The organism is Streptomyces sp. NPDC034103 (genome assembly GCF_055575395.1).
This window is the reverse complement of the sequence record NZ_JBVISS010000004.1, coordinates 1-55454: the sequence shown is the minus strand read 5'-3', so window position 1 is coordinate 55454 and position 55454 is coordinate 1. Positions and strand designations below refer to the sequence as shown.

Below are 55454 nucleotides of genomic sequence, written 5' to 3'. Positions count from 1 at the left end.
GATGCCGTCGTTGGCGCGGGTGATCTCGGCGACGTAGTCGTCGGGCTCGGCGCGGCCCGGGATGACGGCGTTGTTGACGCCGTCCATGCCCATGGCGAGCGCGCCTGAGTGGCGGACGTGGGCCTTCTCCAGCAGCAGCACCCGCGCGCCGTGCTCGGCGGCGGTCAGCGCCGCCATGGTGCCCGCGGTGCCGCCGCCGACGACAAGGACGTCGCAGGTCAGTTCCTCGGCGTCGGTGAGGGCGGGGATCTCCAGGGGGGTGTTCACGGGGCTGGTCACAGGGGGGCCTTTCAGGTACCGAGCGAGGTGAGGATGTCGCGCCGCAGGGCCACACGGGCCGGGTCGTCACGCGCCGCGCGCTCGCGCGGGCGCGGCACATCGCGTACGGCGATCAGCCGGCCGGAGCCGAGGAGGGCCACACGGTCGCCGAGGAACAGGGCCTCGTCGACGTCGTGGGTGACGAAGACGACGGTCGCGCCCGTGCCGTGCAACACCTCCACCAGCAGGTCCTGCATACCGGCGCGGGTCTGCGCGTCGAGCGCGCCGAAGGGTTCGTCCATCAGGACCGCGCGGGGCCGGCCGGCGAGGGCGCGGGCGAGCTGGGCGCGCTGGCGCTGCCCGCCGGAGACCCGGTGCGGCAACTGCCCTGCCCGGTCGGCGAGTCCGACTCGCTCCAGCCACGCCTCGGCCTGCTCCCTGCGTCGCGCGCGGGGCAGTCGCTGGATGGCGAGGGGCAGTTCCACGTTGGCCCGCAGGGTGCGCCAGGGCAGCAGGGCGTCCTCCTGGAAGACCAGCGCGCGGTCCGCGCCGGGGCCGGTCACCGGCCGGCCGTCCTGTTCCACCGTCCCGTCCAGCGGGGGCAGCAGTCCCGCGAAGGTGCGCAGCACAGTGGACTTGCCGCAGCCGGAGGGGCCGACCACGGTGAGGATCTCGCCGGCGGCGACATCGAGGTCCACGTCGGTCACGGCCGGGGCGTCCGGCCGGCCGAGCGTGGCCCCCCGGAAGGTGAGGCGGGTGCCACGCGGGGACACCGGAGCGGTCCTCGCCTTGGCCGGCCTGGTCTCAGACGAGGTGCTCATCGCGTGCCTCCTCGGCCTTGGTGGGCGGGGCGGTGGGCGGCGCCACCCGGGCCCGGGCGGGGCGGGGCCGGGCGTCCGCGGCGTACGACGTGCGCGGCAGCCAGCGGGTCAGGCGGCGGCCGACCAGCTCCACCGCGGTGGACGTCAGCCAGCCGAGCAGGCCGATGGTGACCATGCCGACGAAGACGCCCGGATAGTTGACGATCGTGTAGTCCTGCCAGGTGCGGTAGCCGACGCCGTACTGGCCGGAGATCATCTCGGCGGAGATCACACAGATCCAGGACACGCCGATGCCGACCGACAGGCCGCCGAAGATGCCCGGCAGCGCGCCCGGCAGGACGACCGAGCCGAGCACCCGCCACGGGCCGCCACCCATGGTGCGCACCGCCTCCTCCCACACCGGGGTCAGCGCGCGCACCGCGTGCCGGGTGGAGACCAGTACCGGGAAGAACGCGGCGGTGAAGGTGATGAAGACGATGCCCTGTTCGTTGGAGGGGAACAGCAGGATCGCGACGGGCACCATGGCGATGGCCGGGATGGGCCGTACGACCTCCAGGACCGGTCCGAGCAGGTCCTCGGCGAGCCGCGAGCGTGCCACGAGCACGCCGGTGGCCACGCCCAGGACGGCGGCGAGCAGGAATCCGGTGACGATCCGGGTGAGGCTGTCGGTGAGGTCGGTCCAGTAGTCGGGGCCGGCGAGCCGGTCGGCGAAGGTCCGGGCGACGTCGGTGACCGTCGGGAACTGCGCGAAGCGCAGCCACAGGTTCACGTCGTAGGTGGTCAGCAGCTGCCACAGTCCGAGCGCGGCGGTGAGCGAGCCGGCCCGCAGCGCGAGCCGGCCGGTCCGGGGATAGCGGCTCACGAGGCCCGTCCCAGGGCCTCCGTGTACGTGATCACCTGGGCGCCGTCGTGCGCGGTGACGTAGGCGCGGGCGGTCTCCGGGGCGACGAACGGCAGCAGCCGTTCACCGTCCGCCACCCAGACGGCCTTGTCGGCGAACCAGAGGGTGCCGGTGGTGGCGTCGGGGACGTACGCGGCGCGGAGGGTGTCCTTGTGCTCGGCGACGTAGGCGAGGAGTCGGGCGGGGGAGGCGAAGCTCCGCGTCCTCGCCCCGCCCTTGGGCCAGACCTCGCTCACGGCGGCGGGCGGGGTGGCGGCGAGCCGGTCGGCGTAGTCGGCGCCGAGGGCCTTCTTGACGTACTGGTCGTCGACGAAGGAGTCCACGTCGATGTCGCCGGTCAGCTTGGCCGCCTTCAGTACCGACACGTCCTGTTCGAGCGCGGCGACGAGCTGCGGTTTGACGGCCGGGTCGAAGGTGGAGATGCCGTGGGCGCCGTTGTAGAGGTAGACGACCTCGGCGGGCAGGCCGGTGGCCTTGGCGACCTTCTCGGCAGCCGCCACGGGATGGGCGGTGAGGTAGTCGGTCGCCTCTGCCTGGGCCTTCAGGAAGGCCTCCAGCACGGCGGGGCGCTCCTCGGCGAAGTCCTCGCGGGCGGTGACGCCGTGGAAGGTGGGCAGGTTCAACTGGGCGCCGTCGTACAGCGCCTTGGCCTTGCCCTGGTAGGCGAGCAGGCCCGGCCAGGCCACGAACTGGGACAGGGCGTCGGCGCTGCCCGCCGTGAGGGCCGATGCGCCCACCGCGGGCTGCTGGTTGAGCTTCTCGATGCCCCGGTCCGGGTCGATACCGGCGCGCTGAAGGGCTCGTACGAGGGTGCCGTCGGCGGCGGAGCCGACGCTGGTGGAGACCTTCTTGCCCTTGAGGTCCTTGAGCGACTCCAGCTTCGACGTCGGCGGGACGACGACGGTGTTCAGGCCGCCCTTGAGGTTGTAGCCGGTGACCGAGACCAGATGGGTGGGCTTGCCCAGCTGCTTGCCGCGGGCCGCGTTGATGAGCAGCGGAAAGTCGCCCATCGAACCGATGTCGATCTTCCCGGCGGTCATCTGCGCGGTGATGGGGGCGCCGGTCGCGTAGTCCTGCCAGTCGACCTTGTACGTCTTGCCGTCATGGAGGGCGTTGAGCTGTCTCTCGAAGGAGCCGAGGGAGCGCAGGAGGGTGCCGGCCGTGACCGTGTTGATGGTCTTGGACTGGTATCCGACGGTGACCGTGACCGTGGAGCCGCTGCCCGCCTCGGCGCTGCCCCCGCAGGCGGACAGCGGGAGCAGCAGGACGGGTGCGGCGAGTGCGACTGCGGTGTGTCTCATGGCGGTGGGGGCCTCTCAGCGGAGCAGATAGGGCATGTTGACCGTGACGGCTCCGGTGGGACAGCGGGCCGCGCACGGGCCGCAGTACCAGCACTCGTCGACGTGCATGTACGCCTTGCCGTTGGTCTCGTCGATGGCGAGGGAGTCCAGCGGGCACATGTCCACGCAGAGCGTGCATCCGTCGATGCACTTCGACTCGTCGATGGTCACGGGCACGTCGGCACGCTGGGGCACCAAAGGCATGGCTGTCTCCGGGTAGGTCGTGCTGAGGGGAGCGGGTGGTCTCTACAGGGCGCGGTGCAGCAGACCGCTCATCGTGATGCGGTCGCCGCGGAAGCGGATGAACTCCAGGTCGACCGGGCGGCCGTCGGCGAGGTGGGTGAGCCGTTCCAGCATCAGGACGGCCGCGCCGCGTGGCGCCTCGAGGACGGTCGCGGAGTGGGCGTCCGCGTTCACCGCCTCCAGGGTGATCTCGGCGTGGCCGAGTCGCCGGCCGGTGATGGACTCCAGGAGGCGGAAGACATCGGTGTTCTCCAGATCGGCGCCGAGCAGGGCGGTGCCGATGTCGAGCGGGATGTAGGTGAGGTCGAGCGAGAGCGGGAGACCGTTGAGGCGGCGCAGGCGCTCGATGTAGAGGACGTCGGCGCCGGGTGGGACGCGCAGGCGCTCGGCCACCGGGGCGGGTGCGGGCGCGGGGCCCATGGTGCGGACCTCGTTGGTGACCTGGCCGTGCTCGCGCAGGGTCTCGGCGAGGCCCATCAGGCGATCGAGCCCGTGGGGGTACTTCTGGGCCACGACCACCGTGCCAACCCCGGGAAGGCGCTCCACCAGGCCCTCGGCGCGCAACAGGTCCAGGGCCTGGCGGACGGTGTTGCGGGAGGCCCGGTAGTCCGTGGCCAGGGTCGACTCGTGCGGCAGGGTACCGGCGGGGAAGCCTCCGGTGAGGACTTGGTGGCGCAGGAGATCGGCCAGCTGGCGTGCCTGGTCCGCGCGCAGCCGACGCCGCGTGCGCTGGGCGGCGACGGTGGGCGCGCCTTGGCCGGCGTGCTCTCGGATGCGGTCGGTGGGCGGCATGGCCCGAACCATACTTATCCGGTAGGGATAGTGGTGTTACTGGAGTGTTGCGCCACCTGAGGCATCGGCAGATGCGGGCTTGACCTGGTGTTTTGTGTGGGGGAGGGGGAGATCTGCCAGCGTCACCGCCTTGCCGGGGGGCGCGGCGCCCTCGCGAGTGCCCACGTCGGATCGGCGCGCCGTGTCTCATGCCGAGGCCAACGGACACGGGGACGGCGTCCTCGCGCTGGATGAGCGCGAGGACGCCGTCCCCATCAGGTCTCCCCGGTGCCGCCGCCAGGGTTCGGCTCTCCGCCAGATGTCGCTCCTCGGCTGCTGCCATCGCGGCCCGCGGTGGTCAGGCCACCGTGTTCAACAGGTCCGCCAGCAGGTCGGGCCGTTCCAGGGCGATGAAGTGGCCGGCCTTCGGCACCTGCGTGAACTCGGCGGCCGGCAGCAGGTGCCTGTTGGCCTCCCGGTCCGAGGGGCGGGACCAGTCCTTCTCGCCGTAGACGAGGTGGACGGGAGCCTTGACCTCGGGGTAGCGGGAGCGGGCCGCGATGAGGCTGGGCAGGTTCTGGTAGACGCCCCGGGCCACGGTCGGGTAGCCGGGACGGCCGCCCACCTGGAGGAGCTCGTCCACGTAGTCCTCGTGCAGCGCGGTCTTGTCGACCAGCCCGCCCTGAAGGATCTTGCGGAGGACCGGCCTGGGCTCCACGCCGGCGATCATCGGGCCCATGCCGGGCGCGAGGACACCGCTGACCACCACGCGGGCGAGGAGGCTGGAGCGGGCGATGCCGCCGCGGAAGTCGTAGGTGTTCACCGCGACGACGCGCCGGACCCGCTCCGGCAGGTCGGCCGCGGCGGTCAGGGCGAGCACCGCCCCCATGGACTCACCGACCAACGTCACGTCGTGCAGGTCGAGTTCGGTGAGCAGCCGCTCGACGCCCGCGCGCATCGCCGGCTCGTCGTAGGACGCCCCGGGCACGATCTCGGAGTAGCCCATCCCCGGCAGATCGAGGGCGTAGACCGTGTACCGCTCGGCGATCAGGGGGATGAGGAGGCGGAAGTGCTCGGCCTGGGTGCGCACGGTGTGCAGCAGGACCAGCGGGGCGCCGGTGCCCGCCCTGAGGTAGCGCAGTGTTCCCTCGCGGCCGTCACGTCCGGTGCGCGGGGTGAGGGTGTGGGTGGTGGTCCCCGGGATGTGCATCGTGGGACGTGACGCGTGGCTGGGCATCTTGCCGTCTCCCTGTGCTGTCTTCGCTGTCCTACTTGGCCAACTGCTCGTACAGCCCGGCGAGGTCGCCGGCGAGGCCCGCCTTGACGTGGCGTGAGATGTCGTCGGCGAGCACCTCGTACGCGCCGCTCTCGATGCCGTCGAGGGCGAGGACGGCGACGTCACGGGGGCTGGACTTGGGTGCCTCGACGCCCGCAGCCAGGTCGGTGTCGACGTATCCGACGTGCAGTCCGGTGACGGAGATGCCGCGCGGCTGCAAGTCCAGGCGCAGGGAGTTGGTCTGCGACCACAGGGCGGCCTTGGAGGCGCTGTAGGAGCCGCCGAGGGCCAGCCAGGAGAGTACGGAGTGCACGTTGAGGATGTGGCCGCCGCCGTTGCGCTCGATGACCGGTACGAAGGCGCGGGTGAGCAGCAGCGGGCCGTAGAAGTTGGTCTCGAACTCCCTGCGCACGTCGTCGACGGGGGAGTCGAGGTAGGAGGCGCCGACCGCGGCACCGGCGTTGTTGATCAGCACGGTGACATCCTGCGCCTGTGCCGCGGCCGCCGCGACGGCGGCCGGGTCGGTGACCTCCAGCGCCACCGGGACCGCGTCGGGGTGCGTCACGGTGCGCGGTGCGCGGGCCGTGGCGTAGACCTTGGCGGCGCCGCGGGTGTACAGCTCCTCCACCAGCGCCTTGCCGATGCCGCGGCTGCCACCGGTGACGAAGACGTTGGCGCCCTTGAGAGCGGTCATGACTGCCTCCACGAAAGATTGGAAACCGATCGGTTTCCACCACAGTAAACCGATCGGTTTCCATGCGCAAGCGGACGGGGCGGCCCTATGCGTGGGCCCGCCGGAGCTCGCGATCGCGCAGGGGACTGCACCGCGTCCCGGTCGAGGCGGCGCCCGAGAAGACAGCGGTGGCGGTGTAGCGGATCCCCGGACCCCTCCCGCCCCAGCCGCGTCACCACGGAAGCCACCCCGAAACCGATCGGTTTCCAGGCGCCTTGCTATGGGTTAACCTCGCGGTATGACCACCGAAGTGAAGCAAAGCCCCAGGGAGCGGCTGCTGGAGGCGGCGGCGACGCTCACCTATCGGGACGGCGTCGGCATCGGCGTCGAGGCGCTGTGCAAGGCGGCGGGGGTGTCGAAGCGCTCCATGTACCAGCTGTTCGAGAGCAAGGACGCACTGCTCGCGGCGAGCCTGGAGCGGCGCACGTCCGCCTATGTGGCGGCGCTCCTGCCTGCCGCGGACGACGATCGTTCACCCCGGGAGCGGATCCTCCGTGTCTTTCAGGAGGTCGAAACGCAGTCGGGCGCGCCCGAGTTCTACGGCTGCCCCTTCCTGGCGGCGCAGATCGAGCTCAAGGACCAGAACCACCCCGCGAGCCGGGTCGCCCACGCGGTGAAGGAGAACCTGACCGCCTTCTTCCGTGCCGAGGCCGAGCGGGGCGGGGCGAGCGACGCCGATCTGCTGGCCCGGCAGCTCAGCCTGGTCTTCGACGGTGCCAGCGCCCGCGCGGGCATCGGGGCGGACAAGCTGACGGGGCTCATCGCACCCACGGTGACCACCCTGCTGGACGCGGCAGGCATGCGCTGACGTCTCGCTCCTTTGGGCCGCCCGCCTGTCGCCTGCCGCCCGGCGTTCGGGGCAGCTCCCAGGCCCTCACAGCAGACCGAGGTCCCGCGCGCGCAGTGCCGCCTGGGTGCGGTCGCGCAGGGCGAGGCGGGTCAGGATGCGGGAGACGTGGTTCTTGACCGTGCCTTCGCTGAGGTAGAGGCGGGTGGCGATCTCCCGGTTGGTGTGGCCCTGGGCGACGAGTCGCAGGATGTCCGTCTCGCGCGGACTCAGCGGGACGGCCGGGGCTCCGGGTGCGGTGGGGGAGGGCAGGGCGGCGGTGAGGTGGCGGACGACGGACGCGTCGAGCTGGGTGACGCCCGCGTGGGCGAGGCGGACCGCGTGGGCGAGTTCCTCGGCCGGCAGATCCTTGAGGAGGTAACCGTGGGCGCCGGCCCGCAGCGCCTGCACCACGTACTCCTCGTCGTCGAACGTCGTCAGCATCACCACCCTGCACTGCGGGGCCCGGCTGCGCAGGACCGCCACCGCCTCGACACCGTCCATCCGCGGCATGCGGACGTCCATGAGGACCACGTCCGGGCCCAGTTCCAGGGTCTTCGCCACGGCGTCCCGCCCGTCCACGGCGGTGCCGACGACCGTGAGACCCGGCCGGATGGACAGCAGCGAGGCGATGCCGTCCCGGATGAGCGTCTGGTCGTCCACCACGAGCACGCGTACGGCCGCCCGGGACTGTGGGTCGTCCATGTCAGACCTCCCGGGCCTTCCCGCGCGGAACGGTCACCGTCAGCCGGGTTCCACCGCCGGGACCGCTGTCGATGTCGACGCTGCCCGCCACGAGGTGCACCCGCTCCCTCATCCCGAGCAGCCCGACCCCGTCGGTGGCCTCGACAGGTGTGATGCCCCGGCCGTCGTCGCTCACCACGAGCCGCGCGGCGTCCTCGGCCAGACGGAGCGTCACCGACACCCGAGTGGCCTCCGCATGCCGGCGCGCGTTGGTCACGCCCTCCTGCGCGGCCCGGTACAAGGCGGTCAGCTCGGGCGTGCCGTAGCCGTTCTCGTCGCCGCTGACCTCGACCGTCACCCGGGGCGACGCCTCACCGCCGTGCGCGAGGTCGGCGAGCGCCGCCGCGAGGGCGGGCAGCGGTGTCGGGGTACGCAGCGCACGGACCGACTGCCGTACGTCGCCCAGCGCGAGCCTGACCGACCGCCGCGCCTCCTCCAGTGCCCGCTGGGCGGCATCCGGGTCCCGTGCGCGGAAGTCCGAGGCCATCTCCAACTGCACGGACATCGCGGTGAGATGGTGTCCGAGGCTGTCATGGATGTCCCGGGCCAGCCGGTTGCGTTCGGTGGCGGCGGACAGTTCCGCGACCTGCGCCGCGTGCCCCTCCAGGGCGAGCCGGGCGTGCTGTTCGCCGAGGGCCACGGCGGCCATGGACAGCGCCAGCACCAGGCCGACGCAGAGCATCAGCAGATCGGAGACACGCTCGGGATCGCGGTACCAGCGCGGATCCGTCAGCACGTACGCCATGAGCGGCCCGACCAGACAGAGCGCGCCCAGCACGAGGGCCGGCGTGCGGCCGAAGGCGAAGTACGCGGTGAACGGCACCAGCACCAGCAGGACGGGGGACAGCCCCGAGGTGTCGAGGAGCACCACCACGCCGATCAGCGCGCAGCGCGCCAGCAGGATCGGCACCCGCGCCGCGGCACGGTGCAGGACGCCGGCCTCCAGGGCGAACAGCGCCACGATCGCGGCGACGAATCCGGCCGTACGCCAGAACGCCGGTCCCGGACGGCCGTCCGGGACGACCGCCGCGTAGTACACCCCGCCGAGCAGCACCGCCCCGTACAACAGGGACGGCACCCATCGCACCGGCACATAGCTCGTCATGCACACCCCCCTCGCCCACTGCCGGTCAGGCTAGGCCGAACACCGCGTCCGCGGGGACGCCGGGGCCCGACTCCGGCCGGAACCGGGCCGAACGGCACGTGCCGAACGGCCGTCCACCGCACCGACGACGGTGACCTTCGGCCCGCGATCTCCCCGTTGCGCACCTGCCCCCGCCGGACGATGGCTTCCTACGGTGACGGCACTGACCCACCGTCCGAGCAACCGGAGTGTCCTCATGTCCTCACCCGTCGCCTCGTCGACGTTCCGCCTCGACGCCCTGTGCGGGATCCTGTCCGGCCTGCTGATCGCGCTGCCCGCGCTGGTGGAGACGTTCACCGGCGAGACCTCCGCGACCAGCGTCGCCTTCGCCCTCGCGCCCGCCTTCGCCGTGCCGCTCCTGACCGGACTGCACCGGCGCCAAGGGCCGGTCGGCGGCCGCTTCGGCGAGGTGGCGCGCACCGTCAACCTGATCGGCCTCGGCCTGTTCGGCGGCGCCGCCTACGCCGCGAACCTGGTGCTGTTCCACTTCGACGACGAGGTCGTCGAGGAGACCCTCACCGGTCCCACCGTGCCCGTGCTCCTCGGCTCCGCGGCCGTCTTCGCCGTGGGATGCGCCCTGTTCGGGGCGGCGTTGATCCGAGCACGGGTGTTCCCGAGGGTGCCGTCGTGGGGTTACGCCGTCGTCCTGCCCCTGTTCGCGTTCCTGACCGGCCTCGCGGACTCCGTGTTCACCAGCGCCCTGCACCTCGTGGTTGGCGTCGTCCTGCTGTGGCTGTCCGGCGCGCTGTGGCGGACGGCCCAGGACGTCGGCTCCCGCACGGTCCCGCGGCGCGCTGCCGTCTGAGGCGGTCCTGGTCCGGCCCGTTGCTCCCGGGTGGCTTACGCCGCCCGGGAGTTCGCCGTGTCGTGGTGCTCGCCCCCCGTCACCCGGCGCATGCAACCCGGGCCGTGTGCGCGTGGTGTTACTGACAGGAACTCAGGTGCGCCACGACCAGCGCACCCAGGGAAAGGAAACGGGGTGATCCGGGGTGAGTGTGATGACCGGCCCGCTGTCCGTCGCCTCACGAAGAGACGCGGCAGGGCACCCGGGAGGAGAACCGGGAGGCGGCCGGAAGGGGGACGACGCCGAGACCACACCGCACGGTCCACCCATGCCGCCACGACGGCGTACGAACACGGGGGAGACGTGCCGCTCATGAGGACCGAGGCAGCGCCGCAGCAGCCACCACCCGAACTCTGGCTGGTGCTGGAGGAGGCCGCACGGGACTGCGCCCCCACGGTGTTCCCGCGTGACCGGATCAGGCGCCGCGCCAGGCTCGTCCAGCGGCGCCGCAGACTGCTGACCGGCACCCTGGCCGTCGCCCTGCTGGCCCCGCTGACCGGAAGGCTGGTCCTGCCGTCAGGACCGGACCACTCGCACACCGTCACCGGCACCCGGCCGCCGACCACCGGCCCTTCCGCCTCCCAGGAGTCCGCTCACGGCCGCTCACCGGTGCGCGTCGTGCGCCCCGGGGAGCGCGTCGAGGCGGGCCTGGGCGTCTGGTACACGCTGGAGGAGCGCGCGTACTGCGACGCCGACCCGGAGGAGCAGAGACCCACCTGCGTAAGGGAGTTGGACGTCGAGCAGGCGGCCGCCGCACCGATCACCTTCAACGCGCACCGCCGCCCGCGGGGAGTGGTGTACATCCTCGCGTACACCGGCCGGACGCCCGCCGCCCGGATCACCAAGACGGAGCAGGGCCGCACCACCGATCTGCCCATCGTGCGGCTGGCGGGCCGGCCCGCCTACGTGAGCACCCACGCCGTCGGCGCACCACGGCCCGACGACGCCCATGAGAACCCGCTCGGCGACTGCGTCTTTCGCGTGTACGACGCCGACGGCAAGGAACTGGCCAGGACGGGGGGACGATGAGCGGCGTACTGATCCATCTGCCGCAGGAACCGGCGGTGACGGTACGGCTCGGCGCGGGTGAGGCGGCCCGCTTCGGCCGGGGCTCGGACACGGTGCCCGTGGAACTGCGGCTGACCGACCCGGCGGTGTCCCGGCTGGCCGGGGAGATCCGGGTGAGCGGCGACCACTGGCTGCTCAGCAACTACAGCTCCACGCAGAGCTATCTGGTGGAGAACCCGGAGGGCGCGGGGGAGTACCTGAGAGTGCCGCCCCGCCGGGTCGGGGTGCCCATCCCGTTCGAGTTCGCGCGGATCGTGCTGCCCACACGGGGGTCCGGGGTGAGTTTCCAGGTCTTCGCCCCCGACCACGTCTACCTCGATCCGGAGGGCGCGGACGGGAGCCGTCGGGGCACCCGGACCCTGACCGCCTACTCGCTGGACGAGACCGCCACCTACTTCCTGGTGCTGCTCGCCCTGTGCGAGCCCAGGCTGCGTGACGAGTCGGCGCTCGCGGTGCCGACCACGCCCGAGATCGTCGAACGGCTCCGCGCGCACCCGCGGTGCGCGCAGCTGACGACGCGTGCGGTGAGCGCCCAGATCGACTATCTCGCCGAGGAGAAACTCCGCATCCAGGCGCCGGCCGCCGCGGGCGAGGCCGTCCGTGGCGGCCGCCGCAACGGCAAGCGCGAGGCGCTCGTGGCCGTCGCGCTGCGCTTCGGTCTGGTCGGTGAGGGGCATCTGCGGTACCTGCCGGCGCGCCCGGCGGCCGGGCCCGGTGGGGGACGGGCAGGGGTGGTGTACCGATGAGCGGGGCGGGGGAGCGGATTCCGCGCGGGTACCGGGTCGGTGACTGGGAGGTCGTCGAGCCCATCGCGGACGGCGGCTGGGGGTGGGTCTACGCGGGCAGGGGCGTGCGCGCGGCGGACGCCGACACCGCCGTCGCGCTGAAGTTCCTGCCCACGGCGGGCCTTTCGCCCTGGCAGGCCCGGGGGCTGGTGGACAGCGCCCGACGGGAGCGTGAGTTCGGGCGTCGGACCAGCCATCCCCGGTTGATCCGGCTGATCGACTCCGTCGTGCTGGAGGACGCGGACCACCCCGAACTCGACGGTGCCGTGGTGCTCGTGATGGAGCGCGCCGAGCGAAACCTGCGGCAACTCCTGGAAAAGGAAGAAGAGTTGGCAACGGCCACGGGGGAGCGGATCCTGACGGAGATCTGCGAGGGCCTGGCGCATCTGCACGGCGAGGGGTGGGTGCACGGCGACCTCAAGCCCGACAACGTCCTGCTGATGGCGGACGGTTCGGTCCGTCTGTCGGACTTCGGCCTGTCCGGGCAACTGGACGACGCGCGCGGTACGCACGCGTGGATCCCGCCCCTGGGCACCCCGGACTACCTGCCGCCCGAACGCTGGAAGGCCCCGCTCGGCGAGCGAGGCGTGCAGGCCCGCCCGAGCGGTGACATCTGGGCCCTGGGCATCATGATCCACCAGGTGTTCACCGGTGGTGCCTCGCCCTTTCCGGGTGGCACGGCGGGGGGACGGGGTGCTGCCGCGCAGGAGTACGCCGCCGGACGGGCACCGCTGCGCCTGCATGTCTCCGTACCGGCGCCATGGCGCGCGCTGGTCGGCGACTGCCTGGCGCCGACTCACGACCTGCGCCTCGTGCACACCGCCGACAGCCTGCTGACCCGCATGCGGGCGGCGACCCGGGCCGGCGGCGGCGCGAGCGCGAGCGCGACCTCGGGTGTCCGGCGTGTCCTGCGGCGCCTGGGGCTCGTGGCGGCGGCCGCCGCGACTGTGGGCACGGCAGCCGCCCTGTGGTCCTACGTCGGGTCGGACGAGGAGGTGGACGGCGCGGTCGGCGGCACCACGGCGCACTCGGAGAAGCTCCTCGACCCCACCCCGCCCGCCGCCCATGTCGCGGTGTTCAACGTGGAGAGGTTCTGCCGCGACCGGGCGGCCGCACGCGACCCCATGTGCAGTCTGGGTCTGGCCGTCGATCCGCTCCAGCCGTACACCATCGACAACGTTGTACCCACCCGCGTGTGGCACGGAGACGTGCTCCCCGTGGAGTGCCGACTGCGCCAGGGGGTCCCGGTCACCGACGAGGTGGGGACCCGGTCCGGCGAGTGGTACCGGGTCCGCCTGCCGGACGGCGCCACGCAGCCCACCGCGTGGCTTCCGGTCATCCGCACCAAGGACCGTCCCACGGTGCCCGAGTGCGGATGAACTCCCTTGATCCGGCCGTGGGTTGGCCCTCCGGCCGGATCAGCAGAGGCGGATGTCCCGGCCGTCGTTGTCCTTGGCCTCGTCGTTGCCCCACCTCTCCAGGTAGTAGGCGGAGACCCAGGCCCGAGCCTTGCCGCCCGGTGCCACGACGTCGAGGTCGGTCAGCAGCCACCAGTGGTTGTGGGCGGTGCTGTTGCCCACCGTGGAGCCCTTCTTCTTGCACAGGACGTAGTTGGTGCCCTTGAGCAGCGTGCCCTGGGGTGCGCACCGCGGGGTGGTGTCGCCCACGCAGTCGACGTCCGGATAGCCGGTGGCGTCGGCGAACGTGTCCACCCAGAACCGCTCCGGCTCGCCGCCCCCGCAGGCGTTGGTGCTGGTGACCTGGGGGAAGGGGCCGTTGGGGCTCAGCCGGTACTCGGTGCCCTGGATGACGGGGTGGACCATCTCGTCCGTCTCGCCGTCGTTGTCGCCGTTGGTGTCGTAGAGCTGCTCGTAGTGCAGATGGGCCGAGTCCGTGCCGACCAGGCCGAGCCGCCCGAGCCGGTCACCGGCGGCGACGCGCTGCCCCAGCTGGACGTCGATGCCCTCCATGTGCAGATACACGGTGAACCAGCCGTTGCCGTGGTTGATCTCGACGCCGCCGGGCGGGAAGCGTTCGGTGACCGTGCCGGCGGCGGAGGCGACGACCGTCGAGCCGAGGGTGGTGCCACCGACCCGGTACATGTCGAGCTTCTTGTCGTCGGGCGCGTGGCCCAGATATGTCTGCAACTGCCAGGTCTGTTGGCACGCGAACGGCAGTCTGAAGTCCGGCCGCGCCGCGGGCGCCGCCGACGCGGCCGACGCGCTCACGCACAGTCCCGCCGTCATCAGCAGCGCCGCCAGCACTGCCATCCAGCCCGCTCTTCTGCCAAGCCACAACCTCACGGGCCCTCGCCCTCCTTGTCGACGGTGTTCCGGAGCGACATTGCCGGATCGGGGCCGAGAAGGGACCCCGGGACGTTACGGGGGCGGGGAGTCGTCAGACCGCGCCGAGGTCGAGCATGGTGTCGGCCACCTCGACGAATCCGGCGATGTTCGCGCCGTCGGTGTCCGGCCGCCGATCCGGGACCGGCGAATGCCGGAGCCGCGCAGCAGCCCTTGCCCTGCCAGGCGTCGCGGCCCTCGTCGAGGTCGAGGGCGGCTATGGCCAGGGCGGCGATCGGGTCCGCGCGACCGAGGACGGGAGGCACGGCCGGACACTTGGCGGTTGTCGAGCCCTTGAGGGAAGGGACGAAGGTCACAGAAGCGTATCGGGCATATGACCCGTCAATCTTCACGGAAGGCACACAAGTTGGCTAAGTTGACTGCCACCTGCACGACTTCCTCCGATCAACAGGTTGTCTCGTGCGCTTTCGTACGGAAGGAGTCTGTTCCATGTCGCCGGAACCCCTGCTCTCGCAGTCCGCGGATGCCGCGCCGACACGTGAGGGCGAGGCGCCTAGCCGTGAAGAGGTCCTCCGGCGGATCAACAGCCTCTACGACCGGGCCGAGAGCGACACGGGCACCTTCAACGCGACTCGCGCGGCCTCGATCCCCCGCGGGCGGGGCACCTCCGGCGATGTCCGGCCCCAGGGTGTGGCCGACCCCGAGCTCTCGGCCCTGACCCGGCGATGGTTCGACATGGCCCGCGCCAAGCTGGGCCCGACCGTGCCGGTGCCTCAGCCGTCAGGCCGGATGCCGTCCCGTGCGCCGCGGCCGACGCGCCCCGCACGGGCCGAAGTTCGTCCCACACGTTCCGAGGAACGTCCCGCAGAGGTCCAGGGGCGCCCCGGGCACGCCTTTGCCCTCGAAGCGTCCGCGACGGCGTCGGACCCGGCAGCATGGGACACCGGCGCGTCAACTCCCGCGGCACCCACCGCGTCTGTGCCTGAGCTGACCAGCTGGCCTCTTCCGGAGTCGGCCACCGGGACTCTGCCGCAGCCGGCCGCCGGGCCTGACTCGCTGGTCGCGGCACCCGACTCCGGGCTGGACGAGGGTGTGTGGCGCACTGGTGAGCTGCCGGTGGTCGGCGAGAGCGGGTGGCGTAGTGGTGAGCTGCCGGTTGTCGGCGAGACCGGGTGGCGTACCGGTGAGCTGCCGGTTGTCGACGAGGGTGCCTGGCGTACCGGTGAACTGCCAGTCGTCGACGAGAGTGTGTGGCGTACCGGTGAACACCCGGTGATCGACCAGAACATGTGGCGTACCGGTGAACTGCCGGTCATCCGCGAGACTCCGGCCCCGTGGGAGCAGCCCGAGACCACCGCGGCCCAGGCCCCGCCCGAGCCGCCGGCCATGACACCACGGACCGGCGGCTACGAGCCCGGGATCGCCGCGGACGGAGCGGCGACGTACGGCGCGGCGACGTACGGCGCGGCGAGGGTGATGAGCCCGACGGCCGCGTACGCCGCCAGCCAGTGGGCCGAGCCGATGCCCTCCTACTCCGCCGGTCTTCCCTCGGATGCGGCCACGACGACGTACGGAGCCGGCCTGCCCGCGATCCCGGCCCCCGCCGGCACCACCCCCGAGTTCACCGAGTTCGTGCCCACGGCTCCGGCGTTCACCGCTTCGGCCCCCTCCTTCACTGCCCCCACGCTCACCGCCCCGCCGGCCCTCCCCGAACCGGCCGTCACGACGGCCTTCGCACCCGCCGCGTCGAGATGGGCTGCTGCTCCGGCGGCACCGGTCGCGGGGTTGGACAGCCTCGGCGTCGCCCCGGTGCCTGCCTCGTTCGTCGCAGCCGGGGCAGCGGTGGACGCCGGTCGCAGCACCAAGGCCGAGCGGGTGGTCGCCTTCGCCCGGGAGCAGATCGGCCGACCGTGTGTGAAGGGAGCGGTAGGACCGGGTTCGTATGACGCCCCCGGTCTCGCCCAGGCCGCGTGGAGGACCGCCGGGGTCACCCTCCCGCGGACCGTCCAGGCCCAGGCGGAATGCGGGATGCCGGTCCCCCTCGCCGACGTCCAGGTAGGTGACCTGGTCTTCTTCCACGACGACCTCGACCATGTGGGCATCTGGGCCGGGAACGGCATGATGATCCACGCCCCGGGTCCGGGAGCGCAGATCCGCGAGGAGTCGGTGTTCTTCGCCGGTCAGGCGGCCATCAAGGGCGCGGTCCGCCCGGCCTGAACTCCGCTGCCGGGCCCTCATGTTGCGCGGCGCGCCGGTCGGCCGTCCCGGGGTCGCCTCAGACGAGCGCCGGCGTCGCGGCGGGCAGGTAGGGGGAGATGTTGCGCCACGCCCGCTCGACGTACTCCTCCTTCTCCCCGACCGGCGCGACATAGTGCAGCGCGTCCTCGGCGGCGTCGTGGCCCTTGAGGCGGGCGATGACCCAGGCGGCGAGGTAGTGCGAGGCCAGGCAGCCGCCGGCGGTGGCGATGTTGCCCTTGGCGTAGAAGGGCTGGTTGAGCACCTCGACGCCGGCGGCGACGACCCAGGGCTTGCTGGTCAGGTCGGTGCAGGCGGGGATGCCGTCGAGCAGGCCGAGCCGCGCCAGTACGAGCGCGCCGGAGCACTGCGCGGCGATGAGCTGACGCGAGGGGTCCAGGCCGCGCAGCACGCTCATGATCGCCGGGTCCTCGACGACCTCGCGCGTGGCGATGCCGCTGCCGACGACGACCGCGTCGGCGGCGCACGCCTCCTCCAGCGTCGACATCTGTTCGATGACCACCCCGTTCATCGAGGTCACCCTGGGGGCGGGGGTGGCGATGGTGACGCGCCAGCCGTCGGACCTGACGCGGTTGAGCACGCCGAGCGCGATCAGGGAGTCGAGCTCGTTGTAGCCCTCGAAGGTGAGGATCGCGATGTGCATGGCGGCTGTCCTTCCGGGTCGGTGGAGGGTGACGGTAGGGACCCGCGAGCAGGACAGTCAAAGAATTGTCATGGATACAATCCCGTGCATGGCTGCCCCGCGGTACAAAGCCCTGGTCGACGCGCTCGCCTCCGACATCCGGAACGGCCGCCTGGCCGCGGGCGAGCGACTGCCGACCCATCGCGGCCTCGCCGCCCGTGAGGGCATCGCCCTGGTGACCGCGACCCGGGTGTACGCCGAGCTGGCGGCGATGGGCCTGGTGAGCCGGGAGCAGGGCCGCGGCACGTTCGTGCGGGACCTCGCCGTGCCCGCCGGGCATGGCATCGATCTCCAGGTCGTGGCCACGGACGCGGTCGACCTCAACTTCAACTACCCGTCCCTGCCCGGCCAGGCCGACCTGCTGCGTCAGGCCCTGCGTGAGGTGGCCACATCCGGTGAGCTGGAGACACTGCTGCGCTACCAACCGCATCGCGGGCGGGCCCAGGACAGAGCCACCGTCGCACGCCACCTGAGGCGCCGGGGGATCACCCCTGACCCGGAGCAGGTCCTCATCGTCAACGGGGCGCAACACGGCCTGGCCGTCACCGTCATGGCGGCGCTCGACGCCGGCGACGTCGTCGCGGTCGACGCGCTCACCTACCCGGGTTTCAAAGTGCTCGCGCAGGCGTTCCACCTCGACCTGCAGCCCTTGCCCAGCACCGCCGACGGACCGGATCTCGACGCCTTCGAGCGGCTGTGCGCGATCCGCCCGGTGCGCGCGATCTACGTCATGCCGACCCTGCACAACCCGCTGGGATGGGTCATGCCGTCACCTCACCGCGCGCGTCTGATCGAGATCGCCCGACGACACGGCACGCTCATCATCGAGGACGGCGCCTACGCCTACCTGGTCGAGGACCCGCCTCCGCCGCTGGCCGCGAGCGCGCCGGACATCACCATCCATGTCTCGGGACTGTCCAAGAGCGTCGCCACCGGTCTGCGGGTCGGGTTCGTCGTCGCCCCGCCGTCCCATGTGCCCGCGCTGGAACGCGCGATCAGGGCGACCACCTGGAACACCCCCGCCCTCACCACCGCGATCGCCTGCCGCTGGCTCGACGACGGCACGGTGGACCACCTGGAAGCGCGGAAACGGCAGGACGCCCGGGCCCGCCAGACGGTAGCCAGGCAGGAGCTGGCGGGGCTGCCCCTGGTCGGTCACCCCTCCTCGTACTTCATCTGGCTGACGCTGCCCGAGGACGCCCGCGCCGACCGCCTGACCGCGACCCTCGCGCGCCGCCACATCTCCGTGAGCACGGCCGAGCCCTTCACCACGACCCATCACACCCCCCAGGCACTGCGCCTGGCCCTGGGCTCGACCGATCTGGCCACGCTCCGGTCGACTCTGCGCACCGTGCGGCAGGTCGCCGTCGAGGACGCCTACACCTGATGCCCGGACACCGCGGGAGTCCTCCCACCGCCGACCGGTTCGAGCCGGACCACGATCCCCTTCGACGTGGGCTGGTTGCTGATGTCGGCGACGCTGTCCAGGGGCACCAGGACGTTGGTCTCCGGGTAGTAGGCGGCGGCGGAGCCCCGGGCGGTCGGGTAGGGGACGACCGTGAAGCCCTCGGCCCGGCGTTCGGTGCCGTCCGCCCAGACGCTCACGAGGTCGACACGGTCGCCCTCGGCTAGGCCGAGGCCCGGGAGATCGGCGGGGTTGACGAGGACGACGTGGCGGCTGCCGTGGATGCCGCGGTAGCGGTCGTCGAGGGTGTAGGGGACGGTGTTCCACTGGTCGTGCGAGCGCAGCGTCTGCAACAGCAGATGGCCTTCGGGCGCCGTGGGCACCACCCGCTCGTTGCGGGTGAACCGAGCCTTGCCGACCGCGGTGCGGAACACGCCCTCGTTGACGGGGTTCGGCAGCTGGAAGCCACCGGGACGTGACACCCGCGCGGTGAAGTCGTGGAAGCCCGGCACGATGCGGGAGATGCGTTCGCGGATGGTGTCGTAGTCGCCCTCGAAGTCGGCCCAGGGGATGTCCGTGCGGCCGTCGAGGGTGCGGCGGGCGAGCCGGCACAGGATCGCGACCTCGCTGAGCAGCAGCGGGGAGGCGGGTTCGAGGCGTCCTTGGGAGGTGTGGACCTCGCTCATGGAGTTCTCCACCGTGACGAACTGCTCGCCCGAGGACTGCACGTCCCGTTCGGTGCGGCCGAGGGTCGGCAGGATCAGCGCCGTGTCACCGCACACCGTGTGCGAGCGGTTGAGCTTGGTGGAGATGTGGGCGGTCAACCGGCACGAGCGCATCGCCTCCTCGGTGACCGCGCTGTCGGGAGCGGCCCGCACGAAGTTGCCGGCCAGGGCGAGGAACACCTTGACGCGCCCTTCGCGCATCGCCTTGATCGAGTTCACCGAGTCGAGTCCGTGCGGGCGCGGCGGGTCGAAGCCGAACTCCTTCTGGAGCGCGTCGAGGAACGCGTCCGGCATCTGTTCCCAGATGCCCATGGTGCGGTCACCCTGGACGTTGCTGTGCCCGCGCACGGGACAGGCGCCGGCGCCGGCGCGCCCGAGATTGCCGCGCAGCAGCAGGAAGTTGACGATCTCGCGGACGGTGGGCACGCCGTGTTTGTGCTGGGTGATGCCCATCGCCCAGCAGACGATGACGCGTTCACTGGCCAGGACGTCCTCGTGGACCTTCTCGATCTCCTCGCGGGTCAGCCCGGTCGCCGCGCGCACGTCGTCCCAGTCGACCGTGCGGGCGTGCTGGGCGAACTCCTCGAAGCCGGCCGTGTGGGCGTCGATGAAGGCGTGGTCCAGGACGGTGCCGGGGCGGGCGTCCTCGGCCTCCAGCAGCAGGAGGTTGAGGGCCTGGAACAGGGCGAGGTCGCCGCCGGGCTTGATGTGCAGGAAGCGGTCGGCGATCTGGGTGCCGCGTCCGAGGACGCCTTGTGGTTTCTGCGGGTTCTTGAACCGCCGCAGCCCGGCTTCCGGCAGCGGGTTGACCGCGACGACACGGGCGCCGTTGCGCTTGGCCTCCTCCAGCGCGGAGAGCTGACGAGGGTGGTTGGACCCGGGGTTCTGCCCGACCAGGAAGATCAGGTCGGCGTGGTGGAGGTCGTCGAGGCTGACGGTGCCCTTGCCGGTGCCGAGCGTCTCGCTCAGCGCGAATCCGCTGGACTCGTGGCACATGTTGCTGCAGTCGGGCAGGTTGTTGGTGCCGAAGGCGCGGGCGAAGAGCTGTAGGACGAACGCGGCCTCGTTGCCGGCCCGGCCCGAGGTGTAGAAGACGGCCTCGTCGGGAGAGGCGAGCGTGGTGAGCTCGTCGGCGAGCACGCCCAGGGCGTCGTTCCAGCCGATGGGTTCGTAGTGGTCGGAGCCCGGCCGCTTGATCATCGGTTCGGTGAGCCGGCCCTGCTGGTTGAGCCACATGTCGGAGCGCCGGGCCAGGTCGGAGACGCTGTGCTCGCGGAAGAAGTCGGCGGTGATCCGGCGGGTCGTGGCCTCGTCGTTGATGTGCTTGGCGCCGTTCTCGCAGTACTCGTTGCGATGGCGCTGCCCAGGGGCCGGGTCCGCCCAGGCGCAGCCGGGGCAGTCGACCCCGCCCACCTGGTTCATGGTCAGCAGGTCCACCCCGGCCTTGCGCGGCGAGGTCTGCTGGAGGGAGTACTCCAGGGCGTGCGCGACGGCGGGAAGGCCCGCCGCCCACTTCTTCGGCGGTGTCACGGAGAGGGTCGTCTCCGGCTCCTCGCCGGGCGGGTTCCGCATCGCTTCGCCTTTCTCTCGCCGTGCCGGTACGGGGGTCAGCCGACGGGCCACTGAGCCACGCGGCTCCGGGGCGGTTCCGGATGGTCGTGCTGCACTCGCCCGTTGCGGATGGTGCCGCGCCAGGCGCCGCTCTCCTGCCCCAGCCCCTCGATGAAGATCTTGAAGTTCACGAGCTCCCGGCGCACCTGCCGCGCGGTCACGCGTGTGACCTTGGAGGAGCGGGCGAGCGCCTTCGCCGCACCGTGCGGTTCGAGCAGCATCCGGACCGTGAGGGCGGTGCCACCCGTCCCGGTCGGCCGGAACTCCACCTCGCCCTGGTGGGAGGGGTGCCGCTCCAGGGCGCGCCAGGCCAGATAGGCGTCGGGGTCCTGCTCCACGATCTCCACCTCGAAGCGGCGCCGCAGCGGCCCGTAGCCGAGGGTCCAGGCGACCACGGTGCGCCTGACCTGTTCGACGCGGCGCACCGTGGTCGTGAACCGGGGAAAGCTCTGGAACTGCGTCCACTGGTTGTACGCCGTTCGGACCGGCACCGCGATCTCGACGGTCTCCTCGACGTGCTGCTCACGCAGTGGCCGTCGGCGCGTGACGCCGTCGCTAGCGGGACGCGGCTCCGGTGCGTCCGGGACGGCCTGCCGCAAGTCGTCTTCGCGCGCCATGGTGGCCTCTCCTCCGGTGGCGGAGCCGGGCGGCCGGGCTTTTTCCGGGGGCCGGGCTTCCCCACGTGTGTCAGGGCTTCCTTCCCGGTTCCCCGGATGGCGCGCTTCGAGTCACCCGGTGGACGGCTCATCGTCGGCGCCTCCGGTTGGACCTGTCACGTGCGGGCACTCGGGGCGCGGTCGACGGGCCGCCCGGGCCGGACCACTCCTTGGAGGCATCGTGGCCGTACGTCATCGTCTGATCCGAGTCGCCCCGAGCGCCGTCTGGGATGTCCTCGCCGACGGCCACCGCTACGCCGAGTGGGTGGTCGGGACCGCGCGATCCGAGCCGGTCCGCGGGCAGTGGCCGCAGACGGACGCGGCGATCCGCTTCGAGGTCCGCCTGGGCCCGGCCCGGCTGGTCAACGAGACGGTCGTGCGGCGCTGCGAGGAAGGCGGCGCCCTGGAGCTGGAGGCCCATGCCGGCGCCCTGGGCACGGCACGCATCGCCATCGAACTGCGCCCCTGGGGCGAGCAGTGCCTGGTGATCGTGGACGAGCACCCGCTCCAGGGCGCGGGCGGGCGCCTGCACAACGTCGGCTTCGAGGCGCTGATCCAGCTGCGTCACCGCACCATGCTCGCCAGGCTGGCCCGGCTGTGCGAGGCGGAGGCGGGGGTCACCGACCAGAAGCCGCGTCCGGCCGGGGTGGCGACCGGTGCGGAGGCGCCCGGCCATGCCTGATGCCGTGGTCATCGGAGCGGGCCCCAACGGCCTGGTGGCCGCCAACATGCTCGCCGACGCCGGGTGGAGCGTGGAGGTGCTGGAGGAACAGCCGGAGCCGGGCGGAGCGGTGCGCCATGACCGCGGCGTCGACCCCGACTTCGTCAGTGACGTCTTCAGCGCCTTCTACCCGCTCGCCGCGGCCTCCCCGGTCCTGTCCGCGCTCGGTCTCGGCGAGTACGGGCTGCGGTGGAGCCACGCCCCCAGCGTGCTCGCCCACCCCCTCACCGACGGCAGCTGCGCCGTCCTCGACCGCGACATCGACACCACCGCCGCGTCCCTGGACGCCTTCGCACCGGGGGACGGGGACGCCTGGCGACGGCTGCACGAGATGTGGCAGCACCTGCGGCCGGATCTGCTGGACGCGCTGTTCACGCCCTTCCCGCCCGTCAAAGCGGCGGCCCGGATGGCGTTGCGGCTGCGGGCGGCGGGCGGGCTGCGCACCGCCCGCACCCTGGTCCTGCCGGTACGCCGGCTGGGGCAGGAGGAGTTCCGCGGCCAGGGCGGCGGGCTGCTGCTGGCCGGAAACGCCCTGCACGCCGACCTCGCCCCCGAGGCGGCGGGCAGCGGCGGCTTCGGCTGGCTGATGTCCATGCTGGGACAGACATACGGCTTTCCCGTCCCCGTCGGTGGCTCCGGCGCCCTGACCGAGGCTCTGACCCGTCGCCTGGAGGCCCACGGCGGACGGGTGCGCTGCGGGCAGCGCGTCACGGAGGTCGTCGTCCGGGGCGGGCGGGCCGTCGGGGTACGCACCGCAGGGGGCGACGCGGTGCGGGCGCGCCGCGCGGTGCTGGCCGACGTGTCGGTACCCGCCCTGTACGGCGGCCTCGTCGATCCCGAGCATCTGCCCGCCCAGCTCCAGGACGACCTGCGCAGGTTCCAGTGGGACTTCGCCACCGTCAAGGTCGACTGGGCCCTCGACGGGCCGGTGCCCTGGCAGGCGGAACAGGCGTCCCGCGCCGGTACCGTGCACCTCGCCGACGGGCTCGACGAACTCACCCGGTTCGCGGCGCAGATCTCCATGCGGCAGATCCCGGACCGCCCCTTCCTGCTGTTCGGCCAGATGACCACCGCCGACGCCACGCGCTCCCCGGGCGGTACCGAATCGGCCTGGGCCTACACCCACGTCCCCCATGAGGTCGTCGCCGACGCGGGGGACGAGGGCATCACCGGGAGCTGGGACACCAAGGACCAGGAACGCATGGCCGACCGGGTCGAACAGCAGGTGGAACGCTTCGCGCCCGGGTTCCGCTCCCTGATCCGCGCGCGCCGCGTCCTGGCGCCCCCGACCCTTCAGTCCCTCGACGCCAATCTGCACGGAGGCGCGATCAACGGCGGCACGACCGCCCTGCACCAGCAGCTCGTCTTCCGTCCCGTGCCGGGCACCGGACGCCCGGAGACTCCCGTCCCGGGGCTCTTCCTGGCCTCGTCCGGCGCCCACCCCGGTGGCGGCGTGCACGGCGCGCCGGGGGCCAACGCGGCACGGGCCGCCCTGCACCGGCACCGGCCGCCCGGTCTGGCCCGCGCCCAGCGCGCGCTGACCCGCCGCGACCGCACCGGCACCCGACGCTGAACGGCGCCACCGCACGTCCGGCGGCCGTCCCCGCCAAGGAGGAGACATGGATGACCACCAGGAGACCCCCGGCGGCCCCGACCCGCACCACCAGCGGCCTGCCGACGTCGACGGCAGGGTGGTGGAAGCCCTCGGCGCACTGTCCAAGGCGCTGGAGACGACCGAACGTGCCAGAGGCCGGCTGTACGACTTCCACCAGCTGACCGGAACCGCGGACCTGGAGCTGGACCGCGCTGTCCGGCTGCTGCACGACGCCGGCCACCCCGAGTGGGCCGAGAAGGTCCGCTCGGAGATCCTCGGGCGCAACGTGATCCCCGGCCACTGGACGTTCCAGATCATCGAGGCCTACAACACCACGTACTACGAGCCCTTCCACCACCTGGAGTCCAGCGCGGTGCGGGAGCTCGCGCAGGGCCGCGACCACCTGTACGAGGCGGAGATGAAGGAGGAGCGCCGCACCCGCGGCCACCCCGACCACTCCGCGTGCCCGCCGCCCCGCGGGACGTAGGACGCATCCGAGCGCCACTTCCGCGCCGAAGTGGTGGTCAGGACGCGCAGTCCTACGGAAGGGAGGTATCCCATGGGCAGCAGCCCGCTCGCCGGCCGGACGGTCGCCGTCACCGGGGCCGCTCGCGGTCTCGGGGCGGCGATGGCCCGGGACCTCGCCCGTCGCGGCGCCCGGGTCGCGTTGCTCGGCCACGAGAGGACCGCCCTGGAGGAGCTGGCCGCCTCCCTGCCGACACCGGCCCTGGCCATCGAGGTCGACATCACGGACCCCGCCGCGCTCGCGGCGGCCGCCCGCACGGTACGGACCGGCCTCGGCCGGCCCTCGGCGGTGGTGGCCAACGCGGGCATCGCGGAGGGCGGCCCGTTCCTGGACTCGGACCCGGCCACCTGGCGCCGCGTCATCGACGTCAACCTCACCGGCAGCGCCCAGACGGCCCGCGCCTTCCTGCCCGACCTCATCGACACGGCGGGCTACTTCCTCCAGGTCGCCTCCCTGGCATCCATCGGAGCCGCCCCCTTGATGAGCGCCTACTGCGCCTCCAAGGCCGGAGCGGAGGCCTTCGCGCACTCCCTGCGGGCGGAGGTGGCACACCGGGGCGTCGCCGTGGGCATCGCCTACCTCAACTGGACCGACACCGACATGATCCGCGACGCCGACCGGCACGCCGTCCTGCGCGAACTGCGCACCCACATGCCCGCCCCGGCCCGCACGGTGTACCCCGTGCACACGGTCGCCGCGCGCCTGGTCGACGGCATGGAGCGGCGCCGTACGACCGTGTACGCGCCGGGTTGGCTGCGGCTGACCCAACCGGTGCGCGCGGCCCTGCCGCCCGTCGTGCTGCGGGTGGCGCGTCGGGCACTGCCCCGGATGGAGGCCGAGCAGTCCCTGGAGCACACCGGACCGCTGGGCGCGGGCGGCCTGGCCGACCGCGCGGTCGGCCAGCCGCACACCTGACGCCCCACACGAGAAGGACACAGGTACCGCGATGACGAACGAGGCGAAGAACCCGACCGTCGGCGGCTTGCCCGGCGATCGGCGGCACGAGGTGCGCGGCGCGACGGCGAGTGGCACGACGGTCCACCAGCCGTCCGCGCCGCGCGGGAAGTGAGCCGGCCACCGATGCAGACCTTCCTGCCCCACCCCGACTTCCGGCAGACGGCCCTGCTGCTGGACCGGCGACGCCTGGGCAAACAGCGGGTCGAGGCACTCCAGGTCCTGCGCGGCCTGACGGTGCCGGGCTACGGCTGGCGCCGGCATCCGGCGGTACGGATGTGGGCGGGGTACGAGGAAGCACTCGTACGGTACGGCCTGGAGATCTGCCGGGTCTGGCGCGAACAGGGGCACCAGGACAGCTGCGCGGCCTCGCTGGTCGCCGGGTGGGCCGGGTCGCGCCCCGGCGCCCACGTACGCGAGCAGGCGGAACTGACCGCCGCCGGGGAACTGCCGCCCTGGCACGGCGATGACGCCTTCCACGAAAGCCATCGCTCGGCGCTGGTCCGCAAGGCCCCCGAGGTGTACGCCCAGCTGTTCCCCGGCGTGCCCGACGACCTGCCTTACGTGTGGCCCGCGTCCGACAGGGAGGGGCTGCCGTGCTGACCACGGTGCGCGAACAGCTGGGCCAAGCCCTGTTCCGGCGGGTCGCGGGCCCCGACGGACCGGCGAACCGCGCGCGCATCCACGACACCCCCGGCCCCCGCTGGTTCGCGGAGGACCGTCCCATCCGCACGGTCCACGGTGACGCCTCGATGTTCATCGGCGGCCTGAGCGCACTGCTCCTGCAGTCCCTGCATCCGCTCGCCATGGCGGCGGTGGCCGGACACTCCGGGTTCCGCGGCGACCCCTGGGGCCGCCTCCAGCGCACCAGCACCTTCCTGGCCGTGACGACGTACGGCCCCGCCGCCGACGCCCAGCGCGCCGTGGACCATGTCCGCGCCATCCACGACCACATCCGCGGGACGACCGCGGAAGGAGTGCCGTACCACGCGGCCGACCCGCACCTGCTGACCTGGGTCCACATCGCCGAGACGGACAGCTTCCTGCGCGCCCACGAACGCTACGGAGCCCACCGGCTGGCGCCGGGCGCCTACGACGCCTATGTGGCCGACACCGCGCGCGTCGCCGAGGCGTTGGGCGTCACCGACCCACCACGCGACCGCCGAGAACTGTCCGAGCGCCTGACCGCCTACCGCCCCGAAGTGCGCGCCACCCCCGAGGCCCGCTCCGCGGCCCGGTACCTCCTCCTACGGCCACCCATCCCGCTCGCGGTACGCCCCTTCTACGCCGGCCTGGCCGCCAACGCCGTCGCGCTGCTGCCGCCCTGGGCGCGCGGCATGCTCTGGCTGCCCCGACTGCCGCTGGTGGACAGCGTCGCCGTACGCCCCACCGGCCAGGTGCTGACCCGCACCATCCGCTGGGCCATGACCCCACCTCCGAGGACACCGCAGCCGCGCGACGACTGACGCTGCTCAGCGGTCCGCGGAGAGCAGGGTCGAGACGGCCCTCGCGTGCAGGGAATCCAGGGTCTTGATCTGCCGCTCGGCCCTGGCCAGCAGCTCCTCGAGCCGGTCGGCGTCCAGGCGCGAGTCCTGGGCGGACGCGGCGAGCAGCGTGTGCCACAGCGAGGCCTTGCCCCGCACCCCCAGCCGCAGGGCCTCGACTTCGAGCAGCAGAGAGAGGCCGGAGCGGCGCAGCAGCCGGCCATTGGGCTTGAGCCGGCCCACCTTCTCGCCCAGCCACGCGCCGTACTGCTTGTACCGCCTGGCGGGCACGTCCAGGTCCGCCAGGAGACGCAACAGGGCGCGACGGTCCCGGGCGATCTCCGCCGCCATGTTCTCCAGGTCGACGCGGTACGGCGGCGACCGGTGCTCCCGCGCCATGCGCTCGGCGAGCGCGGCTCCGGCCGTCGCACCGGCCAGGTGATCGTTGAGGTAGATTCCCAGTTTCCTCTGCCGCGACTGGCCGTCGCGCGGGTCCCGCCCCTGCTTGCTCATGGTCGGCCTCACTGGGGTTGTCAGGTGGTGACGATCGTCATGCCGACCGGTTCCACGGTCATCGGGGCAGGACCGTGCGTTGTCGCAAGCGACGCGCTCCCGGCGCCCCGGCGCGTGTGCCCTGCCCGTACGTCACCTCTTCGTCCGGCGTCCGAGTACCCCCGGCGGCGTCCTCTCACTCCGGGTCCCGCGGTCCGGGGAAACCGGCCTGGTCAGCTGTCCCGGCTGACCAGTTGGTCGGCCAGGCGGCGTGCCTGGGTGAAAAGCGTGCCGTACGTCGCCAGCGCCTCGGGATCCGCGGGTACCGCATCGGGCAGCCGCTGCCGCAGGTCCTCCAGCGTGCCGAGCAGGTTCTCGACGGTCTCACGCAGCTCGTGCTCCGCTCGCTCGTCGTGTCCGTCCGGGGCGAACCGGATCTGGGTGTAGAGGCAGATGGCGCGGGCGGTGGTGTGCAGGAACTCCGCGTAGGGCTTGGTGAGTCGGGGCCCCGGACGGGGCTTCCTGCGGTCGTCGTGACAGGCTTCGAGCATCAGCCGGGTGACGCCGGTGATGTGCACGGCCACGTAGTCCAGGACGGTGACGGCGTCGTCGTAGTCCTGGCCGGGCGGGGACACCATGCGGCTGCGGCGCCGGGGGTTGGCGCGCAGGCTCTCCCGGCCCCAGTCGACCGCGGCCCGGGCCTGGTGGACCAGCCGGTAGAGCCGCAGTGCCCGTTCGTGCAGCTCGTCCGCCCCGTGGGGGTCCCAGTCGTCGGAGGTCAGCCGGTCGGCCGTGCGGTCGAGGATCTCGCGGGCCTCGTCGGCCGCGTCCTCCAGCGCGGCGCGGGTGCTGCGCAGATACACCGGGGGCCGGATCAGCGCGTTGACCCCGATGCCCACGAGCGCGCCGAAGACGGCCTCCGCGACGCGCGCCGTCGACGAGGCGATCGTGACGGGTCCGCCGGTCAGGACGAACAGGGCGCCCGTGGCCGCGTAGATCCCCTGGCTGCCCAGACGGCGCCAGTTGCCCAGCAGCACCACGGTCGGCAGGACCAGTCCCATGGCCGCGATCGAGGAGTCGAGCAGCAGCGCGACACAGGTCGCCACCACCGTACCGGTGGCGATGGCCGCGAGCTGCTGGAGGCCGTGTGCGATGGACCGGTACACGGTCGACTCCACCAGCAGGATCGCCACCCAGGGCGCGACGAACGCCATGGGGGCCTGCAACCACCAGCCCGCCACCAGCCACGCCACCCACGCGGCCAGGGCCGCCTTGAGCGCCTGCACCACCAGATCCCGTTCACGACCCGGCTCGGTCCACGCCCGACGGATGGCCGCCCGGGCCGCCCCGACCTGTCGCCGGACGTACTGGACCGCGCCTCGTATCCCTTGCATGCCAGGTCAAGTGCCACACCTGCCGCAATCAATGCGGCCCCGCCCGCTCGACCTTGATCCCGGTGTCGGATCGCGGGGGTCGGGTCCGCGTGCGTGCGTGCGGGGGCGGTCGGTGCCTCAGGCGGCTGGCGGCAGCGGGAAGAGCAGGCACGAGCTGGTCGCGTGGGCCAGCAGTCGGTCCTCGGCATCGACCAGGGTGGCTTCGGCGAGGGCGGTCGTGCGGCCGCGGTGGACGACGGTGCCGATGGCGCGGACGGGGCCGGTGTCCACCGTGACGCGCTTGAGGAACTTCACGTTCAGGTCGAGCGAGGTGTAGCCCATGCCGGCCGGGAGCGTGGACTGCACGGCGCACCCCGCCGCCGAGTCCAGGAGGGTGGCGTAGACGCCGCCGTGGACGCTGCCGATCGGGTTGTAGTGCTCCTCGCCCGGGATGAGGGAGAAGACGGCACGGCCCTCCTCGACCTCGTCGAGCGTGAAGTCGAGGGTGGCGCCGATGGGCGGGGCCGGGAGCCGGGCTCCTTGGACCTCGCGCAGGAAGTCGAGGCCGGAGGAGCGGCCCACCGCGGCGGCCGTGACCGCGGGGTCGTCCCAGGTGTACGTACGTGTGCGTCCCATGTCCCCGCGTCCTCCCTGCTGACTTCGTCGACCGAAGCTAGCCCGGCGTGCAGCTGACTGTCAACGACGAAGCCAGGTCGCTACCATGTCCGGATGGAGTGGGTCGAGCTCAGCACCGACAACTGCCCCGTCCAGCGCACGCTCGACGTGGTGGGGGAGAAGTGGAGCCTGCTGATCGTGCGGGACGCGGCCAACGGCGTCCGCCGGTTCGACGAGTTCCGCCGCCACATCGGCCTGTCGGAGGCGGTCCTGAGCGACCGGCTCCGCAAGCTGACCGAGGCGGGCATTCTGCGGACCGTGCCGTACCAGGAGCCCGGCAGTCGGTCCCGCAAGGAGTACCGGCTGACCCGCAAGGGGTGGGACCTGTGGCCGGTGCTGGTCGCGCTGCGCCAGTGGGGCGAGACGCACGACCCCGACCCCGACGGCTCGGTCCTGGACCTCCGGCACACCGAGTGCGGATCACCGGTCCGCGCCGTCGTCGCGTGCGAACGCGAGGGCATGGCCCTGACGCCCCGGGACGTGACCGCCCGACCCGGCCCGGGGGCGCGGCCGCGCGTCTGAGGGGACGCGGAGCGGCGGCGGCCGACAGGCGGGCCGTCGGGCGAGGCGGCGGCCAGGAGGGCGTCGGTCGGCGCGGACCGCGGTGGCTGAGTCGGCAGTCGGGGGCGGCGTCGGCGCTCAGCGGCCCTGCGTGAAGCCGCCGGCCCGGGACGCCGACCCGGCGGCTTCGTCACCTCCTTCGCCACCACCCCGCAGGACGTCGACCACCTCCTGGCGGCCGTGCGCCGCCACTCGGACCGGTCGGAACACGGCGAGACGTGATCCGCTGAGTCGGCGGGGCAGTCGTCTCGACGCGCGCGTGGTCCGGTCAACTAACGGCCGCAGCCGGGTTCCGACGGGTCTCGCGGGCGCTTCGGAGGATCCGGTCGACCACCTGGGCGGCCTGCTCGGGGTGCTCCTGGAACCAGCCGCCGAGGTGCTCCCGGACGGCCTCCGCGACACAGGCGCGCACCTCGGGATTGCCGAGGAGCGTGCGGGTGGCGCCGAGGTACACAGGGCGGTCGAGCTTCACCGACACGATCGCCGTCAGGCCGTCGCCGATCAGGTCGGGAGCGGGACCGGGGTCCGCTGTCGTCAGCAGTCGGTGGTCGCGTGCGTACGCGGTGACCGCCGCCGCAAGTCCGTCGCGGAAGCCGTCCACATGCGTGCCGCCCTCGAACGTGGCCAGGCTGTTGGCGAAACCGCGCACCGCCTCGGCGCGGGTGCCGTTCCAGACCAGGGCCACCTCCATCGTGCCCGCCATCCGCGGGTCCTCGCGTTCGAAGCCGATGATGTCCGGCTCGACGGCCAGGCCCGCTTCCGCGGCGAGGGCGGCCACGAAGTCCCGTACGCCGTCCGGGAATCGGAACCGCACCATCCTGGAGCCTCCATCAGGGCGCTCGTCCGTGAGGGAGATGTCCAAGCCCCGGTTGAGCAAGGCGACTTGGCGGAAGCGCTCCGCCAGCACGGCGAACGAGCAGCGCGTCGTCCCGAAGATCTCGGCATCGGGCCAGAAGCTGATGGTCGTGCCGTCCTCGGTCGTCGGTACCGCGGAGACGGGCGGTGCGGTCGCGGCACCGCGCGCATACTCCTGGCTCCGGCTGAGCCCGTCGCGCCGCACCTCGACCATCAGGCGGCTGGACAGAGCGTTGGTGACGAAGATTCCCACGCTGAGGGGGGTCATCGCCACGATGTGCCGACCGGCGGGTGGGGTCCCGGCGCGCATGCTGGTCAGCAGGGCCTCGAGGCCCGGCCCGCTGTCCACGGCAGCAGGGGGCGCGAAGGGAATCCCCGGCACGTCATGAGCCACCCGCACACCGCCGTCGGCCGTGAGCGTCACGTCCACGCAGCCGGTACCCGCGTCCAGCACCTGTTGCGCCATCCAGCCCACGACGTCGTAGACCAGTTGGTGCAAGCCGCGTTCCGTGGTCGAACCGACCCACATCCCAGGCCGCTTGCGGACAGCGTCGAGCCCCTCCAGCACCTCGATGCGAGCAGCGTCGTACTCCGTACCGTCTCCACTCACGAAGACCCCTCCCATGGCGTCCGGTAGAAGACCCCCCAGCCTAGGAGGAATCCCAGAAAACACCAGGTCAGGGCTACTTTGTCGAAGCCGTGGACGGGCGGCGACGCTCCTGGCGGCGAGCAGTCGGCGGTCGGGTGCGCGACACGGCCGAACTGCCTCCGGTGCCCCCGCCGAGGCCGTGCTCGCCCCCATTCCGAGCGCCGCTGAGGCCGCCGATTCGGCCATGAGACGGGGGACCCCCGGGATGCGCCCCGGCCGGGTCCCGCGACGGCGGCGTGGACAGGCTATAGGCGCCTGCCCGGGGCCGCGCGCAGCTCAGGCTCCTTCGTCGAGGGCCGCCAGTTCCAGTGCTCTGGTCATGGCGGGCCGGTCCAGATTCCGGCAGTCGGGCTCTCTGACCAGGGACAACAAGAGGTCGGGCGTCAGCCGGTAGGCCTCGGCGTGGTTCAGCAGTGTCTCGGCGTCGTGGGCGGGCATGGCTCCGTGGTCCTCGTCGGCGATCGTTCTGATGACGTCCGCGGTGTCGACGAAACGGCTCATGCCGCAGTCGAGCCCGTCGTCGCGAAGGGTCGCCGGATACGGGGCACGTGCCCAGGCACCGTTCTCGTACCAATAGACGCAGCCCAGTTCAGCGCCACTCAGCAGGTCCTCCAGCCGCTCGTGGGGCAGCCAGTCGGGGGCGCCGGCGAGCATGTCGACCGGGGGCTGGTGCCACTTCACGCCGCTCGACTCGTCCTCGCCGTAGAGCACCCAGCGTCCTTCGCCCCGGCGCTCGAAGCCCCACCACGTGCAGCCGGAGTCGTCCAGATGGAGCAGCCCCTTGTCGTCCACCCAGGTTCCCGTGCGGTGATGGCCTGCCTGCTCGGCCGCCGTGGTGGCCTCCAGTGCGGCGATGAGCGCCCACCGCGCCCACAGCACCCGCGCTGACGGCAAGTCGCCGGGCAGTCCTGGTCTGTTGATGGTCATGCCCTGCCCTCCGGGCTCCGTGTCGATCACGTTCAGAGGTCAGGCTCTCATGGACGGATTCCTCGCAGCTGGCGCGGTCATCGGATGAAGGAGGAGTCAGGTGCCGACTCGCGGACACCCGCATGGAGGGACCGGAAGCACGGTCGAGCGTGACAAGCCGGTCGGGCGCGGGTCGCGCCGCTCACCCTGACGAGGAAAGGGACGTCGAGACTGATGGGCACGTTGACGGGATGGGAACGGACTCTGGAGCGGGTCGAAGAGGCGCTGTTGGCGCAGATCTTCCCGAAGGAACCGGTCGAGCTGGTCGACGCGCTGCGGCGCGAGTGCGACAGCCAGGCCGTGGTGTGCAGTCGCAGCCGGGTCGTGGTGCCGAACGCCTACGACGTGGAGCTCGCCGAACACGTCCACGACGAGCTGAGCCGCAACGGGGCCGGGGTGGGGCAGGTCCTGACCGACAGGCTGGCGCGGCACGGCGAGAAGAAGGGCTACGAATGGGCGGGGCCGCTGGTGGTGCACGTCGCCAAGTCCTGCGACGTCCCCAACCAGCGCTACCGCGTGACGAGCAGGGTCATGCCGAACGTCCGGGCCGACGGCTTCCAAAGCGGTTGAGCGCCGCCACCGCCACCGGCAGTTGCAGCGTGCCGACGACAAGACCCAGTGTGCCGACCGGGGCCGAAGGAGGCTGACGTGTTCGAGGGGTTCGAGGAGGCGCAGGTCGATGTCGGGGAGGCGTCCGTGTTCGTGCGCCACGGCGGCGAGGGCCCGCCGGTGGTGCTGCTGCACGGTCACCCCCGCACGTCGGCCACCTGGCACCGGGTCGCTCCGCGGCTGGTGGCGGCCGGGCACACGGTGGTCTGCCCGGACCTGCGCGGGTACGGGCGCTCCCGAGGCCCGGAGTTCACGGCGGATCACGAGGGTTATGGCAAACGTGCCGTCGCCGCGGACGTGGTGGCCGTCATGCGGCACCTGGGGCACCGCCGGTTCGCGCTCGTCGGGCACGACCGCGGGAGCTACGTGGCGCTGCGCCTGGCGCTGGACCACCCTGAGGCCGTCTCCCGGGTGGCCCTTCTGGACTGTGTGCCCCTGACGGAGCATCTGTCCCGGATCACGGCCGAGTTCGCCACGCAGTGGTGGCACTGGTTCTTCTTCGCGCAGCCGGACATTCCCGAACGGGTCATCACCGCTGACCCCGACAGCTGGTACCGCGGCGACCCGGAGGTCATGGGGCGCGAGAATTACGACGAGTGGCGCCGGGCCACCCGGAATCCCGACGTGGTGCGGGCCATGCTGGAGGACTACCGGGCCGGCCTCACCGTCGACCGCAGGCACGAGGAGGCCGACCGGGCCGCGGGCAGGCGCGTCACCTGCCCGGCGTTGATCCTCTGGTCGCTCAAGGACGACTTGGAGGACCTCTACGGCGATCCGCTCGCGATCTGGCGCGACTGGGCCACCGACGTCCGTGGCCACGGCATCGACTCGGGGCACCACGTCGCCGAACAGGCGCCCGAGGAACTGGCCCGTGCACTCACCGACTTCCTGTCGCCCGCGTCGGCTGATTGAGCCAAGTCCCAGTCCCTGCCCACGAGTCCGGGGCGACGGTGCCCAGCGGGCGGTGCCTCACGGCGACCGGCCGCGGCGGATCACAGCGCGCCCCCAAGCCTTGCTCGGCACCTCGACACACCGGTAGGTCAGCGCAAACAGAGGCAACAGCCCGACGAGGAACGCCACTTCGAGCGCGAGACTGTCGTGCCGTCGGCGTCCGATCGTGCCGTCGATCACCGCGAGCAGGACAGGGTGGACCAGGTAGACGGAGTAGCTGATGGTGCCGAGGCCTGTCAGCACCCTCGGCACGCGTCGACACCGTACCGCCGGCCCGGTGCCGAACGTGAGCGCGGCCAGCAGGAACGCGGCGATCCAGCCGCGCCGCGTGGAGTGCTCGCCGTCGCCTGAGAAGTACGCGCTCACCACGGCACAGACGCTCACGCCAGCGCAACGGTCCCGCTACCTCCCGGACCGCTCCACCGGAACCGGCTGTCCTCCGGCTGGATGAGAGCGTCCGGCGCCCGGTCCGCCAGGGAGCGGGTGGGGCGCCGTCACCGGTGGGTGCCGGAGAGCGGCTCTGAGGGCATGTCCGACGGCATTACGCGGACGGCCGGCGGGTGGCGAGCCGGTCCAGCAGGGCGACGCTACGAGCCAGCAACGCCCGTTCCTCGTCGGTCAGTTCGGCCTCGATGGCCTGGGCGAGCCAACCGGCCCTGCGGCCGCGTTCCGCGTCGAGCGCGGCGCGGCCCGCGTCCGTCAGCTCGATCAGTGACTTGCGGCCGTCGGTGGGGTGCGCCCGGCGCGTGATCAGGTCCTGTTCCATCAGCAGTCCCACCGCCCGTGCCATCGACTGGGGGCGTACGCGCTGATCGGCGGCGAGGTCGCTGGTGGTCATGGCGCCGTTGCGGTCGAGCGCGCCGAGCACGGCGACCTGGCCCAGCGGGATGCGGTCCTCGTGCTTGACGCGTCGGGTGAGCTTGCCCATCGCCGTACGCAGTTCGGCGGCGATGGCGGCGGCTTCCGGGATGGGCATACGGCACTTTACCCCGCTGGTCAGCACGGCTGAGGCGCTGACCTGCACAGCAAGACTGTACAGCCAAACTGAGCAGCAGAACTGTGCAGCATTGCTGTAAGGTTTGGGTTCGTCGGGCCAGCGCCAGCGTTGTCGCAGCCGGGGCCACGGCACACGACAACGGGAAGGACCTCCCATGTCCGCACAGGCAGCCAGGACCGTCGACGCCGCCATCGAGACCGTCACCGCCCGCCGGATCATCGACAGCCGGGGCAACCCCACGGTCGAGGTCGACGTCGCCCTCGCGGACGGATCACTGGGGCGCGCGGCCGTCCCCTCCGGCGCCTCCACCGGCGCCCGGGAGGCCGTGGAACTGCGCGACGGGGACGCCGCGCGCTGGCACGGCAAGGGCGTCGACCGCGCGGTCGCCCACGTCAACGGGGAGATCGCGGTGTCCGTGCGCGGCCGGGACGCGGCGGACCAGGCGGGACTCGACGGGGCGCTGATCGCCCTCGACGGCACCGCCACGAAGTCCCGGCTCGGCGCCAACGCGATCCTCGGCGTCTCCCTCGCCGCGGCCAAAGCCACCGCGGCCGCCCACCGCCAGCCTCTCTACCGCTACCTCGGCGGCGCCGACGCCAACCTCCTGCCGCTGCCGATGATGAACATCGTCAACGGCGGTGCCCACGCCGACAATCCGCTGGACTTCCAGGAGTTCATGATCGCGCCCGTGGGTGCGGACACCTTCGCCGAAGCCGTCCGTATGGGCAGCGAGGTCTTCCACACCCTGCGCCGCGACCTGCTGGCCGCCGGGCACTCCACGGGCGTCGGGGACGAGGGCGGCTTCGCACCCGCGCTGCGCACCGCCGAGGAGGCGCTCGACTTCGTCATGAGCGCCATCGAACGCACCGGCTACCGCCCCGGCACCGACATCGGCCTCGTCATGGACCCGGCGTCGTCGGAGTTCTTCCGCGACGGGGTGTACGACTACGCGGGCGAGGGAGTACGCCGTACCCCCTCCGAGCACGCCGACTACCTGGCCAAGCTCATCGACGCGTACCCGGTCGTCTCGATCGAGGACCCGATGGCGGAGAACGACCTGGAAGGCTGGCGCGAGCTGACCGCCCGCGTCGGCGACCGCTGCCAGCTCACCGGCGACGACGTCTTCTGCACCAACGAGACGCTGCTGCGGGAGGGCATCCGCACCGGCGTCGGCAACTCCGTCCTGGTCAAGGTCAACCAGATCGGGACCCTGACCGAGGCTCTGGCGGCGGTGGCCACGGCCCATCAGGCGGGCTGGACCGCCGTCATGTCACACCGCTCGGGCGAGACGGAGGACACCACCATCGCGGACCTGGCGGTGGCCACCGGCTGCGGTCAGATCAAGACCGGTTCACTCTCCCGCTCCGACCGCACGGCAAAGTACAACCAACTGATCCGCATCGAGGAGGAGTTGGGCGACGCGGCGCGCTTCGCGGGTCGCGCGGCGCTGCGCCGGGCGTGAACCGCGGGCAACGGTGGACGCGGAGCGGGCCCCCGACCGATCGGGGGCCCGCTCGCGCGCCCTCCTGGGACGAGTCGGCCGCCGCCTACGGCTTGCGGGCCAGACCGCCGTGCTCGGCGATGACCTTCAAAGACTCCGAACCGGGCTCCGGACGCCACTGCGTCACCGGGACCACGCCCGGCTCGATCAGCTCCAGACCATCGAAGTACGCGGTGATCTCATCGACGGTGCGCAGGTTGTACGGCACCGCGCCGCTGCTGTTGTAGGCGTCCTGCGCCTCCTCGAAGACCGGGTCGATGCCGCGGGAGCCGTCGTTGACGGAGAGGTAACTCCCCGACGGCAGCGCTGCCATGAGCCGGGTGACGATGGAGCGGGCCTGCTCATGGTCGGCGACGTGCCCCAGGATGTTGCTGAGGATGAGCGCGGTGGGCTTCTGGAAGTCCAGCGTCTTCGCGGCGGCGGCGAGGATGCGGTCCGGGTCCGTGACATCGGCGTCGATGTAGGCGGTCGCGCCCTCGCGGGTGGAGTAGAGCAGGGCGCGGGCGTGGGCCAGGACCATGGGGTCGTTGTCGACGTAGACGATCCGTGCCTCGGGGGCGATCTGCTGGGCGACCTCATGGGTGTTCTGGGCCGTCGGAAGACCGGTTCCGACGTCGAGGAACTGCCGGATCCCCGCCTCGGACACCAGATACGTGATGTTGCGGCGCAGGAAGGCGCGGCTGCTGCGGGCGATGGTGACGATGCCGGGGAAGACGGCGGTGTACGCGTCACCGGCCCCCTCGTCGACGGGGTAGTTGTCCTTGCCGCCGAGCCAGTAGTTCCAGATGCGGGCGGAGTGCGGCACCGACGTGTCGATCTTCTGGTGCTCCGCTGGTTCGGGCGTCGTCACAGGGTCAGTCATGGGTCGCGTCAGTCTCTCAGCCGAAGTGTGGATCATCCATGGCACAACCTACGTCCGAACACCCGTTTAGCGCCCGCCCGTTCCGGGTTTTGCCCGCCCGGAAAGTGGGGAAGAGGCTTCCCCCTGACCTCTGACCTCTGACCCCTGATGGTGTTCAGCCGTTCCACTCCCAGGTCCGTACGAGGCCGGTGCCGCTCACGGCCGCCAGCAGGTTGCCGTCGGGATGCAGGGCGAAGTCCTGGTAGCGGCCTGCCTGTTCGAGATGGCGGATCTCGGGATGGTGGGTCACCTGGGACAGCAGGCCCCGCCGAAGCCACAGCACCTTTCCCTCGTCGGTGCAGATCAGGCGCATGCCCTGAGCCCCCAGAGCGTCGACGCTCTCGCTTCTGCTGAACTGCCGGTGCAGGACGATCGAACGGTCAGCCGTCCGCCAGACCCGCAGTTCACGGAAGGTGGCGCACGCGACGTACTTCCCGGACGGTGCGACGCTCAGTGCGCAGCCCGGTTTGAGGATCTCCAGCCGGTTGCGGATGTCGAGGGGGACGGGATCGCTGCCGTACCGGTGGACGTGGACCTTGTTCGAGGTGGCCATGGCGACGACACCGCCGTCGGCGCTCATCGCGGATGCCGCGAGCCCCCGGGCACAGGGCACTTCGCGCAGGATCCGGCCGTCGCCGAAGTCCCGTACGGCGAGGCGGTGGCCGTCATGGGTCGCCAGAACGGTGCCACCGCTGGTGACCAGGAACTCGTCGCGGCCCAGGGGCACGGAATGCCGTCGGTGTTCCCCGGTCATGCCCTCGAAGTGGACGAGTTCCAGGCTCGACGGGCGGGCGATGGCGACGCTGTGGCGGGACGGGGAGGCGATGGCCTGGTGGCCCAGGCGCAGTTCGGCCCCGCCCGGGGCACCGGGCACCGCCTCGCCCGATTTGAGGTCCCACCGCTCGATGGAACCGTCCCCGCCGATGACGACCGCCGTGTGCTCCGGCCCGAAACCGATGGTCGCCTGACCACCGGAGTGCCGCGTCCGGCGTAACTCGCCTACCGAGCCGCCCAGTCCCTGTCGGTGGCCCGGGGGAGCGGACAGTTTGGACAGCACCTCGAAGGTGAAGGCCGCGGCGCACCGGGAGGCGGCGGGCTGCCAGACGTCGTCGTTGTCCTCGCCCTTGTCGGACAGCAGGTCGGAGATCCCGCGGACGACCAGGGCCCCGACGCCCGCGTTGACGTACGCGGCCTGAAGGAAGCCGTGTCCCTCCATCTCCACCGCGAGCGCGTCCCCGCAGTGGCGGGCGAGCAGCCGGGCGGTCGCGGAGCGCTCACTGGCGACCACCTTCGAACCGGCGGCGAGGGGTTTGACGTAGGCCATCGGGGTGCGGTCGGGCAGGGGAGCCCTGATGCGGTCGCGCCAGGTCTCCGCTCGGGCTACCGACTGGGCGCGCTGGACGAGGGCGAAGGTCGACAGATGGGTGGTGAAACGGGCCTGGAAGCCCTCCTCCTTGTCCTTGCCCCGTTCGTAGTCGTAGATGTGCCGGGCCGCGACGACGTCACACAGCTTCACGTCCTTCAGGCCGCCGGCGATGCCCACGAAGAAGATGTGGTCGGGCTCGAACTCCGCCACGGCCCGTTCGACCAGGGCAGCCGCGGCGGCGCTTCCCTCTCCCGTCTCATGGCAGGCCACCCGCCACGTGGCGTGGTCGCCGGTGAACGTGCCGAGTTCGAACAGGGCTCCGCGGACCTCGTGCTCGGTGAGCGGTCCTTCGACGTGGTCCAGCACCGCGGCCGACTCCTTGCCGAGCGCGGTGAAGATCACGACGTCTGCTCCGGGCGTCTTGGACCTCATGGGATCTCTCTCATTCGGCTGTTCAGGACAGCGTGGCATCGCCCAGGCCGCCGTAGAAGTACCAGCCGTCCTCGTCGCCCGACTTCGTCATCACGCAGGCGATCTCGACCTGGTCCTGGTCGGTGATGTCGACCGAGAGCTCGGTGACCTTGCTGGACTTGATGACGGCGTCCTCGCCGATCTGGCTTCCGGCCGCGTCGGTGACCTTGATCGTCCCCACCGAGCCGATCGCGTTGGGGGAGTCGGCCACGATGGCGGCCTGCGCCTGGAGTTTGGTGTATCCGCTGGTGCTGTAGACGACGCTGGTGCCGCTGCTGCTGCAGTTGAGCGTGATGCTCTTGGGGTAGTGCTCGCCGTGGACGGTGATGGGCTGGACGTCCCGGTCCCCCTCCACGGGTTCGAGGTCCGCCAGGTAGACCCTGGAGGCGTTCTCGGCTGAGCTCGGGTCGGGCGTCGTCGGATCGTCGGTCGGCGGCTCCGTCTCGTCCTTCTCGTTCTTGGGGTCCAGGACGGTTTCGGGTGTCGCGGTGACCGTCGCCGTGACGGTGGCGCTCGGCGTGGGGGCGTCGGCCTGCACCACCGTGACCTTGGCGCCGAAGAAGCCGGCCGCGACGGTGGCCAGGCAGACCGCCAGGACCTCCACCCAGCGGGGGATGACACCCCAGCGGCGCCGACGACGCCGTTCTTCCTTGTCGTTGTCCGTCTTCTTGGTGAGATCCATGTCGGCCCCCCGAATGTCCGTGCTCTCCGGGCCGGGGACCGGTCGTCCGCCGTCGGCCGCCGACGCACGGCCGAGCGGCCGTTCCGGCACTCGAGCGATGAGATGACTGATGAGCGATGACTGATGAGTGACGACTGATGAGTGATGAGGTGACTGATGAGCGATGCCGTGCCAGGTCGTCTGGGAGCGACGCCTGTTCTTCCCCCTCACGGCTGCCACAACAGTAGGGACCCGGCACAGCGACAACAGCGAAGTTGCCGACTCGCCTACGAGCGCTCGGGACATTCAAGGGGCGCGCGCTCACAGCGCACGCCCAGGCGTGCGCCCTCGGGCTCGGCGAAAACGGATGGACGGGGTGCGGCTCGGGCTTGTAGCTTGCACGGGACCGAGACACCGCCCGAGGAGGTGAGACCCATGAACGCTGTATCGATGTGGGTGCTCCCCCTTTCCGTCGCGGTCGGGCGACTGACGTAGGTGTCGCCGGGAGCGCCTCACCCACAAGGCACTCCCGAAAGGCAACACCTCATGGACTCTTCGCAGTTCACCACCGAGCCGCCGTCGGACGACACCGCGGTGTTCGACGTGATCATCGCCGGTTGCGGGCCGACCGGCGCGGTGCTGGCCGCCGAACTACGGCTGCACGGCGTGCGGGTACTCGTGGTGGAGAAGGAGACCGAACCCGCCTCCTTCGTCCGCATCGTCGCTCTGCACATCCGCAGTATCGAGTTGCTGGCGATGCGCGGGCTGCTGGACCGAATCCGCGCCCACGCCCGGCAGCGTCCGGCCGCCGGATTCTTCGCCGCCATCACCAAGCCCGTGCCCCGGGGCCTGGATTCCGCCCATGCCTATCTGCTGGGCATCCCGCAGCCGGTCGTCGTGCGCCTGCTCGAAGAGCACGCGGTCCACCTCGGAGCCCAGGTGCGGCGAGGCTCGGCGGTGGCGGAGGTCGAGCAGGACGACGAGGGCGTGACCGTCGGGCTGACCGACGGGCAACGGCTGCGTGCGCGCTACCTCGTCGGCTGCGACGGCGCGCGCAGTACGGTCCGCAAGGCGCTCGGCGTCGCCTTCCCCGGCGTGCCCTCGCAGACCGAGACGCTGATGGGCGAGATGGAAGTGGGCGTGCCGCAGGAGGAGATCGCCGCCAAGGTGGCCGAGGTCCAGGAGACGCACAAGCGCTTCTGGCTGAGGCCTTTCGGTGAAGGGGTCCACAGCGTCGTGGTCCCCGCGGCGGGGGTCAGCGATCGCAAGGAGCCGCCCACCCTGGAGGACTTCAGGCAACAGCTGTACGCCGTCGCCGGAACCGATTTCGGTGTGCACTCCCCGCGCTGGCTGTCCCGCTTCGGGGACGCCACCCGGCTGGCCGAGCGCTACCGGGTCGGGCGGGTGCTGCTGGCGGGCGACGCGGCGCACATCCACCCGCCCATCGGCGGACAGGGCCTCAACCTGGGGGTCCAGGACGCGTTCAACCTCGGCTGGAAGCTGGCAGCGCAGATCCGCGGCTGGGCGCCGGAAACCCTCCTGGACACCTACCAGGGCGAGCGTCAGCCCGTCGCCGCGGACGTCCTGGACAACACCCGCGCCCAGATGGCACTGCTGTCCACGGAACCGGGCCCGCAGGCCGTGCGCCGGCTGCTCAGCGAACTGATGGACCTCGACGAGGTGAACCGCCGTCTCACCGAGAAGATCACCGCGACCGGCATCCGCTACGACCTCGGTGAGGGCCCCGACCTGCTCGGCCGCCGTCTACCCGACATCGACGTGAAAAGGGGCCGCCTCTACGATCTGCTGCACCGCGGCCGCGGCCTGCTGCTGGACCGTACCGAACGCCTGAGCGTGGGCGGCTGGGGGGACCGGGTCGATCACCTCGCCGATCCCACGGCGGCACTGGACGTGCCGTGCGTGCTGCTCCGGCCCGACGGCCACGTCGCCTGGGGCGGCGAGGACCAGCGTGACCTGGAGGACCACCTCGCCCGCTGGTTCGGCCGGCCCGCCCACTGACACCGCGGAGCGGATCGCGGTACGGGTGTCCGCGCGTGCGACCCAGGCTGTGGGTCGCACGCGCGGACACCCGCGCCACCTCGGTCCGGCGACCGGTGGCTCATGACGCTTTGGAGGGCGGGCTCAGAGGTAGTCGAACAGCAGGGGAAAGACCAAGGCCACGATCCAGGCCCAGGCGGCGTACACCGGCAGATAGCCGGTCTGCCACTGTTCGAGCCGCGCGAACGGCGTGCGTCGGCGGACGAAGTCCAGCAACAGCCGAGCGGACCAGGCGAGGTTGGCCAGCAGAATGACGTTCTCGCCCAGTGCCGCCGCCTTGTTGGGCGTGGTGCCGTACTCGCTGATGCGCCCGGTGATCTCCACCAGCACCAGGACGTCGATGGCGAGGGCACACAGGACCAGGACGAGTTGGAGCTTGTCGAAGACGCTCGGCGGCGCGAGCGGGTCGCGGGCGGAGATCGAGTAGAGCAGCAGTCCCAGGACCACGGCCAGGAGGACGTCGAAGAGGATCAGCGCCTCGCGTTCCAGGTCGATGCCCGCGCTGGTCCAGCCGACGGTGACGAGGAAGGCCAGCAGGACCGCGGCGATGAGTGGCGTGAACAGCCGCGCCAGCACCGGCGCCATGTTCTCGACGACGCTCTGCTTGGCCTCCACGAGCCAGCCTGCCACCACGACCGCGGCCACCCCGCCGCAGGGCAGCAGCCAGTGCACGACGAAGGCCTCCGGCACGATCCCGATGGCCTTGAAGATCCCGAACACGAGCGGGATCAGGAGTCCGCCGCCGATGCCGATGAGCGCCATGTAGACGACCCACTCACCGGTGAAGCGGACGAAGTCCATGCGCCGCCGTGCGGCGCGCACCTCGTCGGCCACATAGGCGAGGCCCACCACGAACCACAGAGCGATGGGCAGATGGATGCCGGTCAGGACGATCGACTGGGAATCCTCGGCGAGGGGGTACGCGTTGGCCGCCACGGCACCGAGCGCGAACAGCGCCACCAGCGCGCCGACGAGCGCCGGTGCGGCACGTCGACGCCAGGCCAGCAGGGCGGCCAGCCAGGGCAGTGCGAACAGAGCGAGGTTGCGTGCGTAGAACGCGCCGTCGTGCTCGAGGTCGAGACCGAACAACGCCGGCACCTTGATCGACGCGGCGGCGCCGGCCGCGCAGAGGACGACGGGGAGGAGGTCGTGCCGTCGTCCGCGGGCGGTGTCCGTCTCCGGGCCGTCGGTGTCGGCGCTGAGCACCAGTTGCTTCCACAGCCGTTCGGAGTGCTCGCGGGCGAACTCCCGGGACAGCTCGTCCAGTCCGCCCATGCGTTTGACGGCGACCAGGAAGGCCTCGTCGGCGCGCAGGCCGACCCCGAGGAGCTCGTCGACCGAGTCCCGCAGGTGGTCCTCCAGCTCCTCGGCATCGGACTGCCGCAGCTCCGGTCGGTGCCGCACATAGGAACGCCACTGCGCGAACTGCGTCTCCAGTCCCTGCTGCTCTTCCGTCGGGCTCATGCCGGGCCCTCCAGCGGATTCGCCGCCCACGTCCGCAGATCGCCCGGACCGAGCCAGACCTTCCTGAGCGCGTCCACGACGGTGTCCCACTGGCGGCGCTGCTCGGCGAGCTCGGCCAGGCCGCTGTCGGTGACGCGGTAGTACTTGCGCCGGCGCTCCCCGGTCACCGACTGCCAGCTCGACTCGACGTGCCCGAGCCGCTCCAGCCGGTGCAGCAGCGGGTAGAGCAAACCCTCGGTCCAGTCCAGCTCGCCGCCGGACAGGTGGTTGATCCGCCTGAGGATGGCGTAGCCGTAGCTCTCACCCTCGGCCAGGATGCCCAGCACCATCGGTGTCGCCGACGCGGCGACGAGGTCTTTGGTGACCTTCATCTATCGCCCCCATACCTAGAACTGCGATGCATTCTAGCTCTAGGTATCACATCAGGACAGGTCCGAGTGCCGTTTCGGCCGTGCGACGCGGGTGGCACGGCGTTAGTGTCTGCGCCATGACAGATGAGTCCCTGCGCTCCGTCACCGTCGAGCGAACCTCCACCGGCCACTTCACCGCGACGAACGCGCGCGGTGGCACGATCAGCTTCGGCACCGGCGGGGACACCGCCTTCACCCCCGTGGAACTGCTGCTCGCCGCACTCGGTGGCTGCACCGCGGTCGACGTCGACATCGCGACAAGCCGACACGCGGAGCCCTCGGCCTTATCCATCGCGGCGACCGGCCACAAGGTCGAGGACGATCACGGCAACCGGCTGACCGACCTCGCGCTCGTCTTCTCCGTCGCCTTCCCGGACGGCGAGGGCGCGGAGCGCGCCCGAGCCATCCTCCCCAGGGCGGTCAAGACCTCCCATGACCGGCTCTGCACGGTCAGCCGCACGGTCGAGATCGGCACGCCGGTCACCGCGACCGTCGAGGAGGCCTGACCTGCCGACCACGGGGCCGGCCGCGTCAGGCGGGGGGACGCTGTACCCGCCGCGCGATACCCCGGGTCAGCTCCACATGATCGTCCTCGAGGTTCCACTTCCCTTTGCGGGAGGCGTGATTGCTCGCCCAGAACACCAGGGTCGCGTCGCGGCGGAACCGCGCGAGCGTCGCCAGCGACCAGTCGTTGCCGCCGTCGTGCCAGACGAACCGGTCGTCCACGGCGTCCACGACGACCCAGCCGTACCCGTAAGCACTGTCCAGTTCGGGTATCCGCACGTGCGGCGCGAACAGCTTGCGCTGCGCGGCGTCGGACAGGACGGTCCCGGCGGTGAGGGCGCGGTGCCAGCGGAACATGTCGCGGGCGGTGGAGAGCATCCCGCCGTTGCCGCGCAGATTCCAGTACGGCCCGTCGGGTGCCCACGGGTGGTCCATCGGCCGCCCCTGCGCGCGCCCGTCCTCGTCGTACTCGACGGCGACCTGTGCCCGCTTCCAGTCCGGCAGCACATACCCGGTGTGGGTCATTCCGGAGGGCCGGAACAGGTGCTGGGCGAGAAAGCGCTCGTAACTCTGCCCGGAGACCTTCTCGACGATCACGGCGAGGAGGCTGTAGCCGAGGTTGGAGTAGTGGAACTCCTTGCCGGCACCCGGTCGTAGCGGGGCCCTCATCGCCTGGGCCAGCAACTCCGCGCGGGAGAGCGGCTCGTAGTCGTCGCCGAGCGACTGGGGCAGGCCGGAGGTGTGGGTGAGGAGCTGATGCAGGGTGAGGGACTTCTTGTCCTCGGGGACGCGCCCGAGGTACCTGCCGACCGGGTCGCCGACCCGGAGCCGGCCGTCCATCTCCAGCTTCAGGATCGCCGCGGCTGTGAACTGCTTCGTGATCGACATGACGTCGTACACGGTGTCGCAGGTCGCGGGCGTCCTCGCGGCCTGGTCGGACAGGCCGCGTCCCGCGCAGTGCGTGAGCTCGCCCCCTCGGGCCGTGACGACGGTGATGCCAGGCCCCCCGGGCAGCGCCTCGTCGAGGTAGCGGTCGACGGCCGGGTCGACCGGGTCCGGCCGCGCCGACACCACCGGCTTCTTCTCACCTCCGGCTCCCGCACCGGCCACGGAATGGACGTCCGAGCACCCGATGAGAGTGAGGACGAGCAACAGCACGAGGGAACCGAGGCGACCCACGTAGACCTCCCACACAACGACGACAGATGTGAGGCCGAGGCTGACCGCCCCGTGCGAGCCCCTTCAACACAGGAGCTGTGCGAGGTTGTGCGAGTTCCTGTACGCGCAGGTCAGCGACGCCCACCGAACCGGAGGGACGCCCCTGTGACGCCACCGCCCGAGCCGAACCCCGCCGCCGGAGAGGCCGCGTTCATGGCCGAGTTGCGCCGCCTCAAGGCCTGGTCGGGCCTCAGCTACCGGGAGTTGGAGCGCGCGGCGGCCGCGGCGGGGGAGGTGCTGCCGTACTCGACCGCGGCGACCATGCTGCGGCGCGATCGCCTGCCCCGCGAAACCGTTCTCGTCGCCTTCGCCGTCGCGTGCGGTCTCGGCGCCGAGGAGATCCGGCGATGGGTGGCCGTTCGCCGGGAACTCGTGATGGGGCCCGCGCCCGCACCGGCCCCTCAACCGCCCACCCCGGTACGCCGATCGCGTCTGCGGCTCGCCCTGGTCGGAGCGGCGGCGGCCCTCACGGTCCTGGCCGGCGCGGGCGCGTCGGCGATCGGCGCGGTCTCCGAGCAGGAGGAGCAGACAGTGGAGGGCGCACGCCACCCGTGAAGATCCACCTCCGCCGCCCCCTTGCCTCAACACCGGGCGGGGGCGGGTGGCCTTCCGGCCAACTTCGGCTGACCTACCGCCGTACTCACCGTGGCTGATGGACAGTTGACGGCCTTCTGTGCGCAAACTTCCGCCCGCAGGATCTGCATGTCCTTGGCACCCGCGACGGTAAGGAAGCGCCCTGTGACGACGACGTATCGCACCGCACGAAGAGCGGCGGCCCTCGCCGCGCTGGCCACCTTGCTCGCCGTGTCCCCGGTCTCGGCGGCGAACCTGCCCACGGTGACCGCGAGAAGCGAGTCCGCCCCGCTGCACGACGACGAGGCCGGCGGCAACTCCGACGCCGACGACCCGGCGATCTGGCGCGACCCCGCAGACCCCGGGCGCAGCCTCGTCATGGCCACCGCGAAGGAAGGCGGCCTGCGCGTCTACGACTTGGACGCCCGCCTCGTGCAGTCGCTGCCGGCCCCGAAGCCGCCCGCCGAGGACGACGCCCCGGGCCGCTTCAACAACGTCGACGTCGTCTCCGGTCTGCGCACCTCGACCGGGCGCGCCGACGTCGCCGTGGTGAGCGACCGCGGCAACGACCGCCTGCGGATCTACCGCATCGACCCCTCCCGCCCCGGCGGCCCGCTCACCGACGTCACCGACCCGGCCGCCGCGCCCGTCTTCTCCGCCGACCAGGCCGAGATCAACGACCAGCGCACCGCCTATGGCCTGGCCACCTGGAAGGACGCGACCACGGGACGCTCGTACGCCCTGGTCAGCCGGCGCGAACGCACCCGCCTCGCCCTGCTCGAACTCGTCCCCACCACCGGCGGGACCATCGGCTACCGCCCGGTGCGCACCCTCGACCTGCCGTCCTCCTTCCGCCTGCCGAACGGCACTTCCTGGACTCCCTGCCTGGAACCCGGCGAACTCCCGCAGGTCGAGGGCATGGTCGTCGACCCCGCCACCGGCACGCTCTACGCCGGCCAGGAGGACGTGGGCATTTGGCGACTGCGCGCCGACCTCACCGGCAAGCCGGTCCTGGTGGACAAGGTCAAGGAGTACGGCGTTCCGGGGGCCTACGACGAGGAGAGCGAGGAGTGCACGCCGGGCGCCGACCCCGGATACGGCGGCAGCCATCTGGCGGCCGACGTCGAGGGGCTGACGCTCTATCAGGAGCGCGACGGCGACGGCTACCTGCTCGCCTCCAGCCAGGGTGACAACACCTTCGCCCTGTACGACCGCGAGGTGAGTGAGGACAACGAGTACGAGGGTGGCTTCCGGATCGGCGCGGCCTCGCCGACCCTCGACAGCGTGGAGGAGTGCGACGGAGCGGCCGTCCTCAACGCGCCCCTGGGCGACCGCTATCCGCGCGGCCTGCTCGTGGTCCAGGACGGCCGGGACACACCCGAGGTGCCCGACGGTGAGGGCGGCACGCGCACGGCGACCGGCTTCAAGTTCGTCGACCTCGGCACGGTCGTGGACGCCGCCGACATGTGATCCGCCGCGGCCGCCGGGTGGCAGTCCCGGTGGCGGGTGCTGACGTGACCGCCGCTGCGTGGGCGGCGGCGGTCCGTCATGGCCGGTCGGTGTGCCGGGGCTGGACCCGAGGAGGTGAGAGCCGCTACGCGGGGATCACGTGCAGGGCCAGGTTCGCGCCGTACTCGCCGGTCAGGGCGAACAGCCGGGTGCCGTCCGGGGACCAGATCAGGCCGTGCGGCCGCAGGGCCCGGCCGGTGTCGGGCTCCAGGTCGATGACCCGGGACGGTGTGTCGGCACCGGGCTGGAAGAAGTAGATGTCCTGGCCGTAGGAGTTGTCGATGCCCGCGGCGATCTCACCCGTCACGGATACCGCGGCCGCGTTCGGATAGGTGGTCGTGGGATAGGTGTGCGTCACGGAGAGGTCGCTCAGCCGGAACGCCAGGTGTTTGTACGGAAACCCCCCGACGATGAAGAGCGTGGTGGCATCGGGGGAGAAGGCGAGGTCGTTGATGGTGCCGATGTCGCCTGGGTTGTCCTGGGTCGTGCGGACGACGGGCTCGCCCGTGCTGACGTCGTAGACCGTCACGGTCGACGACGTCACGTACTGCTCGCCGGCGATCACCACTCCGGGCGCGGACGGTGAGGACAGCAGCATGGGCGGCCCCGCCCAGGTGCCCGAGGGCACCAGACCGAGCCGGACCGTCGGACGCGTACCGCTGAGGCGGAGGGAGCCGATGTTGCTGTCCCAGTCGGCTCCGTAGCTGAACCACAGGGTGTCGCCCGAGAGGGCCAGGCGCATCGGGGCGGTCCCGGCTCCGGTCGCGTAGCGGGCCTTCTCCCGGTAGGTGCCGGTGTCGATGGCGGCGATCGCGTCACCGCCGCGGAGCGCCACGTACAGCGTGCGTGAGTCGGGCGACAGCACGAGATCCGCCGCGCCCGGCTTGTTCTTGAGGGTCTTGACGAGTGTGCCGTCGAAGTCCGTCACGAGTATGGAACTCGTGACGATGTCGGCGATGTAGAGCCTGCGACGCACGGCGTCCACGGCCATGTCGGCGTGGTAGGAGATCGGTAGCGCGGTGGAGGTCGGGCTGGTCAGTGGCTTGGCAGCGGCAGGGGCGCTCGTGCCGAACAGCGGCAGCAGGAGCAGGACCAGTACACCGACGGCGGCTCGTAAGCCGGGTCTTCTCATCAGTTCGGCGTTCCTCGTCGATCGGGTGCCTGCGGAGGCAGGTGCACAGGAGTGGGACACGTGCGACGCATGCCCCTCCTGGTGGAGTCCATGCGCGTCACATCGAACAACTTTGCGATGCGGAAGCGGTGTTGACGCCTGGTGCCGGAGAGGGCGGCAGGCGGGTTTCCGCGGCCTGCTGTCGGAGGCACAGGGCCGCCGGCCCGCTCCCGTCATGCCCTACGGAGTGAGCCTCGCGGTGACCGGCACCGGGGCGGCCTGCCTGGACGAACTGCCGCACGCTCGACCGTAATTCGTTTGACCGGGCCGCGGGACCCGGCTGCACTGTGGCCAGGCGCCACCGGCCGTGGTGCCGGTATCCCGAGGAGGCGGCGGCAGCGATGGAGATCCGTTCCACGACCGACGAGGATCTCGACGTCTTCGTCGACACGCTCCACGCCGCGTTCGGGCGCTTCCCGGAAACTCCGGTCGACGGCGGGGGGTTGTGGTGGTCGGCGCTCGAGACGGACCGCTGCCTGCTCGCCCTGACGCCGGACGGGCGGCCCGTGGGCACCGCGGCCACGCACGCCTTCGAGCTCACGTTGCCCGGTGAGATCCTGGTCCCGGCCCCCGGGGTGACCGCCGTAGGAGTCCTGCCCTCGCACCGGCGGCAAGGCGTGCTGAGCGCGATGATGCGGCATCAGCTCGCCGAACTGCGGGCGGACGGGGAGTTCCTCTCCGTGCTGCTGGCCTCCGAGGCCACGATCTACGGCCGGTTCGGCTACGGACCGGCGACCTACACGCGGCGGCTCACGGTGCAGCGCCACCGGGGCGCGCTCGCCCTCCCCCGGGCGCGCGGAGCGGCAGGCGCGGACAGCGGCTCGGTCGAGGTGCTGCGCCGTGCCGAGTGCGGCGAGATCCTGGAAGAGGTCTACGACCGGTATCGCCGCGCCCAGCCCGGCGCGCTGTCGCGGCCGCACCGCTGGTGGGCCCTGCGCGCCGGGCAGCCGCCGATCTCTTCGGCACCGCGTTACATCGCCGTCCACCGGGACGGCTACGGCGTCCCGGACGGCTACGCCAGCTACTCGCTCGACGAGTCCGGCACCTTGACGGTCGACGAGACCATCACCAGCGACGACGATGTCTTCACGGCCCTGGCCCGCTTCGTGCTCGGCCACGACCTGGTCACCAAGGTTGTGTTCCAGCACATCCCGCGCCAGCACCCGCTGCGCCGGCAGCTGGCGGACTTCCGCGCTGGTGAGGTGAGCGGTGACATGGACTGGCTCTGGGTGCGACTGCTGGATATCCCCCGTGCGCTGACCGCGCGCGGCTGGTTCGCGGACGGGGAGATCGTCCTCGACGTCGTGGACCCCTTCCTCGGCGAGCACGGCCGCTACCTGCTGTCCGTCCGGGAGGGCGAGGCAGAGTGCGTTGCCACGGATCGGGAGCCGGATCTGTCTCTCGACGTGCGTGACCTGGGCTCTGTCTATCTCGGCGGCACCGCACCGAGCACACTCGTGCGCGCCGGACACGTCCGCGCCCACCACCCGGACGCGGCCGCCCTCGGTGACACGCTCTTCCGTACCGACCGTGCCCCGCACTGCCTGCACTGGTTCTGACCGAGCCTGCGTCGGGCGGCGAGGCGACCGATCACTCGCCTGGTCGAGGCATCCCGGGCTCTTCGAGCCTTCTGGAGGCAGGGCCGCCGGTCGTTTCCCCCCACCCTTCGTCAGGTGAAGTCCACCGAGCCAGGGCTGGTCGAGGGGAGAATCGGCGTCATGGTCATGGTGAAGGACGTCGATGCCCGCGGTGGACTGCACTGCGAGACAACCGCACTGGGCGTGCTCCTGCGCCACGAGGGGCTCGACCTCTCCGAACCCATGCTGTTCGGTCTCGGCTCCGGACTGTCCTTCGTCTACTGGGACAGCAAGGCCATGGACTTCCCCTTCCTCGGCGGCAGGGTCAAACCGTTCGAGCTCACCAGGAACCTGGCCACCTGTCTCGGGCTGGATCTCCTGGTCGAGGAGACCACCTCCGCGCGCAAGGCATGGCAGAACGTGGCGGCACTCCTCGACGCCGGTCGTCCCGTCGGTCTGCAACTCGACAGCTTCCACCTGGACTACTTCAGCACCAAGGTGCACTTCGGCGGCCACGTCGTGGCCATGTACGGCTATGACGAGCACGACGCCTACCTGGTGGACACCGAGGCGCAGGGCGGCGCCGTCCCGACCAGCCTGGAGTCCCTGGCCCGCGCCAGGGCCGAACGCGGCCCCATGACCGCCAGGCACCGCTCCTTCACCGTCACGGCGCCCAGCGGCCGGCCGGAGCCGCAGGACCGGATCATCCCCGCGATCAGGACCTGCGCGCACGCCTTCCTGAACCCGCCCATCGCGAACCTGGGCCATCGAGGCATCGAGAAGACCGCCGGACATGTGCCGAAGTGGCTGCGGCGGAGCGGTGATCCGAGGGAGGACCTGCCCAGGACGGCTCTGCTCATGGAGAGGGCCGGTACCGGCGGCGCCCTGTTCCGCAATCTCTACCGGGACTTCCTCGCCGAGTGCGCCCAGCTGATCGACAGCGGCAACCTGCGCACCGGTCACGCGCTGTACGCCGAGGCCGCCACCCTGTGGACACAGGTGGCCGCACTCCTCACGACGGCAGGGGAGTCCGGCGATCCCCAGGATCTCGCGCGGGCCGGAGACATGCTCCACGACCTCGCGCGCATCGAACGGGACGCGATGCGGGCGCTCAGCATGCTCTGACCGGGACCCTCACGTCCTGGCGTCGACCCGGGCGGCGGACGTCACTCCCACGACCGTCCACGCCGCCATGCCCCACAGCGAGAGCGCGCAGGTGAGGCCGACCACGAGGCGGACGGTCTCGTCGGGGCCGTCCATGAGCCAGACCGCGATGCCCGCCATGCCGGACGCGGTCAACAGGGCCGCGGGTATGCGCAGTCGGGGCTGCTCGAACACCACCGCCAGCGGCAGGAAGTGGAGCCCGACGACGACCGCGACCAGTGCGGGAACGAGCACCGGGACGCCCAACCGGCCACAGACCACGGCGATGACGATGATCAACAGCCATTGAACTCCGTTGATCTGGTTGAAGCTCCGACGCCGGCCCTCGGGGAGGGGGCCGCCCGCCGACGCGGGAAGGAGACGGCGAGCGGCAAGCATCAGCCCCACGGCGACGACACAGCCGGCCGCGACAAGTACCCACCGCTCCCACCCAGCGGACGCACTCGATCCCAGCAGCCACCATCCGAGCCCGAACAACGCGAGGAACCCCACCCCTGACTTGAACATGATCGAGACCCTAAACCGCACGGCGGGCCGCCGGTACAGGTATTCGCAACCTGCCAGGTCGTCGACTCGCGCGGGGCGCGCGGGATCTCGTCCCCGGAGGCGCAGTTGCCGAGCTCCCCGTCGAGGGAGCGCGGCCCGGGCAGGTCATGTCGTCAACCTGTCAAGGGATGTGACAGAAACCGGTCCGGAAAGATTTCAACTTCCGAAGGCTTGCCCAGACTTGGAACTCATCAGTTAAATCAAGACGTGAACTAAGCGTCGCAGCAGCGACCTTGGCGTACAGCCGTGTCCGTTGTCGACGCGTTCGTACCCTTTCCCGACGCACCCGCAGGGACCTCCATGAGACTCAGAGCCCTGGGTGTCGCGCTCGCCGCCACGGCAGCGCTGATCACCCTGCCCACGATCCCACCAACAGTGGCCGCGGCCGCCGACGCCAACCTGTCCCAGGGCAGAACGACGACGGCATCCTCGAACGAGAACGCGGGCACGCCCGCGGCCTACGCCGTGGACGGCGACACCGGCACCCGCTGGTCCTCGGCAGCCACCGACGACCAGTGGCTCCAGGTCGACCTCGGAACCAACGCCACCCTCAGCCAGGTCGTCGTCAACTGGGAGACGGCCTACGGCAAGGACTACAAGATCCAGACCTCGGCCGACGCCGGCACCTGGACCGACCTGCGCACGGTCACCGGGGGAGACGGCGGCACCGACACGCTGACCGTCTCCGGCCAGGGACGGTACGTACGGCTGCAGGGCGTGCACCGGGCTACCCAATGGGGTTACTCCGTCTGGGAGTTCCAGGTCTTCGGCACCACCGGCACCTCACAGCCCGGCACGTGCTCGACGGCCAACTCGGCCCGGGGCAAGACGGCTTCGGCGTCCTCGACGGAGAACGCCGGCACCCCGGCCTCCGCCGCCGTCGACGGAAACGACTCCACCCGCTGGTCCAGCCAGGCCTCCGACCCGCAGTGGCTGCGCGTGGACCTGGGCTCGTCCCAGGACATCTGCAAGGTCGACCTGAACTGGGAGGCCGCCTACGGCAAGGACTTCCAGATCCAGGCCTCCGCCGACGGCCAGAGCTGGAACACCCTCAAGACCGTCACCGGCGCCACCGGTGGCCGTGCCTCCTACGACGTCAGCGGCACGGGCCGCTATGTCCGCGTTCTCGGCACGGCTCGCGGCACCGTGTACGGCTACTCGCTCTGGGAGTTCGCCGTCCACACCACCTCCGGTGACACCAGCGGCCCGATCCAGGGCGGCGGCGACCTCGGCCCCAACGTGATCGTCGTCGACCCCGCCACGCCCAACCTCCAGCAGAAGTTCGACCAGGTCTTCGCCCAGCAGGAGTCCGCACAGTTCGGCTCCGGGCGCTACCAGTTCCTGCTCAAGCCGGGCACCTACAACGGCATCAACGCCCAACTCGGCTTCTACACCTCGATCTCCGGGCTCGGCCTGAACCCCGACGACACCCAGATCAACGGTGACATCACCGTCGACGCGGGCTGGTTCAACGGCAACGCCACGCAGAACTTCTGGCGTTCGGCGGAGAACCTGGCCATCACGCCGTCCAACGGCACGGACCGCTGGGCCGTCGCGCAGGCCGCGCCGTTCCGCCGCATCCACGTCAAGGGCGGCCTCAACCTCGCCCCCAACGGCTACGGATGGGCCTCCGGCGGGTATATCGCCGACTCCAAGATCGACGGCACCGTCGGTCCGTACTCGCAGCAGCAGTGGTACACCCGCGACAGCTCCGTGGGCGGCTGGACCAACGGTGTGTGGAACATGACCTTCACCGGAGTCCAGGGCGCCCCGGCGACCAACTTCGACACCGGGCCGTACACCAGGCTGGACACCACCCCCGTCTCCCGCGAGAAGCCGTTCCTCTACCTCGACGGCAACGACTACAAGGTGTTCGTCCCCGCCAAGCGCACCAACGCCCGCGGGGTGTCCTGGCCGGCCAACGCCGGAACCTCGCTCCCGCTCAGCCAGTTCTACGTCGTCAAGCCCGGTGCGACGGCCGCCACCATCAACGCGGCACTGGCCCAGGGCCTGAACCTGCTGTTCACACCCGGCGTGTACCACCTGAACCAGACGATCAACGTCACCCGCGCCGACACCGTGGTGCTCGGCCTGGGCCTCGCGACCATCGTGCCCGACGGGGGTATCGACGCCCTGCACGTCGCGGACGTCGACGGCGTCAAGCTGGCCGGCTTCCTCATCGACGCCGGCGCCGCCCGGTCCGACACCCTGCTCCAGATCGGCCCCGCCGGAGCGTCCGCGGACCACTCCGCCAACCCCACCACGATGCAGGACGTGTTCATCCGCATCGGCGGCGCCGGACCCGGCCTGGCGACGGACTCCGTCGTGGTCAACAGCGACGACGTCGTCATCGACCACACCTGGATCTGGCGAGCCGACCACGGCGAGGGCGTCGGCTGGGAGACCAACCGGGCCGACTACGGGCTGCGCGTCAACGGCGACGACGTCCTGGCCACCGGTCTGTTCGTGGAGCACTTCAACAAGTACGACGTCGTCTGGAACGGTGAGCGCGGGCGCACGATCTTCTTCCAGAACGAGAAGGCCTACGACGCGCCCAACGCCGCCGCCATCACCCACGACGGCATCGTCGGCTGGGCGGCGTACAAGGTCGCCGACACCGTCGCCGTCCACGAGGCGTGGGGACTCGGCAGCTACTGCAACTACACCTCCGACCCCTCGATCGTGCAGCACCACGGTTTCCAGGTCCCGGTCAAGCCGGGCGTCAAGATGCACAACCTCCAGGTCATCTCCCTGGGTGGCAAGGGCCAGTACGCCCATGTCATCAACGACACCGGCGCCCCGACCTCGGGGACGGACACCGTGCCGTCGAAGGTGACCTCGTTCCCGTGATCCACGGGAGAGACGGCGCCTGACGCCGTCGACCGGCCGCCGGGGCCACCCTGAACCAACGGCCCCGCGGTCGACAGGGCGCCCGCGGGCGGTGAGATGCACGTCCGAGCATCTCACCGCCCGCTGCCGGGCCGTTGCCGGACGAACGGACCGGGCCCAAGTGAGGTAGCTCTAGGATGACTTGCCCGGTGTGACCGAGGGTCCTAGTTGGCGGGTGACGTTCCCATTGGTGCAGGTCGCTGAGAGGTGGAGGGAACTGGTTGGCGGATCTTGAGGGCGATACTTGGCGGGCCGTTATCCGCCCTAGTCACGGTGCGTGACTGACAGTGGTGACCATTTGCCGCGGTCCGTGATGGTGGGGGAGGCATAGTCGCCCTTCGGTAGTCCCCCCTGGTCACGGGCGGCGAAGAGGACCAGCAGCACTTGGACGGGGACAAGAACTGCTTTCAGCGGCGGGATCTCCTCGGCAAAGTTGACCGCGACCTCCGCCTCGGCCGTTTCATCGAGCCTCGGCAGCGCCTGTGGTTAGACAGCAGGGGTACTCGACGAAGCGGTAGATGGCGGCCGATACGAGCAAGGTCGTGGCCAGAGCCAAGCTGATCGGCGCCACGTACCAGCCCCCGCTCCACACGTGAAACAGGACCGCCAGGATCGTGAAGTGCACCAGGTAGAAGGCGTACGACCACTTCCCGAGCCGGATGAGGGCGGGCT

General features: G+C 71.4%; 53 protein-coding genes and 3 pseudogenes (1 of these 56 running past the window's edge). 25 read left to right on the top strand and 31 right to left on the bottom strand.

All coding sequences use genetic code 11. The features are described from left to right. The 8 genes from ACZ56U_RS09655 to ACZ56U_RS09620 all read right to left on the bottom strand — a co-directional run. A protein-coding gene (locus ACZ56U_RS09655) for a fumarate reductase/succinate dehydrogenase flavoprotein subunit (RefSeq protein ID WP_469083472.1) crosses the window boundary here: on the bottom strand, positions 1–279 show its 5' portion. 2472 nt of this gene lie to the left of the window's left edge; 279 of the gene's 2751 nt are visible here — the first part of the coding sequence; it begins with the start codon at positions 277–279; its stop codon lies beyond the left edge, outside the window. Between the two features lie 11 nt (positions 280–290). Beyond that, complete coding sequence (locus ACZ56U_RS09650) at positions 291–1079, bottom strand: ABC transporter ATP-binding protein (RefSeq protein ID WP_469083471.1); 789 nt, start codon at positions 1077–1079, stop codon at positions 291–293. Further along, positions 1063–1941, bottom strand: a complete 879-nt coding sequence (locus tag ACZ56U_RS09645; RefSeq protein ID WP_469083470.1) for an ABC transporter permease — start codon at positions 1939–1941, stop codon at positions 1063–1065. Before ACZ56U_RS09645 ends, ACZ56U_RS09650 begins: the two co-directional genes overlap by 17 nt. Further along, positions 1938–3281 carry an ABC transporter substrate-binding protein gene (locus ACZ56U_RS09640; protein ID WP_469083469.1) on the bottom strand — a complete coding sequence of 448 codons (1344 nt, stop codon included), beginning with the start codon at positions 3279–3281 and terminating at the stop codon, positions 1938–1940. The genes ACZ56U_RS09645 and ACZ56U_RS09640 overlap by 4 nt, the downstream gene beginning before the upstream one ends. Positions 3282–3296: 15 nt before the next feature. Continuing rightward, positions 3297–3524: a 4Fe-4S dicluster domain-containing protein gene (locus tag ACZ56U_RS09635; protein WP_351802318.1), complete on the bottom strand. Its 228-nt coding sequence runs from the start codon at positions 3522–3524 to the stop codon at positions 3297–3299. Between the two features lie 42 nt (positions 3525–3566). Further along, positions 3567–4355, bottom strand: a complete 789-nt coding sequence (locus ACZ56U_RS09630; protein WP_469083468.1) for a GntR family transcriptional regulator — start codon at positions 4353–4355, stop codon at positions 3567–3569. Between the two features lie 337 nt (positions 4356–4692). Then, positions 4693–5571, bottom strand: a complete 879-nt coding sequence (locus ACZ56U_RS09625) for an alpha/beta fold hydrolase (RefSeq protein WP_469083467.1) — start codon at positions 5569–5571, stop codon at positions 4693–4695. A gap of 31 nt (positions 5572–5602) precedes the next feature. Then, entirely contained in the window at positions 5603–6304 is a 702-nt protein-coding gene (locus tag ACZ56U_RS09620) for an SDR family oxidoreductase (protein WP_469083466.1), read from the bottom strand. Positions 6305–6581: 277 nt separating this feature from the next. Between ACZ56U_RS09620 and ACZ56U_RS09615 the strand changes: the two genes are divergently transcribed. After that, complete coding sequence (locus tag ACZ56U_RS09615; protein WP_469083465.1) at positions 6582–7151, top strand: TetR/AcrR family transcriptional regulator; 570 nt, start codon at positions 6582–6584, stop codon at positions 7149–7151. A gap of 66 nt (positions 7152–7217) precedes the next feature. Here ACZ56U_RS09615 and ACZ56U_RS09610 read toward each other — a convergent pair whose 3' ends face one another. Next, positions 7218–7874 (bottom strand): response regulator, encoded by a 657-nt coding sequence (locus ACZ56U_RS09610; protein ID WP_469083464.1) that lies wholly within the window; start codon positions 7872–7874, stop codon positions 7218–7220. Position 7875: 1 nt separating this feature from the next. After that, positions 7876–9018 carry a sensor histidine kinase gene (locus ACZ56U_RS09605; RefSeq protein WP_469083463.1) on the bottom strand — a complete coding sequence of 381 codons (1143 nt, stop codon included), beginning with the start codon at positions 9016–9018 and terminating at the stop codon, positions 7876–7878. A 235-nt stretch (positions 9019–9253) separates the two neighbouring features. Between ACZ56U_RS09605 and ACZ56U_RS09600 the strand changes: the two genes are divergently transcribed. The 4 genes from ACZ56U_RS09600 (at position 9254) to ACZ56U_RS09585 (ending at position 13133) form a co-directional block, all read left to right on the top strand. Next, a complete protein-coding gene (locus ACZ56U_RS09600; protein ID WP_469083462.1) occupies positions 9254–9862 on the top strand; it encodes a hypothetical protein in 609 nt (202 codons plus the stop codon). Between the two features lie 351 nt (positions 9863–10213). Next, entirely contained in the window at positions 10214–10930 is a 717-nt protein-coding gene (locus tag ACZ56U_RS09595) for a hypothetical protein (protein WP_469083461.1), read from the top strand. After that, positions 10927–11715 (top strand): FHA domain-containing protein, encoded by a 789-nt coding sequence (locus tag ACZ56U_RS09590; protein WP_469083460.1) that lies wholly within the window; start codon positions 10927–10929, stop codon positions 11713–11715. Before ACZ56U_RS09595 ends, ACZ56U_RS09590 begins: the two co-directional genes overlap by 4 nt. Next, a complete protein-coding gene (locus tag ACZ56U_RS09585; RefSeq protein WP_469083459.1) occupies positions 11712–13133 on the top strand; it encodes a serine/threonine-protein kinase in 1422 nt (473 codons plus the stop codon). The genes ACZ56U_RS09590 and ACZ56U_RS09585 overlap by 4 nt, the downstream gene beginning before the upstream one ends. Positions 13134–13172: 39 nt before the next feature. Here the strand turns inward: ACZ56U_RS09585 and ACZ56U_RS09580 are convergent, their stop codons facing one another. After that, complete coding sequence (locus tag ACZ56U_RS09580; protein ID WP_469083458.1) at positions 13173–14024, bottom strand: M23 family metallopeptidase; 852 nt, start codon at positions 14022–14024, stop codon at positions 13173–13175. Positions 14025–14224: 200 nt separating this feature from the next. Next, positions 14225–14341 (bottom strand): annotated as a pseudogene (locus ACZ56U_RS09575) (cation transporter); the annotation flags it as partial. A gap of 205 nt (positions 14342–14546) precedes the next feature. On the opposite strand from ACZ56U_RS09575, the gene ACZ56U_RS09570 reads away from it, so the two are divergent. Then, positions 14547–16274 carry a C40 family peptidase gene (locus tag ACZ56U_RS09570; protein WP_469083457.1) on the top strand — a complete coding sequence of 576 codons (1728 nt, stop codon included), beginning with the start codon at positions 14547–14549 and terminating at the stop codon, positions 16272–16274. A 58-nt stretch (positions 16275–16332) separates the two neighbouring features. Here the strand turns inward: ACZ56U_RS09570 and ACZ56U_RS09565 are convergent, their stop codons facing one another. Then, positions 16333–16956, bottom strand: a complete 624-nt coding sequence (locus ACZ56U_RS09565) for a DJ-1/PfpI family protein (protein WP_469083456.1) — start codon at positions 16954–16956, stop codon at positions 16333–16335. 88 nt (positions 16957–17044) lie between these two features. Here ACZ56U_RS09565 and ACZ56U_RS09560 point away from each other — a divergent pair, with 88 nt between their 5' ends. Further along, on the top strand, positions 17045–18382 hold the full coding sequence (locus tag ACZ56U_RS09560; protein ID WP_469083455.1) for an aminotransferase-like domain-containing protein: 1338 nt from the start codon (positions 17045–17047) through the stop codon (positions 18380–18382). Here the strand turns inward: ACZ56U_RS09560 and ACZ56U_RS09555 are convergent. Both ACZ56U_RS09555 and ACZ56U_RS09550 read right to left on the bottom strand, forming a co-directional pair. After that, complete coding sequence (locus ACZ56U_RS09555) at positions 18373–20697, bottom strand: FdhF/YdeP family oxidoreductase (RefSeq protein WP_469083454.1); 2325 nt, start codon at positions 20695–20697, stop codon at positions 18373–18375. The two genes, ACZ56U_RS09560 and ACZ56U_RS09555, sit on opposite strands and share 10 nt — an antisense overlap. Before the next feature lie 35 nt (positions 20698–20732). After that, positions 20733–21353 (bottom strand): SRPBCC family protein, encoded by a 621-nt coding sequence (locus ACZ56U_RS09550; RefSeq protein WP_469083453.1) that lies wholly within the window; start codon positions 21351–21353, stop codon positions 20733–20735. A gap of 220 nt (positions 21354–21573) precedes the next feature. On the opposite strand from ACZ56U_RS09550, the gene ACZ56U_RS09545 reads away from it, so the two are divergent. From ACZ56U_RS09545 to ACZ56U_RS09515, 7 genes are all read left to right on the top strand, one after another. Continuing rightward, positions 21574–22074 carry an SRPBCC family protein gene (locus ACZ56U_RS09545; protein ID WP_469083452.1) on the top strand — a complete coding sequence of 167 codons (501 nt, stop codon included), beginning with the start codon at positions 21574–21576 and terminating at the stop codon, positions 22072–22074. Then, positions 22067–23686: a phytoene desaturase family protein gene (locus ACZ56U_RS09540; protein ID WP_469083451.1), complete on the top strand. Its 1620-nt coding sequence runs from the start codon at positions 22067–22069 to the stop codon at positions 23684–23686. Before ACZ56U_RS09545 ends, ACZ56U_RS09540 begins: the two co-directional genes overlap by 8 nt. Positions 23687–23732: 46 nt before the next feature. Continuing rightward, positions 23733–24194 carry a hypothetical protein gene (locus tag ACZ56U_RS09535; RefSeq protein WP_469083450.1) on the top strand — a complete coding sequence of 154 codons (462 nt, stop codon included), beginning with the start codon at positions 23733–23735 and terminating at the stop codon, positions 24192–24194. A 72-nt stretch (positions 24195–24266) separates the two neighbouring features. Then, positions 24267–25148: an SDR family oxidoreductase gene (locus ACZ56U_RS09530; RefSeq protein WP_469083449.1), complete on the top strand. Its 882-nt coding sequence runs from the start codon at positions 24267–24269 to the stop codon at positions 25146–25148. Between the two features lie 31 nt (positions 25149–25179). Then, positions 25180–25302, top strand: coding sequence for a hypothetical protein (locus tag ACZ56U_RS09525; RefSeq protein ID WP_469083448.1), 123 nt, complete (start codon positions 25180–25182; stop codon positions 25300–25302). Between the two features lie 11 nt (positions 25303–25313). Continuing rightward, positions 25314–25790: an MSMEG_6728 family protein gene (locus ACZ56U_RS09520; protein WP_469083447.1), complete on the top strand. Its 477-nt coding sequence runs from the start codon at positions 25314–25316 to the stop codon at positions 25788–25790. Continuing rightward, a complete protein-coding gene (locus tag ACZ56U_RS09515; protein ID WP_469083446.1) occupies positions 25784–26653 on the top strand; it encodes an oxygenase MpaB family protein in 870 nt (289 codons plus the stop codon). The genes ACZ56U_RS09520 and ACZ56U_RS09515 overlap by 7 nt, the downstream gene beginning before the upstream one ends. A gap of 6 nt (positions 26654–26659) precedes the next feature. Here the strand turns inward: ACZ56U_RS09515 and ACZ56U_RS09510 are convergent, their stop codons facing one another. The 3 genes from ACZ56U_RS09510 to ACZ56U_RS09500 all read right to left on the bottom strand — a co-directional run bounded on the left by ACZ56U_RS09510 (position 26660) and on the right by ACZ56U_RS09500 (position 29172). Further along, positions 26660–27184, bottom strand: coding sequence for a hypothetical protein (locus ACZ56U_RS09510; protein WP_469083445.1), 525 nt, complete (start codon positions 27182–27184; stop codon positions 26660–26662). A 212-nt stretch (positions 27185–27396) separates the two neighbouring features. Beyond that, the gene (locus ACZ56U_RS09505) at positions 27397–28557 is read right to left on the bottom strand and encodes an FUSC family protein (protein ID WP_469083444.1); all 1161 of its coding nucleotides are present in this window, start codon (positions 28555–28557) and stop codon (positions 27397–27399) included. 117 nt (positions 28558–28674) lie between these two features. Next, on the bottom strand, positions 28675–29172 hold the full coding sequence (locus ACZ56U_RS09500) for a PaaI family thioesterase (protein ID WP_469083443.1): 498 nt from the start codon (positions 29170–29172) through the stop codon (positions 28675–28677). Between the two features lie 93 nt (positions 29173–29265). Here ACZ56U_RS09500 and ACZ56U_RS09495 point away from each other — a divergent pair, with 93 nt between their 5' ends. Then, positions 29266–29733 carry a winged helix-turn-helix transcriptional regulator gene (locus ACZ56U_RS09495; RefSeq protein ID WP_469083442.1) on the top strand — a complete coding sequence of 156 codons (468 nt, stop codon included), beginning with the start codon at positions 29266–29268 and terminating at the stop codon, positions 29731–29733. A gap of 307 nt (positions 29734–30040) precedes the next feature. Here ACZ56U_RS09495 and ACZ56U_RS09490 read toward each other — a convergent pair whose 3' ends face one another. Both ACZ56U_RS09490 and ACZ56U_RS09485 read right to left on the bottom strand, forming a co-directional pair. Continuing rightward, entirely contained in the window at positions 30041–31237 is a 1197-nt protein-coding gene (locus tag ACZ56U_RS09490; protein WP_469083441.1) for a DNA gyrase subunit B, read from the bottom strand. 315 nt (positions 31238–31552) lie between these two features. Continuing rightward, positions 31553–32203 (bottom strand): hypothetical protein, encoded by a 651-nt coding sequence (locus ACZ56U_RS09485; RefSeq protein WP_469083440.1) that lies wholly within the window; start codon positions 32201–32203, stop codon positions 31553–31555. A 213-nt stretch (positions 32204–32416) separates the two neighbouring features. Here ACZ56U_RS09485 and ACZ56U_RS09480 point away from each other — a divergent pair, with 213 nt between their 5' ends. Together ACZ56U_RS09480 and ACZ56U_RS09475 are read left to right on the top strand one after the other, a co-directional pair. Then, complete coding sequence (locus ACZ56U_RS09480) at positions 32417–32812, top strand: DUF3662 domain-containing protein (protein ID WP_469083439.1); 396 nt, start codon at positions 32417–32419, stop codon at positions 32810–32812. Between the two features lie 78 nt (positions 32813–32890). Continuing rightward, entirely contained in the window at positions 32891–33763 is an 873-nt protein-coding gene (locus tag ACZ56U_RS09475) for an alpha/beta fold hydrolase (protein WP_469083438.1), read from the top strand. A 57-nt stretch (positions 33764–33820) separates the two neighbouring features. Here the strand turns inward: ACZ56U_RS09475 and ACZ56U_RS09470 are convergent. Together ACZ56U_RS09470 and ACZ56U_RS09465 are read right to left on the bottom strand one after the other, a co-directional pair. Continuing rightward, a pseudogene (locus tag ACZ56U_RS09470) lies at positions 33821–34186 on the bottom strand (acyltransferase family protein); the annotation flags it as partial. Between the two features lie 157 nt (positions 34187–34343). Continuing rightward, entirely contained in the window at positions 34344–34778 is a 435-nt protein-coding gene (locus tag ACZ56U_RS09465; protein ID WP_391232135.1) for a MarR family winged helix-turn-helix transcriptional regulator, read from the bottom strand. 175 nt (positions 34779–34953) lie between these two features. Here ACZ56U_RS09465 and eno point away from each other — a divergent pair, with 175 nt between their 5' ends. Then, positions 34954–36261 carry a phosphopyruvate hydratase gene (gene eno, locus ACZ56U_RS09460; protein WP_469083437.1) on the top strand — a complete coding sequence of 436 codons (1308 nt, stop codon included), beginning with the start codon at positions 34954–34956 and terminating at the stop codon, positions 36259–36261. A gap of 85 nt (positions 36262–36346) precedes the next feature. Here eno and ACZ56U_RS09455 read toward each other — a convergent pair whose 3' ends face one another. From ACZ56U_RS09455 to ACZ56U_RS09445, 3 genes are all read right to left on the bottom strand, one after another. Next, the gene (locus ACZ56U_RS09455; protein ID WP_469083436.1) at positions 36347–37162 is read right to left on the bottom strand and encodes an SAM-dependent methyltransferase; all 816 of its coding nucleotides are present in this window, start codon (positions 37160–37162) and stop codon (positions 36347–36349) included. A 154-nt stretch (positions 37163–37316) separates the two neighbouring features. Further along, the gene (locus ACZ56U_RS09450; RefSeq protein WP_469083435.1) at positions 37317–38999 is read right to left on the bottom strand and encodes a phosphorylase family protein; all 1683 of its coding nucleotides are present in this window, start codon (positions 38997–38999) and stop codon (positions 37317–37319) included. 22 nt (positions 39000–39021) lie between these two features. Beyond that, a complete protein-coding gene (locus ACZ56U_RS09445) occupies positions 39022–39720 on the bottom strand; it encodes an NPCBM/NEW2 domain-containing protein (RefSeq protein WP_469083434.1) in 699 nt (232 codons plus the stop codon). Between the two features lie 525 nt (positions 39721–40245). Between ACZ56U_RS09445 and rox the strand changes: the two genes are divergently transcribed. Then, the gene (rox, locus tag ACZ56U_RS09440; protein ID WP_469083433.1) at positions 40246–41718 is read left to right on the top strand and encodes a rifampin monooxygenase; all 1473 of its coding nucleotides are present in this window, start codon (positions 40246–40248) and stop codon (positions 41716–41718) included. Between the two features lie 123 nt (positions 41719–41841). Here the strand turns inward: rox and ACZ56U_RS09435 are convergent, their stop codons facing one another. Both ACZ56U_RS09435 and ACZ56U_RS09430 read right to left on the bottom strand, forming a co-directional pair. Next, entirely contained in the window at positions 41842–43221 is a 1380-nt protein-coding gene (locus ACZ56U_RS09435; RefSeq protein WP_469083432.1) for a permease prefix domain 1-containing protein, read from the bottom strand. Then, entirely contained in the window at positions 43218–43592 is a 375-nt protein-coding gene (locus ACZ56U_RS09430; RefSeq protein WP_469083431.1) for a PadR family transcriptional regulator, read from the bottom strand. The genes ACZ56U_RS09435 and ACZ56U_RS09430 overlap by 4 nt, the downstream gene beginning before the upstream one ends. A gap of 116 nt (positions 43593–43708) precedes the next feature. Here ACZ56U_RS09430 and ACZ56U_RS09425 point away from each other — a divergent pair, with 116 nt between their 5' ends. Further along, the gene (locus tag ACZ56U_RS09425) at positions 43709–44137 is read left to right on the top strand and encodes an OsmC family protein (protein WP_469083430.1); all 429 of its coding nucleotides are present in this window, start codon (positions 43709–43711) and stop codon (positions 44135–44137) included. Positions 44138–44162: 25 nt separating this feature from the next. Here the strand turns inward: ACZ56U_RS09425 and ACZ56U_RS09420 are convergent, their stop codons facing one another. Beyond that, positions 44163–45314: a serine hydrolase domain-containing protein gene (locus ACZ56U_RS09420; RefSeq protein WP_469083429.1), complete on the bottom strand. Its 1152-nt coding sequence runs from the start codon at positions 45312–45314 to the stop codon at positions 44163–44165. A gap of 144 nt (positions 45315–45458) precedes the next feature. On the opposite strand from ACZ56U_RS09420, the gene ACZ56U_RS09415 reads away from it, so the two are divergent. Next, entirely contained in the window at positions 45459–45908 is a 450-nt protein-coding gene (locus tag ACZ56U_RS09415; RefSeq protein WP_469083428.1) for a hypothetical protein, read from the top strand. A gap of 183 nt (positions 45909–46091) precedes the next feature. Next, complete coding sequence (locus tag ACZ56U_RS09410; protein WP_469083427.1) at positions 46092–47396, top strand: phytase; 1305 nt, start codon at positions 46092–46094, stop codon at positions 47394–47396. Positions 47397–47520: 124 nt separating this feature from the next. Here the strand turns inward: ACZ56U_RS09410 and ACZ56U_RS09405 are convergent, their stop codons facing one another. Continuing rightward, positions 47521–48567 carry a hypothetical protein gene (locus ACZ56U_RS09405; RefSeq protein WP_469083426.1) on the bottom strand — a complete coding sequence of 349 codons (1047 nt, stop codon included), beginning with the start codon at positions 48565–48567 and terminating at the stop codon, positions 47521–47523. A 380-nt stretch (positions 48568–48947) separates the two neighbouring features. Here ACZ56U_RS09405 and ACZ56U_RS09400 point away from each other — a divergent pair, with 380 nt between their 5' ends. Both ACZ56U_RS09400 and ACZ56U_RS09395 read left to right on the top strand, forming a co-directional pair. Continuing rightward, a complete protein-coding gene (locus ACZ56U_RS09400) occupies positions 48948–50165 on the top strand; it encodes a GNAT family N-acetyltransferase (RefSeq protein ID WP_469083425.1) in 1218 nt (405 codons plus the stop codon). Between the two features lie 159 nt (positions 50166–50324). After that, positions 50325–51308 carry a BtrH N-terminal domain-containing protein gene (locus ACZ56U_RS09395; protein ID WP_469083860.1) on the top strand — a complete coding sequence of 328 codons (984 nt, stop codon included), beginning with the start codon at positions 50325–50327 and terminating at the stop codon, positions 51306–51308. 9 nt (positions 51309–51317) lie between these two features. Here the strand turns inward: ACZ56U_RS09395 and ACZ56U_RS09390 are convergent, their stop codons facing one another. Next, the gene (locus tag ACZ56U_RS09390; RefSeq protein ID WP_469083424.1) at positions 51318–51854 is read right to left on the bottom strand and encodes a hypothetical protein; all 537 of its coding nucleotides are present in this window, start codon (positions 51852–51854) and stop codon (positions 51318–51320) included. Between the two features lie 339 nt (positions 51855–52193). Between ACZ56U_RS09390 and ACZ56U_RS09385 the strand changes: the two genes are divergently transcribed. Continuing rightward, positions 52194–54743 (top strand): discoidin domain-containing protein, encoded by a 2550-nt coding sequence (locus ACZ56U_RS09385; protein ID WP_469083423.1) that lies wholly within the window; start codon positions 52194–52196, stop codon positions 54741–54743. 499 nt (positions 54744–55242) lie between these two features. Here the strand turns inward: ACZ56U_RS09385 and ACZ56U_RS09380 are convergent. Next, positions 55243–55454: pseudogene (locus ACZ56U_RS09380) on the bottom strand (hypothetical protein); the annotation flags it as partial.

Excerpts from the sequence above, each read along its gene's own strand:
- ACZ56U_RS09425 (WP_469083430.1), top strand. The coding sequence starts at position 43,709 with ATGACAGATGAGTCCCTGCGCTCCGTCACCGTCGAGCGAACCTCCACC.
- ACZ56U_RS09395 (WP_469083860.1), top strand. The coding sequence starts at position 50,325 with ATGGTCATGGTGAAGGACGTCGATGCCCGCGGTGGACTGCACTGCGAG.
- ACZ56U_RS09615 (WP_469083465.1), top strand. The coding sequence starts at position 6,582 with ATGACCACCGAAGTGAAGCAAAGCCCCAGGGAGCGGCTGCTGGAGGCG.
- ACZ56U_RS09480 (WP_469083439.1), top strand. The coding sequence starts at position 32,417 with ATGGGCACGTTGACGGGATGGGAACGGACTCTGGAGCGGGTCGAAGAG.
- ACZ56U_RS09555 (WP_469083454.1), bottom strand. The coding sequence starts at position 20,697 with ATGCGGAACCCGCCCGGCGAGGAGCCGGAGACGACCCTCTCCGTGACA.
- ACZ56U_RS09550 (WP_469083453.1), bottom strand. The coding sequence starts at position 21,353 with ATGGCGCGCGAAGACGACTTGCGGCAGGCCGTCCCGGACGCACCGGAG.
- ACZ56U_RS09630 (WP_469083468.1), bottom strand. The coding sequence starts at position 4,355 with ATGCCGCCCACCGACCGCATCCGAGAGCACGCCGGCCAAGGCGCGCCC.
- ACZ56U_RS09620 (WP_469083466.1), bottom strand. The coding sequence starts at position 6,304 with ATGACCGCTCTCAAGGGCGCCAACGTCTTCGTCACCGGTGGCAGCCGC.
- ACZ56U_RS09500 (WP_469083443.1), bottom strand. The coding sequence starts at position 29,172 with ATGGGACGCACACGTACGTACACCTGGGACGACCCCGCGGTCACGGCC.
- ACZ56U_RS09635 (WP_351802318.1), bottom strand. The coding sequence starts at position 3,524 with ATGCCTTTGGTGCCCCAGCGTGCCGACGTGCCCGTGACCATCGACGAG.
- rox (WP_469083433.1), top strand. The coding sequence starts at position 40,246 with ATGGACTCTTCGCAGTTCACCACCGAGCCGCCGTCGGACGACACCGCG.
- ACZ56U_RS09530 (WP_469083449.1), top strand. The coding sequence starts at position 24,267 with ATGGGCAGCAGCCCGCTCGCCGGCCGGACGGTCGCCGTCACCGGGGCC.
- ACZ56U_RS09390 (WP_469083424.1), bottom strand. The coding sequence starts at position 51,854 with ATGTTCAAGTCAGGGGTGGGGTTCCTCGCGTTGTTCGGGCTCGGATGG.
- eno (WP_469083437.1), top strand. The coding sequence starts at position 34,954 with ATGTCCGCACAGGCAGCCAGGACCGTCGACGCCGCCATCGAGACCGTC.
- ACZ56U_RS09520 (WP_469083447.1), top strand. The coding sequence starts at position 25,314 with ATGCAGACCTTCCTGCCCCACCCCGACTTCCGGCAGACGGCCCTGCTG.
- ACZ56U_RS09505 (WP_469083444.1), bottom strand. The coding sequence starts at position 28,557 with ATGCAAGGGATACGAGGCGCGGTCCAGTACGTCCGGCGACAGGTCGGG.
- ACZ56U_RS09565 (WP_469083456.1), bottom strand. The coding sequence starts at position 16,956 with ATGCACATCGCGATCCTCACCTTCGAGGGCTACAACGAGCTCGACTCC.
- ACZ56U_RS09525 (WP_469083448.1), top strand. The coding sequence starts at position 25,180 with ATGACGAACGAGGCGAAGAACCCGACCGTCGGCGGCTTGCCCGGCGAT.
- ACZ56U_RS09535 (WP_469083450.1), top strand. The coding sequence starts at position 23,733 with ATGGATGACCACCAGGAGACCCCCGGCGGCCCCGACCCGCACCACCAG.
- ACZ56U_RS09605 (WP_469083463.1), bottom strand. The coding sequence starts at position 9,018 with ATGACGAGCTATGTGCCGGTGCGATGGGTGCCGTCCCTGTTGTACGGG.
- ACZ56U_RS09435 (WP_469083432.1), bottom strand. The coding sequence starts at position 43,221 with ATGAGCCCGACGGAAGAGCAGCAGGGACTGGAGACGCAGTTCGCGCAG.
- ACZ56U_RS09610 (WP_469083464.1), bottom strand. The coding sequence starts at position 7,874 with ATGGACGACCCACAGTCCCGGGCGGCCGTACGCGTGCTCGTGGTGGAC.
- ACZ56U_RS09495 (WP_469083442.1), top strand. The coding sequence starts at position 29,266 with ATGGAGTGGGTCGAGCTCAGCACCGACAACTGCCCCGTCCAGCGCACG.
- ACZ56U_RS09570 (WP_469083457.1), top strand. The coding sequence starts at position 14,547 with ATGTCGCCGGAACCCCTGCTCTCGCAGTCCGCGGATGCCGCGCCGACA.
- ACZ56U_RS09445 (WP_469083434.1), bottom strand. The coding sequence starts at position 39,720 with ATGGATCTCACCAAGAAGACGGACAACGACAAGGAAGAACGGCGTCGT.
- ACZ56U_RS09600 (WP_469083462.1), top strand. The coding sequence starts at position 9,254 with ATGTCCTCACCCGTCGCCTCGTCGACGTTCCGCCTCGACGCCCTGTGC.
- ACZ56U_RS09510 (WP_469083445.1), bottom strand. The coding sequence starts at position 27,184 with ATGAGCAAGCAGGGGCGGGACCCGCGCGACGGCCAGTCGCGGCAGAGG.
- ACZ56U_RS09405 (WP_469083426.1), bottom strand. The coding sequence starts at position 48,567 with ATGAGAAGACCCGGCTTACGAGCCGCCGTCGGTGTACTGGTCCTGCTC.
- ACZ56U_RS09485 (WP_469083440.1), bottom strand. The coding sequence starts at position 32,203 with ATGACCATCAACAGACCAGGACTGCCCGGCGACTTGCCGTCAGCGCGG.
- ACZ56U_RS09625 (WP_469083467.1), bottom strand. The coding sequence starts at position 5,571 with ATGCCCAGCCACGCGTCACGTCCCACGATGCACATCCCGGGGACCACC.
- ACZ56U_RS09580 (WP_469083458.1), bottom strand. The coding sequence starts at position 14,024 with ATGGCAGTGCTGGCGGCGCTGCTGATGACGGCGGGACTGTGCGTGAGC.
- ACZ56U_RS09640 (WP_469083469.1), bottom strand. The coding sequence starts at position 3,281 with ATGAGACACACCGCAGTCGCACTCGCCGCACCCGTCCTGCTGCTCCCG.
- ACZ56U_RS09455 (WP_469083436.1), bottom strand. The coding sequence starts at position 37,162 with ATGACTGACCCTGTGACGACGCCCGAACCAGCGGAGCACCAGAAGATC.
- ACZ56U_RS09450 (WP_469083435.1), bottom strand. The coding sequence starts at position 38,999 with ATGAGGTCCAAGACGCCCGGAGCAGACGTCGTGATCTTCACCGCGCTC.
- ACZ56U_RS09540 (WP_469083451.1), top strand. The coding sequence starts at position 22,067 with ATGCCTGATGCCGTGGTCATCGGAGCGGGCCCCAACGGCCTGGTGGCC.
- ACZ56U_RS09560 (WP_469083455.1), top strand. The coding sequence starts at position 17,045 with ATGGCTGCCCCGCGGTACAAAGCCCTGGTCGACGCGCTCGCCTCCGAC.
- ACZ56U_RS09650 (WP_469083471.1), bottom strand. The coding sequence starts at position 1,079 with ATGAGCACCTCGTCTGAGACCAGGCCGGCCAAGGCGAGGACCGCTCCG.
- ACZ56U_RS09595 (WP_469083461.1), top strand. The coding sequence starts at position 10,214 with ATGAGGACCGAGGCAGCGCCGCAGCAGCCACCACCCGAACTCTGGCTG.
- ACZ56U_RS09385 (WP_469083423.1), top strand. The coding sequence starts at position 52,194 with ATGAGACTCAGAGCCCTGGGTGTCGCGCTCGCCGCCACGGCAGCGCTG.
- ACZ56U_RS09430 (WP_469083431.1), bottom strand. The coding sequence starts at position 43,592 with ATGAAGGTCACCAAAGACCTCGTCGCCGCGTCGGCGACACCGATGGTG.
- ACZ56U_RS09400 (WP_469083425.1), top strand. The coding sequence starts at position 48,948 with ATGGAGATCCGTTCCACGACCGACGAGGATCTCGACGTCTTCGTCGAC.
- ACZ56U_RS09590 (WP_469083460.1), top strand. The coding sequence starts at position 10,927 with ATGAGCGGCGTACTGATCCATCTGCCGCAGGAACCGGCGGTGACGGTA.
- ACZ56U_RS09585 (WP_469083459.1), top strand. The coding sequence starts at position 11,712 with ATGAGCGGGGCGGGGGAGCGGATTCCGCGCGGGTACCGGGTCGGTGAC.
- ACZ56U_RS09465 (WP_391232135.1), bottom strand. The coding sequence starts at position 34,778 with ATGCCCATCCCGGAAGCCGCCGCCATCGCCGCCGAACTGCGTACGGCG.